Annotated in this window: 37 protein-coding genes, 47 pseudogenes and 3 riboswitches (2 of these 87 cut by a window edge); of the genes and pseudogenes, 22 read left to right on the top strand and 62 right to left on the bottom strand. The window is 73.8% G+C overall.

Annotation, left to right across the window (positions count from 1 at the left end; genetic code table 11):
- The 3 pseudogenes from FF86_RS43935 to FF86_RS62065 form a co-directional block, all read right to left on the bottom strand.
- A pseudogene (locus FF86_RS43935) lies at positions 1-49 on the bottom strand (pyridoxal-phosphate dependent enzyme) (its annotated part extends 347 nt beyond the left edge of the window); the annotation flags it as partial.
- 1 nt (position 50) lies between these two features.
- A pseudogene (thrC, locus tag FF86_RS43930) lies at positions 51-656 on the bottom strand (threonine synthase); the annotation flags it as partial.
- Position 657: 1 nt separating this feature from the next.
- Positions 658-931 (bottom strand): annotated as a pseudogene (locus tag FF86_RS62065) (threonine synthase); the annotation flags it as partial.
- A gap of 8 nt (positions 932-939) precedes the next feature.
- Positions 940-1,055: riboswitch (SAM riboswitch) on the bottom strand.
- Positions 1,056-1,308: 253 nt separating this feature from the next.
- On the opposite strand from FF86_RS62065, the pseudogene FF86_RS43925 reads away from it, so the two are divergent.
- The 5 genes and pseudogenes from FF86_RS43925 to FF86_RS43910 form a co-directional block, all read left to right on the top strand.
- Positions 1,309-1,582 (top strand): annotated as a pseudogene (locus FF86_RS43925) (HAD family hydrolase); the annotation flags it as partial.
- A 1-nt stretch (position 1,583) separates the two neighbouring features.
- A pseudogene (locus tag FF86_RS43920) lies at positions 1,584-1,747 on the top strand (HAD family phosphatase); the annotation flags it as partial.
- A gap of 1 nt (position 1,748) precedes the next feature.
- Positions 1,749-2,106 (top strand): HAD hydrolase family protein (locus FF86_RS43915; protein ID WP_242418411.1); only part of this gene is annotated, 358 nt, incomplete at its 5' end.
- Between the two features lie 365 nt (positions 2,107-2,471).
- Positions 2,472-3,519: pseudogene (locus FF86_RS08755) on the top strand (trehalose-6-phosphate synthase); the annotation flags it as partial.
- Position 3,520: 1 nt separating this feature from the next.
- The coding region (locus FF86_RS43910) for a trehalose-6-phosphate synthase (RefSeq protein WP_242418410.1) at positions 3,521-3,878 on the top strand (358 nt) is incomplete at its 5' end.
- On the opposite strand, the gene otsB is transcribed toward FF86_RS43910, so the two are convergent.
- From otsB to FF86_RS08740, 3 genes are all read right to left on the bottom strand, one after another.
- On the bottom strand, positions 3,856-4,704 hold the full coding sequence (otsB, locus tag FF86_RS08750; RefSeq protein ID WP_044883994.1) for a trehalose-phosphatase: 849 nt from the start codon (positions 4,702-4,704) through the stop codon (positions 3,856-3,858). The genes FF86_RS43910 and otsB overlap by 23 nt on opposite strands.
- Before the next feature lie 77 nt (positions 4,705-4,781).
- Positions 4,782-5,429: a LytR C-terminal domain-containing protein gene (locus tag FF86_RS08745; RefSeq protein WP_044883993.1), complete on the bottom strand. Its 648-nt coding sequence runs from the start codon at positions 5,427-5,429 to the stop codon at positions 4,782-4,784.
- Between the two features lie 8 nt (positions 5,430-5,437).
- Positions 5,438-5,746: a DUF3263 domain-containing protein gene (locus FF86_RS08740; protein ID WP_044883992.1), complete on the bottom strand. Its 309-nt coding sequence runs from the start codon at positions 5,744-5,746 to the stop codon at positions 5,438-5,440.
- A 205-nt stretch (positions 5,747-5,951) separates the two neighbouring features.
- Here FF86_RS08740 and FF86_RS08735 point away from each other — a divergent pair, with 205 nt between their 5' ends.
- Entirely contained in the window at positions 5,952-6,386 is a 435-nt protein-coding gene (locus tag FF86_RS08735) for an RNHCP domain-containing protein (protein ID WP_044883991.1), read from the top strand.
- 305 nt (positions 6,387-6,691) lie between these two features.
- Here FF86_RS08735 and FF86_RS62060 read toward each other — a convergent pair.
- The 3 genes and pseudogenes from FF86_RS62060 to FF86_RS43905 all read right to left on the bottom strand — a co-directional run.
- Positions 6,692-6,750 (bottom strand): annotated as a pseudogene (locus FF86_RS62060) (hypothetical protein); the annotation flags it as partial.
- Position 6,751: 1 nt separating this feature from the next.
- Positions 6,752-7,711, bottom strand: a pseudogene (locus FF86_RS08730) (Glu/Leu/Phe/Val dehydrogenase); the annotation flags it as partial.
- Between the two features lies 1 nt (position 7,712).
- Positions 7,713-7,935: Glu/Leu/Phe/Val dehydrogenase dimerization domain-containing protein (locus FF86_RS43905; RefSeq protein ID WP_304438110.1), on the bottom strand; the 223-nt coding region annotated here is incomplete at its 3' end.
- A gap of 103 nt (positions 7,936-8,038) precedes the next feature.
- Between FF86_RS43905 and FF86_RS31740 the strand changes: the two are divergent.
- Positions 8,039-9,377 (top strand): annotated as a pseudogene (locus FF86_RS31740) (glycosyltransferase 87 family protein); the annotation flags it as partial.
- Positions 9,378-9,428: 51 nt separating this feature from the next.
- Here the strand turns inward: FF86_RS31740 and mptB are convergent.
- Positions 9,429-11,027 carry a polyprenol phosphomannose-dependent alpha 1,6 mannosyltransferase MptB gene (mptB, locus tag FF86_RS08715; protein ID WP_313949803.1) on the bottom strand — a complete coding sequence of 533 codons (1,599 nt, stop codon included), beginning with the start codon at positions 11,025-11,027 and terminating at the stop codon, positions 9,429-9,431.
- 122 nt (positions 11,028-11,149) lie between these two features.
- On the opposite strand from mptB, the pseudogene FF86_RS43900 reads away from it, so the two are divergent.
- From FF86_RS43900 to FF86_RS43880, 5 pseudogenes are all read left to right on the top strand, one after another.
- Positions 11,150-11,631 (top strand): annotated as a pseudogene (locus tag FF86_RS43900) (hypothetical protein); the annotation flags it as partial.
- 1 nt (position 11,632) lies between these two features.
- Positions 11,633-11,813, top strand: a pseudogene (locus FF86_RS43895) (hypothetical protein); the annotation flags it as partial.
- Position 11,814: 1 nt separating this feature from the next.
- Positions 11,815-12,098: pseudogene (locus FF86_RS43890) on the top strand (hypothetical protein); the annotation flags it as partial.
- A gap of 1 nt (position 12,099) precedes the next feature.
- A pseudogene (locus FF86_RS43885) lies at positions 12,100-12,391 on the top strand (hypothetical protein); the annotation flags it as partial.
- A 35-nt stretch (positions 12,392-12,426) separates the two neighbouring features.
- Positions 12,427-12,934 (top strand): annotated as a pseudogene (locus tag FF86_RS43880) (hypothetical protein); the annotation flags it as partial.
- Positions 12,935-13,044: 110 nt separating this feature from the next.
- On the opposite strand, the gene FF86_RS43875 reads toward FF86_RS43880, so the two are convergent.
- From FF86_RS43875 to FF86_RS43865, 6 genes and pseudogenes are all read right to left on the bottom strand, one after another.
- Complete coding sequence (locus FF86_RS43875; protein ID WP_236705772.1) at positions 13,045-13,326, bottom strand: RyR domain-containing protein; 282 nt, start codon at positions 13,324-13,326, stop codon at positions 13,045-13,047.
- Between the two features lie 492 nt (positions 13,327-13,818).
- The coding region (locus FF86_RS43870) for an NAD-binding protein (protein WP_242418409.1) at positions 13,819-14,934 on the bottom strand (1,116 nt) is incomplete at its 3' end.
- Between the two features lie 81 nt (positions 14,935-15,015).
- The gene (locus FF86_RS08695) at positions 15,016-16,356 is read right to left on the bottom strand and encodes a PP2C family serine/threonine-protein phosphatase (protein ID WP_044883986.1); all 1,341 of its coding nucleotides are present in this window, start codon (positions 16,354-16,356) and stop codon (positions 15,016-15,018) included.
- Positions 16,357-16,599: 243 nt separating this feature from the next.
- A complete protein-coding gene (locus tag FF86_RS08690) occupies positions 16,600-20,646 on the bottom strand; it encodes a hypothetical protein (protein ID WP_044883985.1) in 4,047 nt (1,348 codons plus the stop codon).
- 2,011 nt (positions 20,647-22,657) lie between these two features.
- A pseudogene (locus FF86_RS08680) lies at positions 22,658-23,928 on the bottom strand (purple acid phosphatase family protein); the annotation flags it as partial.
- A 1-nt stretch (position 23,929) separates the two neighbouring features.
- Positions 23,930-24,076 (bottom strand): annotated as a pseudogene (locus tag FF86_RS43865) (fibronectin type III domain-containing protein); the annotation flags it as partial.
- A gap of 280 nt (positions 24,077-24,356) precedes the next feature.
- Between FF86_RS43865 and FF86_RS08675 the strand changes: the two are divergent.
- Positions 24,357-25,109, top strand: coding sequence for a sulfite exporter TauE/SafE family protein (locus FF86_RS08675; RefSeq protein ID WP_370657240.1), 753 nt, complete (start codon positions 24,357-24,359; stop codon positions 25,107-25,109).
- Positions 25,110-25,219: 110 nt separating this feature from the next.
- Here the strand turns inward: FF86_RS08675 and FF86_RS43860 are convergent.
- From FF86_RS43860 to FF86_RS43830, 8 genes and pseudogenes are all read right to left on the bottom strand, one after another.
- Positions 25,220-25,439 (bottom strand): annotated as a pseudogene (locus tag FF86_RS43860) (hypothetical protein); the annotation flags it as partial.
- A gap of 3 nt (positions 25,440-25,442) precedes the next feature.
- Positions 25,443-25,651: pseudogene (locus tag FF86_RS43855) on the bottom strand (hypothetical protein); the annotation flags it as partial.
- A gap of 1 nt (position 25,652) precedes the next feature.
- Positions 25,653-26,313 (bottom strand): annotated as a pseudogene (locus FF86_RS43850) (AAA family ATPase); the annotation flags it as partial.
- Between the two features lies 1 nt (position 26,314).
- Positions 26,315-26,727 (bottom strand): annotated as a pseudogene (locus FF86_RS43845) (UvrB/UvrC motif-containing protein); the annotation flags it as partial.
- 1 nt (position 26,728) lies between these two features.
- Positions 26,729-27,114: pseudogene (locus FF86_RS43840) on the bottom strand (AAA family ATPase); the annotation flags it as partial.
- Position 27,115: 1 nt separating this feature from the next.
- Positions 27,116-27,163 (bottom strand): annotated as a pseudogene (locus FF86_RS62055) (hypothetical protein); the annotation flags it as partial.
- A 1-nt stretch (position 27,164) separates the two neighbouring features.
- Positions 27,165-27,724: Clp protease N-terminal domain-containing protein (locus tag FF86_RS43835; RefSeq protein ID WP_304438109.1), on the bottom strand; the 560-nt coding region annotated here is incomplete at its 3' end.
- 501 nt (positions 27,725-28,225) lie between these two features.
- Positions 28,226-28,333 (bottom strand): annotated as a pseudogene (locus FF86_RS43830) (Fe-S oxidoreductase); the annotation flags it as partial.
- A gap of 1,455 nt (positions 28,334-29,788) precedes the next feature.
- Between FF86_RS43830 and FF86_RS65700 the strand changes: the two are divergent.
- Positions 29,789-29,869, top strand: a pseudogene (locus FF86_RS65700) (hypothetical protein); the annotation flags it as partial.
- A 1-nt stretch (position 29,870) separates the two neighbouring features.
- Positions 29,871-30,028 (top strand): type II toxin-antitoxin system HicA family toxin (locus FF86_RS65695; RefSeq protein ID WP_396229818.1); only part of this gene is annotated, 158 nt, incomplete at its 5' end.
- Positions 30,029-30,056: 28 nt separating this feature from the next.
- On the opposite strand, the gene FF86_RS08655 is transcribed toward FF86_RS65695, so the two are convergent.
- From FF86_RS08655 to FF86_RS43770, 18 genes and pseudogenes are all read right to left on the bottom strand, one after another.
- Complete coding sequence (locus FF86_RS08655) at positions 30,057-30,323, bottom strand: type II toxin-antitoxin system HicB family antitoxin (RefSeq protein WP_035923406.1); 267 nt, start codon at positions 30,321-30,323, stop codon at positions 30,057-30,059.
- Between the two features lie 158 nt (positions 30,324-30,481).
- A complete protein-coding gene (locus FF86_RS08650; RefSeq protein ID WP_082121707.1) occupies positions 30,482-31,288 on the bottom strand; it encodes an SGNH/GDSL hydrolase family protein in 807 nt (268 codons plus the stop codon).
- Between the two features lie 233 nt (positions 31,289-31,521).
- Positions 31,522-31,694: pseudogene (locus FF86_RS43825) on the bottom strand (pantothenate kinase); the annotation flags it as partial.
- A 1-nt stretch (position 31,695) separates the two neighbouring features.
- The coding region (locus FF86_RS08645) for a type III pantothenate kinase (protein WP_242418408.1) at positions 31,696-32,274 on the bottom strand (579 nt) is incomplete at its 3' end.
- Entirely contained in the window at positions 32,274-33,245 is a 972-nt protein-coding gene (gene nadC, locus FF86_RS08640; RefSeq protein WP_370657241.1) for a carboxylating nicotinate-nucleotide diphosphorylase, read from the bottom strand. The genes nadC and FF86_RS08645, both read right to left, overlap by 1 nt.
- A gap of 98 nt (positions 33,246-33,343) precedes the next feature.
- A complete protein-coding gene (locus tag FF86_RS08635; protein ID WP_044883978.1) occupies positions 33,344-35,044 on the bottom strand; it encodes an L-aspartate oxidase in 1,701 nt (566 codons plus the stop codon).
- A complete protein-coding gene (panD, locus tag FF86_RS08630; protein WP_044883977.1) occupies positions 35,041-35,553 on the bottom strand; it encodes an aspartate 1-decarboxylase in 513 nt (170 codons plus the stop codon). Before panD ends, FF86_RS08635 begins: the two co-directional genes overlap by 4 nt.
- Before the next feature lie 2 nt (positions 35,554-35,555).
- Positions 35,556-36,068, bottom strand: a pseudogene (locus FF86_RS43820) (pantoate--beta-alanine ligase); the annotation flags it as partial.
- 1 nt (position 36,069) lies between these two features.
- A pseudogene (locus FF86_RS43815) lies at positions 36,070-36,156 on the bottom strand (hypothetical protein); the annotation flags it as partial.
- 1 nt (position 36,157) lies between these two features.
- The coding region (locus FF86_RS43810; RefSeq protein ID WP_242418407.1) for a pantoate--beta-alanine ligase at positions 36,158-36,677 on the bottom strand (520 nt) is incomplete at its 3' end.
- Between the two features lie 172 nt (positions 36,678-36,849).
- A complete protein-coding gene (locus FF86_RS43805) occupies positions 36,850-37,239 on the bottom strand; it encodes an MMPL family transporter (protein ID WP_396229814.1) in 390 nt (129 codons plus the stop codon).
- A 37-nt stretch (positions 37,240-37,276) separates the two neighbouring features.
- Positions 37,277-37,506 (bottom strand): annotated as a pseudogene (locus FF86_RS43795) (MMPL family transporter); the annotation flags it as partial.
- A gap of 1 nt (position 37,507) precedes the next feature.
- Positions 37,508-38,445, bottom strand: a pseudogene (locus FF86_RS43790) (MMPL family transporter); the annotation flags it as partial.
- Between the two features lies 1 nt (position 38,446).
- A pseudogene (locus tag FF86_RS43785) lies at positions 38,447-38,795 on the bottom strand (MMPL family transporter); the annotation flags it as partial.
- Position 38,796: 1 nt separating this feature from the next.
- Positions 38,797-38,922, bottom strand: a 126-nt coding sequence (locus FF86_RS65690; protein WP_396229817.1) for a hypothetical protein, incomplete at its 3' end; no start/stop codon positions are given.
- A gap of 636 nt (positions 38,923-39,558) precedes the next feature.
- Positions 39,559-40,278 (bottom strand): annotated as a pseudogene (locus tag FF86_RS08615) (phosphoribosylaminoimidazolesuccinocarboxamide synthase); the annotation flags it as partial.
- Position 40,279: 1 nt separating this feature from the next.
- Positions 40,280-40,331 (bottom strand): annotated as a pseudogene (locus FF86_RS43775) (hypothetical protein); the annotation flags it as partial.
- Between the two features lies 1 nt (position 40,332).
- Positions 40,333-40,470 (bottom strand): phosphoribosylaminoimidazolesuccinocarboxamide synthase (locus FF86_RS43770; RefSeq protein ID WP_304438111.1); only part of this gene is annotated, 138 nt, incomplete at its 3' end.
- A 238-nt stretch (positions 40,471-40,708) separates the two neighbouring features.
- On the opposite strand from FF86_RS43770, the gene FF86_RS08610 reads away from it, so the two are divergent.
- Positions 40,709-41,314 carry a hypothetical protein gene (locus tag FF86_RS08610; protein ID WP_052680974.1) on the top strand — a complete coding sequence of 202 codons (606 nt, stop codon included), beginning with the start codon at positions 40,709-40,711 and terminating at the stop codon, positions 41,312-41,314.
- 300 nt (positions 41,315-41,614) lie between these two features.
- Positions 41,615-42,001 (top strand): hypothetical protein, encoded by a 387-nt coding sequence (locus FF86_RS08605; RefSeq protein WP_044883974.1) that lies wholly within the window; start codon positions 41,615-41,617, stop codon positions 41,999-42,001.
- A gap of 91 nt (positions 42,002-42,092) precedes the next feature.
- Here the strand turns inward: FF86_RS08605 and purB are convergent.
- The 20 genes and pseudogenes from purB to FF86_RS43695 form a co-directional block, all read right to left on the bottom strand.
- Positions 42,093-43,121: pseudogene (gene purB / locus FF86_RS08600) on the bottom strand (adenylosuccinate lyase); the annotation flags it as partial.
- Between the two features lies 1 nt (position 43,122).
- Positions 43,123-43,400, bottom strand: a pseudogene (locus FF86_RS43765) (adenylosuccinate lyase); the annotation flags it as partial.
- Positions 43,397-43,927, bottom strand: a complete 531-nt coding sequence (gene purE / locus FF86_RS08595; protein ID WP_044883972.1) for a 5-(carboxyamino)imidazole ribonucleotide mutase — start codon at positions 43,925-43,927, stop codon at positions 43,397-43,399. The pseudogene FF86_RS43765 and the gene purE, both read right to left, overlap by 4 nt.
- A gap of 3 nt (positions 43,928-43,930) precedes the next feature.
- Positions 43,931-44,655: pseudogene (locus tag FF86_RS43760) on the bottom strand (phosphoribosylamine--glycine ligase); the annotation flags it as partial.
- Position 44,656: 1 nt separating this feature from the next.
- Positions 44,657-44,761, bottom strand: a pseudogene (locus FF86_RS43755) (hypothetical protein); the annotation flags it as partial.
- 13 nt (positions 44,762-44,774) lie between these two features.
- A pseudogene (locus FF86_RS43750) lies at positions 44,775-45,241 on the bottom strand (phosphoribosylamine--glycine ligase); the annotation flags it as partial.
- Between the two features lie 532 nt (positions 45,242-45,773).
- Positions 45,774-46,667: a hypothetical protein gene (locus FF86_RS08585; protein ID WP_044884026.1), complete on the bottom strand. Its 894-nt coding sequence runs from the start codon at positions 46,665-46,667 to the stop codon at positions 45,774-45,776.
- 107 nt (positions 46,668-46,774) lie between these two features.
- Positions 46,775-46,881, bottom strand: a pseudogene (locus FF86_RS43745) (hypothetical protein); the annotation flags it as partial.
- 1 nt (position 46,882) lies between these two features.
- Positions 46,883-47,323, bottom strand: a pseudogene (locus FF86_RS43740) (adenylosuccinate synthetase); the annotation flags it as partial.
- Between the two features lies 1 nt (position 47,324).
- Positions 47,325-47,399: pseudogene (locus FF86_RS43735) on the bottom strand (adenylosuccinate synthetase); the annotation flags it as partial.
- A gap of 1 nt (position 47,400) precedes the next feature.
- Positions 47,401-47,681: pseudogene (locus FF86_RS43730) on the bottom strand (adenylosuccinate synthetase); the annotation flags it as partial.
- A gap of 1 nt (position 47,682) precedes the next feature.
- A pseudogene (locus FF86_RS43725) lies at positions 47,683-47,770 on the bottom strand (hypothetical protein); the annotation flags it as partial.
- A gap of 1 nt (position 47,771) precedes the next feature.
- On the bottom strand, positions 47,772-48,058 hold a 287-nt coding region (locus FF86_RS43720), incomplete at its 3' end, for an adenylosuccinate synthetase (RefSeq protein WP_242418405.1).
- A gap of 73 nt (positions 48,059-48,131) precedes the next feature.
- Positions 48,132-48,569, bottom strand: a complete 438-nt coding sequence (locus FF86_RS08575) for a DUF3151 domain-containing protein (protein ID WP_044884025.1) — start codon at positions 48,567-48,569, stop codon at positions 48,132-48,134.
- A gap of 64 nt (positions 48,570-48,633) precedes the next feature.
- Positions 48,634-48,902 (bottom strand): annotated as a pseudogene (locus FF86_RS43715) (transglycosylase); the annotation flags it as partial.
- A 1-nt stretch (position 48,903) separates the two neighbouring features.
- Positions 48,904-49,353, bottom strand: a 450-nt coding sequence (locus FF86_RS43710; protein ID WP_242418404.1) for a transglycosylase family protein, incomplete at its 3' end; no start/stop codon positions are given.
- Positions 49,354-49,355: 2 nt separating this feature from the next.
- Positions 49,356-49,558, bottom strand: a riboswitch (cyclic di-AMP (ydaO/yuaA leader).
- Between the two features lie 462 nt (positions 49,559-50,020).
- Positions 50,021-50,698: a transglycosylase family protein gene (locus FF86_RS08565; RefSeq protein ID WP_044883968.1), complete on the bottom strand. Its 678-nt coding sequence runs from the start codon at positions 50,696-50,698 to the stop codon at positions 50,021-50,023.
- A gap of 7 nt (positions 50,699-50,705) precedes the next feature.
- A riboswitch (cyclic di-AMP (ydaO/yuaA leader) is annotated at positions 50,706-50,939 on the bottom strand.
- A 973-nt stretch (positions 50,940-51,912) separates the two neighbouring features.
- Positions 51,913-52,208 (bottom strand): annotated as a pseudogene (locus FF86_RS43705) (class II fructose-bisphosphate aldolase); the annotation flags it as partial.
- A 1-nt stretch (position 52,209) separates the two neighbouring features.
- A pseudogene (locus FF86_RS43700) lies at positions 52,210-52,630 on the bottom strand (class II fructose-bisphosphate aldolase); the annotation flags it as partial.
- 1 nt (position 52,631) lies between these two features.
- Positions 52,632-52,950 (bottom strand): class II fructose-bisphosphate aldolase (locus FF86_RS43695; RefSeq protein ID WP_242418403.1); only part of this gene is annotated, 319 nt, incomplete at its 3' end.
- A gap of 349 nt (positions 52,951-53,299) precedes the next feature.
- Between FF86_RS43695 and FF86_RS08555 the strand changes: the two genes are divergently transcribed.
- The 5 genes and pseudogenes from FF86_RS08555 to FF86_RS43685 all read left to right on the top strand — a co-directional run.
- Complete coding sequence (locus FF86_RS08555; protein WP_044883966.1) at positions 53,300-54,037, top strand: DedA family protein; 738 nt, start codon at positions 53,300-53,302, stop codon at positions 54,035-54,037.
- A 264-nt stretch (positions 54,038-54,301) separates the two neighbouring features.
- Positions 54,302-55,096 carry a CAP domain-containing protein gene (locus FF86_RS08550; protein WP_044883965.1) on the top strand — a complete coding sequence of 265 codons (795 nt, stop codon included), beginning with the start codon at positions 54,302-54,304 and terminating at the stop codon, positions 55,094-55,096.
- Between the two features lie 262 nt (positions 55,097-55,358).
- A complete protein-coding gene (locus tag FF86_RS08545) occupies positions 55,359-56,648 on the top strand; it encodes an NAD(P)-dependent oxidoreductase (RefSeq protein ID WP_044883964.1) in 1,290 nt (429 codons plus the stop codon).
- Positions 56,641-57,073 (top strand): annotated as a pseudogene (locus FF86_RS43690) (GNAT family N-acetyltransferase); the annotation flags it as partial. The gene FF86_RS08545 and the pseudogene FF86_RS43690, both read left to right, overlap by 8 nt.
- Before the next feature lies 1 nt (position 57,074).
- Positions 57,075-57,131: pseudogene (locus tag FF86_RS43685) on the top strand (GNAT family N-acetyltransferase); its annotated part runs 79 nt beyond the window's last position; the annotation flags it as partial.

Below are 57,131 nucleotides of genomic sequence, written 5' to 3'. Positions count from 1 at the left end.
CGATCGTCGACGGTCGCACCGGGGCGACCGTGTCGACCCCGCGGGCGAANGCGGCGGCCACCGGGTTGCAGCCGGCTGCCTGCGCGCCGAAGACCCGGTACGGCGTCGGCTCCACCAGGCCCAGCTTGCCGAGCTCGCCGAAGGCCTTGTCGACCTTGGTCAGCAGCGAGCCGGACGCGATCGGCACGACGACCTGCTCGGGCAGCCGCCAGCCGAGCTGCTCGGCGACCTCGTAACCCAGCGTCTTGGAGCCCTCGGCGTAGAAGGGGCGGACGTTGACGTTGACGAACGCCCACTCGTACTCGCCGGCCAGCTCGCTGCACAGCCGGTTGACGTCGTCGTAGTTGCCCTGGATCGCGACGAGGGTCCCGCCGTACACGCCGGTGGAGACGGTCTTGCCGGCCTCCAGGTCGTGCGGCACCAGCACCACCGAGCGCAGGCCGGCCCCGGCGGCGTGCGCGGCCACGGACTGGGCGAGGTTGCCGGTCGAGGCGCAGGCCACCGTGGTGAATCCGAGCTCGCGGGCGGCGCTGAGGGCCACCGAGACGACGCGGTCCTTGAACGAATGCGTCGGGTTGGCGCTGTCGTCCTTGACGTAGAGCGTCTTCATCCCCAGCTCGGCGGCCAGGCGCGGGGCCGGGCGCAGCGGCGTCCAGNCGGCGCCGAGCGACACCCGGCGCGCCGGGTCATGCCCCGCGGGCAGCAGGCCGACGTAGCGCCACAGGTTGGCCGGCCCGCGCTCGATGGACTCCCGGGTGACCCGGCCGAGCAGGTCGGGGTCGTAGGAGATCTCCAGCGGGGCGAAGCACTCCACGCACACGTGGGTCGGGGAGAGCGGGTAGGTGGCGCCGCAGTGGCGACAGGACAGTCCGACCGCGGGGTTCGCGACGTCGAGGGCGGTGGTGTCGGCACGCTCGGGCGCGAGAGTCATGAAGAAGCTCCTCATCTTTCCCGGGGCAACCTGCCACGGGTCGGAATTAGCACCTGCCACGCATCGGATGCGGGTGGTTGCCGGGGCTTCACTGGGCCGTTCCCTCTGCCCCTCTGGATGAGCCAGATGAAGTTGTCTGTCCGTACTGTAGACCGTGTGCCGGAGATCGTGCACCAGTGTTTCGTGGTTCACGGCCATGAGATCGTGTTTCGCCGGGTGCAGCCCGCCCCGGCCCCCAGAATGTTCACCGGCGCCGGGCACGGTTCACCGGCGCCGGGCACGCCGGGCCCGCGTCCGGTGACCGCCGCTCGCGCCCGGTGCCTGGGCAGCCGGTGCCGGCGGGCCGACCCACCTCGCAGACCAGGGAGTCCGTGACAGTGAGTATTCGCGTCGTCTACACCGATCTCGACGGCACGATGGTCGGCCCGAAGGGCTGCTTCTTCCGCGCCGAGGGCGGGACGATCACCCTGGACCCGGCGCAGGCGCTCGCCGAGCTGCACTCGGCCGGCGTCGCGCTGGTGCTGGTCAGCGGCCGCACCCGGCCGCAGCTCGTCGAGGCGGCACAGATCTTCGGCGCGGACGGCTTCATCGGGGAGCTCGGCGCCATCGTCGGCTGGAACGACGGGCGGGACAGCGAGATCCTGCGCGGTGNCATGCCGCCGGACTTCGACCAGGTCCCCGAGTCGCTGCTCGACCGGCTGATCGAGCGCTACCCGGGCCGCCTGGAGCTGCACACCCCCTGGCACGCCGGCCGCGAGGTCGACGTGATGCTCCGCGGCCGCATCGACGTGCCCGAGGTCGACGGCTGGCTCGCCGNGACCGGTTTCGCCTGGCTGAGCATGCGTGACAACGGTCTGATCTCGCCGGCCCACATGCCTGGGCTGGGCGTGGCGCCGCACGTCTACCACCTCGTCCCCGACGGGGTGGGTAAGGGCGACGCGGTGGCCTACGACCTCAAGCGGCGCGGCGTGTCCCCGGCCGAGGCGATCGCGATCGGCGATTCCGCCAGCGACCTGGCGATGGCCCCGCATGTCGGGCGCATGCACCTGGTCGCCAACGCGCTGCGCCACCCCGACATCACCGCCCTGCTCGAGCGGTACGACAACGTCACCGTCGAGGCGGGCACGGTCGGCGCGGGATGGGCGAGCGCGGTGCGGACGGCCGTCGCCGTCTGACCTGCCCGCCGTCTGACTCGCCCGCCGTCTGACCCGCCCGCCGGCAGCCGGTTCGCGGCTGGTTCGCCTGGTGTTGGCGGACCGGACGGCGGCCGGACACCGGACGGACGATGTCCGGCCATATCCGGCGGAACCCGCGCCGGATGGCCGCGGTGTGGCCGGCGGTCGGGCCTGGACGACCGTCCGAATGGCCTACCCTCCGCAGTGTGCAGCGGATGCGGGAAGCCGAGCAGGGCACGTCGGGGGGTCCTTCGCCGCTGGGGACGGCCCGGGTGCTGGTCGCCTCCAACCGGGGGCCGGTGGCCTTCGTCACCGGTGACAGCGGGGAGCTGGTGCTGCGCCGGGGGGCGGGCGGGCTGGTCAGNGGTCTGGGCCAGGCGGCGGTCGACGCCCCGCCCGAGGCCCTGCCGATGGTCTGGGTGTGCGCCGCGCTCGGCGATGCCGACCGGCGCGCGGTCCGCGCCGCACCGGCCGGCCGGCTCGACCTCGCCGGCCACGACACCGGCGGTACGGCCGTGCGGATGCTCGACGTCGACCGGGTCGTGTTCGACCGGGCCTACAACGCGGTCGCGAACCGCATCCTGTGGTTCATCCAGCACCTGCTCTACGCCCCGGCCTCGCAGCCGGTGTTCGGCCCGTCGTTCCGCCGCGACTGGGCGGCCTACGAGGCGTACAACGCGATGTTCGCCGAGGCGCTGGCGCACGAGGCCGCCCCGGGCGCCTCGGTGCTCATCCAGGACTACCACCTGACCCTCGTCCCCGGGCAGCTCCGCCGGCTGCGCCCGGACCTGCGCATCGGTCACTTCAGCCACACCCCGTGGGCGCCGCCGGAGTACTTCCGGATGCTGCCCGATGACGTCGGCGAGCAGATCCTGCGCGGCATGCTCGGCGCCGACCGGCTGGGGTTTCTCACCGACGCGTGGGCCGACGCCTTCACCGAGTGCGTCCGCGGTCTGCCCGGCGTGCGGGTCGAGCGGCGCTCGATCACGGTGGCGCCGCCCGCCGGGGCGACGGAGGCCGGACACACAGTGCGCATCGGGGTACACCCGCTCGGCGTCGACGCCGACGAGCTGCGCGACCGGGCCGACGCGTCCGACGTCGCCGCCCGGGCGGCGGAGCTCGTCGAGCTGGCCGAGGGCCGGCGCCTGATCGTCCGGGTGGACCGCACCGAGCTGTCCAAGAACATCGTGCGCGGCCTCGCCGCCTACCGCGAGCTGCTGCGGACCCGCCCGGAGTGGCGCGGCAAGGTGATGCACCTCGTCTGCGCCTACCCCTCGCGGCACGACCTGCCGGAGTACCGCGAGTACACGGCCGCGGTGCAGCGGCTCGCCGCGGAGATCGAGGACGAGTTCGCCACGGACACCTGGCTGCCGCTGCGGTTGGAGATCACCGACGACTATCCGCGGTCGATCGNCGCGCTCTCGCTCGCCGAGGTGCTCGTCGTCAACCCGATCCGGGACGGGATGAACCTCGTCGCGAAGGAGGGGCCGGTCGTGTCGCGGCGCGACGCCGTGCTGGTGTTGTCCCGGGAGGCGGGGGCCTGCGCGGAGATGGGGCGGGCGGCGCTGGTGATCAATCCGTTCGACATCCAGGCGACGGCGCAGGCCCTGCATGCGGCGCTGACGATGCCCGCGGCCGACCGCCGGCGCCGCGCCGGCGAGCTCGCCGCCGTGGCGGGCCGGCTGCCACCGCGGGTCTGGTTCACCGACCAGCTCGACGCCCTCGCCGCGGATCGCCCCGACGCGCCGGTCAGCCGCCGAGACGCTCGATGAGCACCTCCAGCAGCGCGACCATCCCGGCGGGACCGCCGACGACCAGGTCGGCGCGCTCCCGCAACACGGCGGGGACCTCGGGGCTGTCGCTGCAGACCGTGATGCCGGGCAGGCCGCCCGCCCGCATCTCGTCGACGGCGGAGAAGGCGGGCAGGTCGCCGTAGTCGTCCCCGGCGACGAGCACCGAGCGCGCCCCGCGGGCGGCGACGAGCTCGCGCAGCGCGCCCCCCTTGTCGTGACCGGGCGGGCGCAGCTCCAGCACCTTCTTGCCGGGGGCGGCCTCCAGCCCGTGCTCCTCGGCGAGGGTCGTCAGCGCCGGGGCGAGGGCGGCCAGCGCCGCGTCCGGGTCGGCGGTGCGGCGCACGTGCACGACGAGCGCCTGGTGCTTGTCCTCGACCACCGTGCCGGCGGGGGCGTCGCGCAGCAGCTCGGGCAGTGCGGCGCGGACGGCGCCCACGCCCGGCAGCGGCTCCGGGCTGGTGATCGCGCGCGACCGCGAGTCCCACCGCTGCAGTCCGTACTGGCCCAGGATGACCAGCTCGCCGAGGTCGGGGAGCTTCTCCACCCCGGTCAGCTCCAGCAGCGCGTCGACCGGCCGCCCGGTGATGATCGACAGCGTGCCCACCGCACGGGAGATCCGGCGCAGCGCCTCGATCGCCCCGGGGGCGGGGACGGCGTCGGCCGGGCGGGCGACGATCGGGGCGAGCGTGCCGTCGTAGTCGAGGGCGATCAGCGCGCGGTCGGGAGCGGTGAGCAGGGCGGCGAGCCCCGCACCCCCGGCGGGGGTGCGGGGCGCTGGCGCGCGGTGCTGGGCGGAATCGCTCACGGAGCCTTCCCGGGGTCGATGGTCGAGGACCGGCGGACATGCCCACCGGGGGATGTCCCAGACGGGACGATCACTGATCATTTTTCCGGGTCGGCGGGGAAGTCGCGAGTGATGACGAGGATCAGGGTGTTGGTGGAGACGATCCTCGTCTGCGAGCGGGGGACGATCTTCTCGATGCCCGGAACGGCGTCCTTGAGCGCCTGGGCGGCCGCGGCGTCGTCGTCGTCATAGAACACCGTCGAGACCGGCACGTTGTAGACCGACTGGAAGTTACCGGTCCGCTCGACGGGGAACCCGGCGGCCTCGACCCGCCCGGCCGCGACCTCCGCCAGGCCGGAGATCCGGGAGTTGTTCAGCACGACCACCGGCGCCGTCACGGTGGGCCGCTGGCTGTGCGGTGCCGGCGGCGGCGCGGGTGTCGAGGATGGTGGCCGCTCGGCGGGCGGCGTCGTCGCGGCCGGGCTCGGGCGACGGGTCGGCGAGGCCGCGGGCGTCGTGCGGTGCACCGCGGGCGACGGGCTCGGGCTGCCGCCGTCCGGGGTGTGGATGGGCGCCGCGACCGGCTTCGGCCGCTCGGGGTCGGACGTGCCGTTGAACAGGTTGACCAGCAGGATGCCCGCGAGCACGGCGAGGACAGCGACGGCCCCCGCCGCCACGGCGTGCAGCCGGTCCGCGCGCCGGCCCGGGGGGCGGCGTCGCGGCGGCGCGCTCGTGCCATGCGTCATGAGCGGCTTTACTCCTCGCTCCGGTCCCGGCGGCCGGACCTGGCGGCCCGGCGCTGCTCGCGCAGCCGGCGTAGCCGCCGGACGAGCATCGGATCGGTGATCAGTGCCGCGTCCGAGTCGATCAGTCGATTGAGGATCTGGTAGTAGCGCGTCGAGGACAGGCCGAACTCGGCACGGATCGCCTCCTCCTTTGCCCCCGGATGACGCCACCAGCCCTGCTCGAAGCGAAGGATGCGCCGGTCACGGTCGGACAGCTCCGCGGCCGGTGTGCTCGCCCGCCCGGGTTCCTCGGGCGGCAGGGGTTGAGCTGCCTGCACAGCGGGACCTCCTCGGGACGCAGCCGGGACGACGAGCGCGGTCGGACGCGGCCACGCCACGCNCGGTATGGTTCGCCCACTATTTCATCCTGTGGGTCCGACATCTCCGGTCGTCTCCGGGAACACACATGCCGGGCAGCCGTCGCGACGGCGGGCCACGGCACAACAAAGCCTGCGTCGGTGCGGCGGGCTCTACGCTGGACCGGTGAGCCGGCGATTCACCCGCACCACGGAGGACTTCGACTGCCTCGTCTGCGGGACCGCCGTGCGCGGCGACGGGTACACCAACCACTGCCCGGCCTGCCTGTGCTCGCGCCACGTCGACGTGCATCCCGGCGACCGTGCGGCCGCCTGCGGTGGGGTGATGCGCCCGGTGGCCGTCGAGGCCCGGACGCACGACGTGATCCTCACCCACGCCTGCGAGCGCTGCGGTCACCGCCGCCGCAACCGCACCGCGCCGGCCGACGACCGCGACGCCCTGCTCGCCGTCGCCGCCGCGGCGGCGACGGCGGCGGTGTTCCCCGCCGAAGGGGCCTTCCCGGCGGCGGGCCCTCCGGCGGGGGGGTCCCCGATCGGACCGGGCTCGGCCGGTCCCCGGCCCCGGCCCCGGCGTCGCGCCCGAGCCGGGCGGGGCCGCTGAGCGCCGGCGGCCAGGTTCGACGCGGCCAGGTTCGACGCGGCCAGGTCGGGCAGCCGCACGAGTTGCCGAGAGCTCGCACGATCGGTGGCCTTGACCGTGGTCACCCCCGGCAACTCGGCGACCGGNACCGGCCGGTGGCAGTCCCAGGCATCCCGGGATGCCGCCCGGCGCGGCCCGTTCCGGGGCCGGCGCGTCACCTCGCGCCGGCGGATGTCCCGTCGGTCGGGACTGCGTCCCCGTGGGGGAGAGGACGGCTGGTCCAGGCGGGAACCGCGGATCGGCCGCGGGTCGCTCAGGGGTAGAGNCCGCGCGTCTGGTGGGCCTCGGCGACCCGGCTCACCCCGATGATGTGCGCCGCCTGGCGNATGCTGACGCCCTGCGTGGTGGCGAGCATCGCCACCTCGCTGTAGGCCCGCTCCATCAGCGTCCGCAGCCGGTCGTTGACCTCGTCCTCGGACCAGAAGTAGGCCTGCATGTCCTGCACCCACTCGAAGTACGAGACCGCGACGCCGCCGCCGTTGGCGAGGATGTCCGGCACGACCATCACGCCCCGGTCCTCCAGGATCCGGTCGGCGTCCGCCGTCACCGGGCCGTTGGCCCCCTCGACGATGATCCTCGCCTTGATCCGGTCGGCGTTCTCGATGGTGATGACGCCTTCGAGGGCCGCGGGGACCAGTACGTCCACGTCGAGTTCGAGCAGGTCGTCGTTGGTGAGCGTGTCCGTGCCGGGGAAACCGACGACGGTCTCCGCCCCCTCGGCGAGGTGGCGGATCAGCGCCGTCGGGTTGAGGCCCTGCGGGTTGTACACGCCGCCCTTGACGTCCGAGACGGCGACGACCTTGCAGCCGGCGTCGTGCAGGTACTGGGCGGCGAGCGCCCCGACCTTGCCGAAGCCCTGGATGGCGACGGTCGTGGAGTGCGGGTCCCGCCCGGTCTGGCGCAGCGCGGCGAACAGCGCGAGCTGGACGCCGCGGCTGGTCGCCCCGGCCCGTCCGGCGGAGCCGCCGATCGACAGCGGCTTGCCGGTCACGACGCCGGTCGCGGTGTGGCCGGTGTGGGCGGAGTAGGTGTCCATGATCCAGGCCATGGTCTGCTCGTCGGTGCCGACGTCGGGGGCCGGAATGTCCTTCTCCGGCCCGATCAGGGGGACGAGTTCGGCGGCGTAGCGCCGGGTCATGCGCTCGCGCTCCTGGCGCGACAGCAGCCCCGGCTCCACGGCGATGCCGCCCTTCGCCCCGCCGTAGGGGATCCCCATCAGCGCGCACTTCCAGGTCATCCACATCGCCAGCGCCTTGACCTCGTCGAGGTCGCAGCTGGGGTGGAAGNGGATGCCGCCCTTGCCGGGGCCGCGGGCGAGGTTGTGCTGGACGCGGTAGCCGGTCAGCACCATCAGCGATCCGTCGTCACGCAGCAGTGGCACGCTGACGGTGATCGCCCGGCGGGGCGTGCGGAGCAGTTCGTGCAGTCCGTCGTCGAGGCCCAGATGACGGGCCGCGTTCCCCAGTTGAACGCAGGCCGTGTCCCATGCTGAGCCGGATCCGAGGATCACAGGCACCTCCGCGGCGCGTTTCGAGCCACCCTCCGCCGCCGAACGCGCCGCCGGGTTCGTCGGCCACGGCGCGCTCCGTTGCGCACCGTGGCAGTGACTCGATATGGCGCAAACAATAGGTGACAGCAGAGCCCTCCCGCCCGGCGCATCGAGGGCGCGCCTCGGGCCGCCCGAACGGGCGGGTACGGTCGCGGACGTGCGCGCGGATCAGTCGGCCCTGTCCGGCGGGCCGGCCGGCCTGCCGGCCCCGGAGCCGACCGCCGCCGCCGGTGCGGCGGCCACATCCCGGACCGGTCCGGGTGCCCCCCTACCGGCCGCTCGCCGGTTGTGGGGTGGCTGGCTGCTCACTCGCGCGCTGCTCGTCGCCGGCGTCCTGACCGGCCAGACGTTCGGTGCTCAGCAGACCGTCCTCGGTGATCTTCGGATCTACGCCGGCTGGGCGCACGATCTCGGCCACGGCGGCGGGCTGCCCGTCGGCGATGACCGCTGGCAGTACCCGCCGGGGGCGGCGGTCGCGCTGGTCCTACCGGAGCTCGCTCACACCCTTTCGGCGGTGCCCTATCGGGTGGCGTTCGTCGTGCTGACGCTCCTCGCCGACCTCGCCGTGACCGTCGCGCTGGCGCGGCGCGACCGTGGCGCGGCGCTGTTCTGGGTGGTCGGGATCACCGCGCTCGGCCCCGTGGCGCTGGCCCGGTTCGACCTGCTGCCGGCCGCGGCGGCCCTCGCCGCGGTGCTCGCCGTGTCGCGGGCCCGGTTCGGCCGCGCCGGCTTCCACCTCGGCGTGGGGACGCTGCTCAAGGTGTGGCCGCTGCTGCTGCTGGTCGCGATGCCGGCGCCGGCAGGCTCCCCCGGCCGGTGGCCGGCCTGGCTGCGGGCGGGGGCGGCTCGCCTGGTCGGCGGGGTGGCGGGCGCGGTGGGGCTGCTGGCCGTCGTCGCAGCGCTGACCGGCTGGTGGCGCGACGTCCTCGGCTTCCTCGGCGCGCAGCAGGCCCGCGGGCTGCAGGTCGAGGCGGTGGCCGCGACGCCGTTCGTCGTCGCCCACATGCTCGGCGGCCCGGCGCCCGAATACTCCTACGGCTCCCTGCAGTTCGACGGTCCGGTGGCACGCGCCGTCGCCACCGCGTGCAGCCTGGTCGAGGCCGTCGCCATCATCGCGGCGGCGGTGTGGTGGTGGACGCGGGGTCGGTCGCCGGCGGAGACCGGGACCGCCCGGACGGTGGCCGCGACGCTCGCCGGGCGGGCCCTCGCGCTCGTCGTCGTGGTCGTCGTGACCGCCCGGGTGCTCAGCCCGCAGTACCTCGTGTGGATCCTCGCGCTGGTTGCCGCGGGACTCGCCGTCGGCTCCCCGGCGGTGAGCGTCCGTGGGCGACTGCCGGTGGCGCTGCTGGCCTGCGTCGCGTTGACCCAGCTCATCTACCCGTGGCGGTACAACGACGTCATCCNGGGCCGGATCGTGCTGAGCCTGCTGCTGGTCGGGCGCAACCTCGGTCTGCTCATGGTGTGCTGGTGGGCGGTGCGGGCCGCCGCCGGGCCGCCACCAGTGCGGCTGCGGCCACGACGGCGAGCGCGGCGACCGTGACCAGGGCGGCGACCCCGGCGGGACCGAGTAGCCGCCAGGTGGCCGCGAGCGGCGAGAGGGTCGCGAGGCACAGCCAGGTGGAGGTCACGACCAGCGCGGCGACCGTGCGTCCCGCGGCCGTGCCCGGCACCCGCCCCGCCCGTCGCCCGCCCGGGGCGCCGCCGGCCGCCAGGATGGCCAGCGGCGTCAGGCACAGCGCCAGGTACCAGGGGTAGACCACCGGATTGCCGAGCGCCACGGCCAGGCCGCCGAAGCCGACGACGACCAGGTCCGGCCGGCTGCCGGCGAACGCCCGGAACGCCCGGTCGCCGCCCGCCGGCGGTGCCTCGGGGGAGCGGCGCCAGGCGCGCAGGGCGAGTGCGAGGACGACGCCCGCCGCGGCCGCCAGGCACAGCGCCCGGGTCACCCGCTGCGTCGCGCCGTCCGCGGTATGCACGCCGACCAGCGCGAGCGCACCGTCCGCCGCCGCCGCGAGGACCGCGGCGGGAGCGATTCCGGTGGTCAGGGTGCCCGAGGTCGACAGCGCGTGGATCCAGGTCGGGCCGAAGCCGGCGGCGGCGATGCTCAGGCCCGAGGCGACGGCGACGGCGACGGCGTCGGCGGCGAGACGCATGGCCCCCGCCCGCACCGGTCGCGGCGCCCGCCGCGCGGCCAGCAGGTGGGCCAGCACCAGCCAGCCGACGCAGAGCAGGGCGGTCGCCTTGACATTGCCCGCGAGGCACGCCAGTCCCGTCGCGGCGGCGCCCGGCAGGATCCCGCGCACCGCCTGGCGGGGGGCGCGGTCCAGCACGAGGGCGGCGACGACGAGCGCGGCGGCGATCGCGTCGAGGTGCGCGCCGCCCACGAGGTGGATGACGACCACGGGATTCGCCGCGACCAGGACCGCGACCGCGCGGCGCCGGGACGGCTCTGACCCGGCGAGGCGCAGCGACAGGCCGATCAGGGCGATCGTGGCGAGCACGGCGATCACCCGGAGGACCGCGATGGTCCCCGCCGGGCCGCCGCCGATCGCCGCCGCGGCCTTCTCGACCGCGACCGCGGCACCGCCGTAGGGGGAGTGGGTGTGCCACCACCGTGGGTCGACGGCCTGGACGAACGCCCGGCCCGAACCGTCCGGCGCGCCGGACGTCAGCAGGGTGGCCACCCCGTGGGTCGCCGGGTCCAGGCCGAGCCTGGCCAGCTCGCCCTGGGCGGCATAGGCGTACACGTCCCGACTGAACAGCGGCGGCCCGACGGCGAACGGCAGGCTCCAGGCGGCGGCCGCCGCGAGCCCGGCGCGGGTGGACACCCGCCCGGCGGCCATCGCGCATACCAGGAGGACCCAGCACAGGCATAGCGTGATGACGCTGAGCGCGGACAGTCCGGCCAGAACGCCCCTTGCCGTCTCCGTCGGCGGGGTCGATGGGAGAATTCCCCACCAGGATGAGGGGTCGGCGACGTTCGGATCGCGTGGGCCGAGCCGCCCCTCGGCCAGCATGGCCACGACTGCGGCGCCGGCTCCGCCGAGGATCAACCAGATGACGCTGGTCGGGCGCCTGACGGCGGATGGTCCGCGGCCGCCGCGCGCCGCCGCGGCGGTGGTAGCCGCGGCCGGCCGTTCGCCGACCGGCGGGCCGTCGGGAGATGATCGGTGGGATGCGGCGGACGGACCGTCGTCGGTGCCTTGGGAGGTCGCGGGTGACAGCGCTCGCGGCGCCCGGTTCCCCGATCGACGCCACGCGCGGTAGCCGGCCGACGACCGTGGCCGTGGCGGTGCCGGCGGGCGAGACCGAGTCTCGCGTGGCTCCACTGCCCCAGACCCCCTTCATCGCCCTCGAGCCGCCGCGGCACCACGGGCCGGTCGTGCGGGGCCTGCTCGTCCTCGTCGCGGCCGTGCGCCGGTGGCCCTGGACGCTGACCGCGGCCCTGTGCCTGCTGTGCGTCGGGCTCGGCGTGACCGGCCCCGACACCCCCGCCCAGGAATACCGGGTGTGGCTGTTCCGCCACGGCGGGGCGGTCCTCTGGGACGATCAATGGTACGGCGGCCACACCATACCCGGGTACAGTGTGCTGTTCCCGCCGCTGGGGGCGTTGCTCGGGGTGCAGCTCCTGGGCGCGATCTCCTGCGTCGCCTCCACNGTGATCGTGACCCGGCTGCTGCGTGGGCCGGGCCGGCGGTCGGGGCAGGACCTCGTCCTCGTGTGGTTCGCCGTGGCGACGGTGTCGAACCTTGTCGTCGGGCGGATGCCGTTCGCCCTCGGCATGGCGTTCGGCGCGCTGGCGCTGCTCGGGGCCCGCGAGCGCCGGACGAAGCTGACCTNGGCCGGCGCCGTGCTGTCGTCGCTGGCCTCGCCCCTGGCTGCCGGGTTCGTGCTGCTCGTCGGCGCCGCGTTGCTGCTGACCATCGGCTGGCGGCGCGTGCTGCCGTTCGCCGGCGCCGGGGCCGGCATCGTCGTCGCGCTCGCCTTCCCCGAGGACGGCTACCAACCGTTCCCGGCGCTGACCTTCCTGTCGCTGCTGGCGCTCATCGCGGTGGGACTGCTGGTAGTCCCGAAGGGTGCCCGGGCAATCCGCCACGGCCTGCTGCTGTGGGCGGCCGCGGCGGNGGTGTTCTTCTTCATCCCGTCCCAGGTCGGGGGGAACATCACCCGGCCGGCGACGCTGCTGGCCGGCCCCGCGGCGGCGCTGCTGCTCGCCGACCGCCGCCGGGTGCTCGCGATCGTGGCGATCCCCCTGATCGGCTGGCAGATCGGTCCGATCCACGGCGCGCTGCTCACCCAGGGCGATCCGTCCTCGTCCGCCGGGTACTACACCGAGCTGCTCGACTACCTCGACCGCGGCGCGCCGGTGCCGGCCGGCCGGGTCGAGGTTCCCTTCACCCGGGCCCACTGGGAGGCGNGTTTCGTGGCGCCCAGCGTGCCGATGGCCCGGGNCTGGCTGCGCCAGCTCGACAGCAAGTACAACGCGTTGTTCTACGACGGCAGCCTCAACGCCGAGACCTACCACGAGTGGCTGATCGCCCGGGGCATCCGCTACGTCGCCCTGCCCGACGTGGAGCTCGACCCGTCCGCCGTTGCGGAGGCGAAACTGCTGCGGGCGGGCCTGCCCTACCTCGAGCTCGCCTGGCACAACCCACACTGGAAGGTCTGGCTCGTCACCGACTCCGCCGGACTGGTGCAGGGGCCGGCGAGCCTCACCGAGCTCGGGGTGAGCTCGGTGGGGGTGGACTTCCGCACGCCCGGGGTCGCTACCGTGCTCGTCCACTACACGCCCTACTGGCGGCTGTCGGAGGGCCGGGCGTGCGTGTTCCGCGCCGCCGGCGGCTGGACGGGCATCCTCACCGAGGCGTCCGGGCCGGTGCGCCTGTCCGCCCGGCTCTCGGTCGACGGCCTGACCCGGGCCAGCGCCCTGGACTGCCCGGTGGATCAGCGCATCTCCTGACGACGGACCCGCCTGGGGCAGCCCGGAACATCCCGGGGCAGCCTTGGACCAGCCTCGGGATCAGTCGAGATCAGTCGAGATCAGTCGAGATCAGCCGGGATCAGTCGAGATCAGTCGGGATCGTCGAGGCGGACGATGCGCAGCCCCACATGGGCGAGGATCGCTGGCAGGCTGCGGATGACTTCGCGGTCGCGTTCCCGGTCGGTGTCGGACAACGCCAACCAGTCGACCAACGCGGGGTGGCGGCGGTCGGGACCGTCCTGTTGGGTCGGTCCCAGGGTGTAGCCCTTGGCCTCCCGCTCCCGGCGCCACCGTTCGTGTTCCTGCTGGGCGAACTCCTCGATCTCGTCCGGAGTGAACGCGAAGTCGGTGTCGGCCACCCCGGCCGGCATCAGCATCAGCGTCTGCGCCGACTGCAGGATCTCTCCGAACTGGGCGGCCTGCGCCCGGTTGGAGTCCTGCAGGTTGGCCGGGAGCTCCTCCCACGTCACCATCGCCGGCCTGGATCTCATCGGGGTGCCCCGGTGGCGTTCCGACGCCAGGTAGCGCTCGTGGCTCGCCCGAGCGAAGCGCTCGATCAGGTCGGTGTCGCCGAGGTCGAGCGGGAGCGCCTCGTCGTTGACGGCGAAGAAGCGCACCCGGCCGAGCAGGTCCTCCAGCAACGGGCCCGGCCGCGGCGTCGACGGGCGAGGGTACTGCGGTCGGCCGAAGACGTCCTGCAGGCTGCGCTGCCGGCCGGTGCACACGATGACCGTGGTCCGCGCGAACCCGAACCGGCCGTTGAGCACCTGCGCCGTGTCCAGTCCGTACAGCAGCGCCCGTTCCTCGTCGCTCTGACAGACGTAGACGAACTCGGGAGGAGGCGCGTCCGTCACGGCCGGCGNCAGCTCGCCGTGCGGGGTGTCGTGACCGGTGAGCTCGACCTGGGCGAGCGCGGGTTCCCGGATGCGTAACGCGGCGAGTATCTCATCAGCCGCCGGATCGGCCACGGCGATGGGCAGCAGTGGACCGGCCGCCCCGACCAGGGCCGACCAGCGGCGGGCCAGCTCCAGCACCAGGGCGCGGCCGAGGCCGGAAAGCCCGAGAACGACCAGGGGCGCCGGTTCGACGGGCGGTTCCTCAGCGTGATCCGGGGCGGCCCAGCTCGGCGGGTAGCGGTTGAGCAGGGCGCGCGCGCCGAGCACCTCGACGGCGAAGAAGTCCAGCCGGAAGCCGCTGTGGTCGTTGAACCCGATCCGGCGGGCCCGTAGGTGCGGGATGAGGGAGAGGTCGCCCACCTGGGCCACGCAGCGCAGCGGCTGGTCCGCCCGGTCGGCGGCCAGCAGCCGGGTGGCCAGGGCAATGGCCAGGTTCGACGAGGTGTCCGGCAGGCAGCCGTAGACCACGTCCGCGCGGGCGACTCCGGCCTTCGCCAGCACCAGCGGCTCCATCGGGTCGCCGACGACCCGCAGCAGGCCGGGCGGGAGTTCGGCGTCCGGATACTCCCGCTCCGCGTCCTCGGCGACCAGCACCACCCGTTTGGACCGGGAGAGCTTGTCGACGAGCGCCGACGCCGTGGGGCCGGTGCCGCACACGATGACGTGGTGGCGGGCATGGCGGGCCCGGAACCGTTCGAAGCGTTGGGCGAAGATCGTGCTCACCCCGTCGGCGACTCCGACGGCCGTGGCCAGCGGGGCGAGGAACCGCGCGATCTCCAGCGCCACCGGGTACCGCCCGCCGTCCTGGAAGACCGTCCCGTCGGCCAGGAAGAGCGTCGCGGTGAAGAACACGATGTTGGGCCAGTTGAACATCGCCGGCTCGTGGCGGAACTGCCGGTACATCCCGAGCAGACCGAGGCTGAAGGCGATCACCCCGAGGACGGCGAACGTCCCCAGCAGATGGCGGCGCAACCAGCGGGCCAACCGCCCGGCGACGAGCAGCGGCCGGTTCGCCCAGCGTTCCAGCCGATGGCCGGGGCCGGGGCGCCCGCCCCGGCCGCCGGGTGTGCCGCGACTGATCACCGGGGCCGTCTCGGTCGGATTGCCGAGGGCGGGTTCGGGATCGTCGGCGCCGGGTGCGCCGTGCCGGACGCCCGATCAGTCTCACCGCGAGGAGGGCTCGGATACCAGGTCGGCGACGACGATGGTGGTGTCATCGCGGGCGCCGGCCAGCAGGGCCGCCTCGACGAGGGCGTCCGCGGCCCGTTCGGGCGGCTCAGAGCCCAGCTCGCCGAGCAGCCCGTCGAGCTGCTCGGGCGTCATCACCTTGGTGATGCCGTCGCTGGCGAGGACGACCCGGTCGCCGGCCCGGACCGGCTCGCTGAAGATGTCGGCCTCGATCTCGTCGGCGAGGCCGACGGCGTTCAGCAAGGGGCCGTTGCGGATCGCGTGCGGGGTGGTCAGCGCCCGCGGACGTCCCCGGCCCGGCTGCAGCCACACCGAGCTGTCGCCGACGTGGGCGACGGTGAGGTACTCGCCGGTGTTGTGCTGCCGGCCGAGGATGACGACGTCCAGCGTGCAGGCCATGCCCAGCCAGGTCGGTTCCTCCCGGGCCCGGGTGCGGACCACCCGGTTCGCCCGCTCCACGGCCCTGCGCAGGCCCTCCAGCGGATCCTCCGCGTACTGCGGCCGGAAGCCGGCCACGGTGGTGACGGTCAGCGTGGAGGCGATCTGGCCGGCGGCCTCCCCGCCGACGCCGTCCGAGACCGCCAGCAGGCCGTCCACGACGACGAAGGCGTCTTCGTTGGGACCGCCGCGCTTGCCCCGGCGGGTCCGGCCGGCGGCGGCCAGCCGCAGCGGGGCGGCCGTGGTCTGCTCGGGCTCGGTCGCCATCAGGTCGGCAGCCTGCTCCCGCGGCGCGGCGGCGGCGTTGGGATAGGTGGTCGCGGTCGGTGTGCTCTCCCACCGCGGGTCGCCCGCGGTGGCCCGCCCCCCGGCCGGCTCCGCTCCCACCGCGGCCGACTGCGCGGCGAAGGTCGTCGTGGGCGGCGCGATCGGGTAGTCGCCGGTCTGCGGGTCGTAGTAGCGGGTGGCGTCCTCCCGCTCGTCCTCGAAGGACTCGGCCTGGTGCGGCGGGGCAGCGGGCGGAGGAGTCCAACCGGTCGCGTCGGGATCGCGACTGTTCTCTTCTCCGACTGGAACCTGCGTGGTCACATCCCCTCCCCACGACGCGCCCGCCTCCGGGCCGTCGCTCGCGTCGTCGGCCGTCTGTTCGGCGGGGGGGCTCGGCGCCGGCTCGGTGAAGCCCGGCACGATCCCGTCCGGCGCGGCGGCGTCGGAGCCGTCTCGCAGCGGCACCGTACCGGATCGATGCCGTTGATGGTCCAAGCCGCGGCTGCGGCGCTGGCTTCCCTGCCGAACCGGCCGGTTGTTCAGGGCGAAGTAGATCACCAGGGCTACCAGCAGCACCACGATGAGCATGATCGGCACCAGCGAGCTACCCATGGCCTCCGTCCTCGCCGAACCATTCACGATCACGCTGTCGGGACGTGTCGCCAGCCGTCTTCCTTCTTACCCAAGGGCACCGACGCACCGCGAACCCCGGGTGTGTCGCGACACCGACACAAGTGCTGGTCATTGTTCCAGACTCCACCGACCCCGAGTAGGGCGAACGGGACAGCCGCGGTGATCGTCCTCCCGGCCGGGTGGCCTCGCGGTCGTCGCCCGGCGGCCCGGCGACCGGTGCTGTCACCGGACGACGACGAGCAGGGCGAGCACGGCGGCGGCCAAGGTGAGAGCGAACACGGGGAGCCCGAAGGAGCGCCGCCGACGCCGGGCCGCGCCGCCTGCGGCGATCTCGGCGATGACCCGGGACTCGACGAAGCCGGGTAGTTCGTGGGCGGCCCGCAGGCGTGGATCGTCCGGAAGGTAGAGCGCCACCAGCCGGCGTACGACGCGTTCCAGGTCGGCGGCATGCGGCCCGCCGCCGGCCTCTCCGCTGTAGGCCGCTGCTCCGCTGTAGGCCGCTGCGCCGTAGTCGTCGGCGGCGTAGTCGTCGGCGCTGCCGGGGCCGAAGTCATAGTCGCCGTCGTAGTCGTAGTCGCCGTCGTAGTCGTCGCCGGCGTGCAGGGCGTGGCGGAAGTACCGCTCCGCCGCCACGCCCAGCTCCGCTTCCGAGGGTGGCTCGGGCGACGCCCTGCTGCCGTGCTGGGGCGTGCCCCGGTTCCAGATCGCCTCGTAGAGGTCCCAGGCATCGTCCCAGCTCGGCACGTACCGGACGAGCAGGCCGAAGATCCGGGCCGCGTCGGGCCGGCCCGACGCGCACGCGTCGAGGAACGCGACCGCCGGATCCCGCGGGGCCGCCGCGGTCGGCGGGATGCGCGCGGTGAGCTCGGCACCCAGGGCGTGCACCTCCGCTGCGGACGAGGCAGGCCGCCGCGACCGTTGCACCGCGCTCGCCGCCCGGTCCGCGCCGGCCTCGCGCCGGGCCTCGCCGCCTCCGCCGGGTGTCTCGCCGTCCTCGCCGGGTGTCTCGCCGGCCCCGCCGCGGGCGTACAGCTCCAGAAGGCGAGCAACGGTGTCGATCACCTGGCCCCCGCCCGGCCGGGCCGTCGCCAGCCGCTCGAAGAAGGGGCGGGCGCCGGCGGCGAGGAGCCCGGATCCGTCGTCGTCGGCTCCTGGCAGCCCGAACCCGCCCGGCCCGGCCGTTACGGCGGCGGCGATGGCATACCGGATGTCCTCGGCTCCGTACCAGCCCGGGGCGTACAGGACGAGTAGCCGGAAGGCGTCGGCTCCCCACGCTCGGGTCTCCCGCAGCAGCCGCACCACCGCCGCAGCCGACGATTCGGCCGCCGCGGCCGACGACTCGGCCGTCGCAGGGAACGCCGTCGCAGGAAGGGCAGCCGCGGGGAGTGCCGCGCCGGCGGTCAGCCAGGCCAGCTCGTCGGCCAGAGCGTCGGCGAACGCGAACCCCTCCGGAAGCCCGAACCGGTCGAACACGGTCCGCAGGGCGGAGGTGAGCAGGTCCCGGACGCGCGCGGCGCGGTGGCCCTCGTCCGGCCGATCCGGGCCGGCCTCGGTTGCGACCGGCAGGGCGGCCAGATCCGCGACCAGCCCGGCCAGTAGCTGCACGATCTGCCGATGCATCTCCGCGACGGCGGTGTGGATCGCCGTGACGTAGGCCGCCCGGTCCACCTCGGTCAGGTGGGCGTCCGGTGCCAGCCGGGTGATTGCCTGGGTGACGTCGCTGGCGGCGCGGGCCAGGACGTCGGCGGGCCGACCAGGCGGGCGGTCAGGTTGCGGCCGGGACCGGGAGCCCGGCGGGCACAGCGGGCCGAACAGGTCGCGCAGCGCGGCGAGTTCACGCAGCTCGGTGGGCGATTCCAGCGGATCGGCCAGCGGATCGGGACCCGCCTGCGCCAGCGAGACCCCCAGCGGGACGCCGAGCGCGGCCAGCAGCCGGTCGACGGGGTGCAGCCGGCCGTCCCAGTACGACCACTCCGTCCGGTAGGCGGCCGCGACGTGCCGGGTGACCGCGACCCGGGCGGCCCGCTCCAGCTCCTGCCGGGGCGCGGTGGCGGCAGCCGCGGGGGAGGCAGCCGCCGGCGGCAGGACCGTCACCGTCACCTCGAAGTCGGTCTCCGCTCCGACCGGGCGGTCGGCTCCGGCGCCGCCGCCCTCCCGGCTCGTGACGGAGACGTCGGGTCGCCCGCTGGGGTCGGGCCGGTCGGCGAGGCTGGGCTGGGCGGTGGGGTCGGGCTGGGCGGCGGTGGGCGGGGGGGCTGCCGGGCGGACGGCGCGCAGTGCGTCGAGGGTCTCGGTGGCGAGCCGCAGCGCGCTGCCGCTGGCCGTCGCGAGGCGGTAGGACGAGAAGACCGATTCCAGGCCGGCCGTGAGGGGCGGGATCGCCCGGCGCATCGACTGTTCGGCGCCGCGGGTGGGCGACGGACCGCGCAGCGCGGCGAGATCGTCGGCCAGCGCGGTCAGTGCCCCCTCGACCTGCCGTTGCTCCTCGACGACCGCGGCCTCGACGTCCACGGCGACCCGGGCACGATCGGCCGGATCCATCTCCCCCAGCCGGTCGAGGACGCCAGCCACGATCATGGCGCGGCCCTGCTCACGTGATGCCGGCCCGGTGCGTGCCTCCTGCCCCGTCGGCGATCTCGGCGGCCGGCCGGAGGCACCCGGAACGGTCAGCCGACCCGCGACGCGGTGTAGCTGCCCGCGCAGCCGTTCGGCGCTTGGCAGGTCGGCGGGCAGGCCGACCGGGTGGGCCAGGATCGCGATCAGGCGACCTGCCGGGTCGGCGTCGTCCCCGCCGGCGCCTCCCGGCGCCAGCAACAGCTCGTAGGCGTCGTGCAGGTGCTCGGCGACCGCGCGCGCCTGCCCGGCGGCCCCTCGCCCCGCGAACGCCGCCGCGGGTGATCGCGCATCCGCCGGTGGGGGTGCGGGCTGCCCCGGGGACGGCCGAGCCGGTGAGGCCTCCCAGCTCGAGGACGGTTCGCCAATCGAGCGGGGACTGATCGGGTGGGGGTCGATCGGGCGGGGACTGATCGGGTGGGGGTCGATCGGGTGGCAGTCGGCCGCGAGGGAGCCGGTCGGGTCGGGGCCCGGCCGCACACCTGACCCGGCCACCGCCGCGTCCCGCCCGCTGGTTGCCACCAGCCGGCGGCACCAGCGCTCGGGATCGTGCGGCCGGAACGCCTCGTCGCCGACCTGGGCGAGCAGGTCGGCGACGCCGCGGATCCCGCTCCGCCCGTAGACGCCGACGAGCAGGTGGGCCGCGTCGGCGACGGCCGGGGGGACCGGCGGCGTCACGCGGGGATCCACGTAGATCGCCGCCGGGTCGGTGCCGGGCCCGAGCTCTGGCGGGATCGGGACGAATCGGAACCGCGGATCGGATCGGCCCTGGCCGACGGCCGTCCCGGCCGACGCCGCCGGTCCGTGGTCCGCGGCCGACGTCGAGCCGCTCGACGCCCACGCCGGCTCATCCGCCGGCTCATGCCTCGCATCGGCGGCGCGGGCGGTGGGCGACGTGGGACGGGGCGCGGGCGGGGCGGCGTGGATGGAGAAGGTGAGCCGGTAGGGGAGCACCCCTTCGAGCATCTCGACGAGTGCCCACATCAGCGTGACGGCCTCGTCCGAGCCGGTGTGCGACACCACGACCGGTCGGTCCGTCCACGACCAGGTGAGGGCCGCCGAGACCAGGACGGTCAGCCGGTTACGCCGGGCGGCGGCTCGGGCGGCCTGGCGCAGCGTCCGCTCGCCGACCCGTCGCTGCGCGGTGAGATCATCGAGGTGCAGGGGGTTCAGCCGCGGTGTGGTCCGGGCGCCACCGGCCGTGGCCCCACCGGCCGTGGCCCCGCCGGCCGCGTACAGCGCCAGCGCGACCCGTTCGGTCAGGTAGTCGGCCCGGCCGATCAGGACGTGCGCCCGTAGCCGGCCGCTACCGGCGCCGCTTCGGCCGGCGACGTGGACGTGGTGGACGAGCGCGGCGTCCGGCACGTCGTCCGGATCGTCCCGGATGGGCCGGTCGGGTGCGCCGACGACGTAGGCGAGCGCGGGCGGCGGCTGGTCGACGGGGCTGTCGCCCGCCTCGACCTGGGCGGCGAGCAGGCCGTTCCACGAACGGGTCACCGCGGAGCTCAGCGAGCTCGCGATGGGAAAGTAGCCCTCGGCGCCGGCCCGCGTCCGCCTGGACCAGGCGTAGACGATCTGGTCCAGACGGGTCACCGCGGAGGTGGCGTCCCGCGCCGCGGGGGCGTGGTCCGAGGCCGCGGGGGCGGCGCGATTCACGGTCGCAGCCCCGGGAACAGGACCCCCAGCACGTCGGCGTCCCGCGCGGGGGTCAGCCGCAGCACGCCGGCGAGCATCGTCGCCGCGGTCCAGACGATCTCGATGGTCGGCCCGACCGGGTCCGCCGGGCCGGCGCCGTCCGTCTCCGGCGGTGGCGGTGGCGGCTCCGGGCGGGCAACCCGTGGCGCGAAGGCGATGATCGTCGCAGCGTCGGAGCTGGGATCCAACAGCGCCAACCGCCCCTCGCCGGCAAGCTCGGGGACCACCGCCGCATCGGTGGGGGCATCCGACCAGGATGTGGCCCCGATCTGCAACCCGCGCAGCAACTCGCCGGGGAGCCGGCCGACGACGGCGCGGATGCCGGGGAAGGCGAGGCAGNCGGGCATGGCGGACACCGCGCGGGTGACCTCGTCGAACACCTCGGGGCTGCGCAGCGCGTCGAGCAGCACCCGTAGCGCCGGCCCGGCCGAGTCCACCGCGGCGGCCGACGGTCTGCCCTCGACCGCCCCGACCCAGAGGATCGCCGGGATGGTGGGCGCACTGCCGGGCGCCGCAGACGCGGCCGCCGCGGTCGGCCGCGCGGATCCCTCGGGTGCGTCGTCGCCGAGGGATCCGTCGTCGACGAAGGCGGTGTCGTCGACGAAGGCATAGAAGGCCGGGTTGTAGGGGGCGTCGAGGTCGGGGAGCGTCTCGTCACCCGGCACGGCGCCGAACAATTCGTCCTGGGCACCTTCGTCCTGGGCACCGGTGCCGCGCCACGGGTCGGCGCCGGTGTCCGCCGGCGCCGGCGCTCCGTGTGTCCCGGGCGCGGTGATCTCGCCCGGCACCGGCCCCACCAGGACGAGCAGCACCGACTCGGCGGGGCGCCCGGTGGTCAGCGCAGCCAGTCCGGCCTGGTGAGCCGCTGCCGTGCGGGCCTCGTCGACGATCAGCAGACGCTCCGCAGCGCCCACGTCGAACCGCGGGCGTCGGGTGAGCAGGGTCCGCAGGGTGCCGGGGGCCCAGGGGCGTCGCGCCACCCGCCGCCGGCAGCCCGAGCGCAGGTCCAGGGTGGCAACCGGGCCGGTCGCGGTGCTCACCGAAGGCTCCGGGTGAAGGCCGTCCCGCGCAGCATCGAAGCATTCCACCGGCCCCGCGGACGTTCATTCCTCCGCGTCGGGTATGCCGGTGCGAGGCCGACCTTCGACGGGTATCGGGACTGCCGTTGATTTGCTGGCAGGCAATGCTCCCGCACAATGGAGGCCCGGGTTTCGGCGCATGGACGGGACGAGCTGCCCCCACTCGGCGTCCGCTGCTTCCCTGACAATGGACGTCCTCCCGGTTCGCCGTAGTCGACAATGATCGTGTAGTCGGTCGATTACCGCCTACTCGCGAAAGTTATTCCTTGGACCCCCGGTCGGTCCAGCGAAAGTCCGAAAAAATCATCCAGGCCCGAGTGGCTGGATCTCCGGACGCCGCCGCCGGGAGCGACCGTGCCGGCGGCGGGAATTACCTTCGGCTCCGCCGCGTGACGGAGCCGAAGGCAGGTGCCCCGTGCAGCGGCATGTGCAGCACGTTGTTCCCGTTTGCGGTGCGCCAAGGGTCGGTGGTCGATGATCGGCCCGGCTGTCGTTACGTACGTCTGCTCCGAACGCCGCGCCGGGGTTTCCGGCAAAGATGGGCGGACGTTGCAGTGCTGATGTCGGTTCGATGTTCCGCGGGATGTCCGGCGGTCACCGCCGGGGTGGCCGGACTGTCCGGTGAAAGGAGCTCGGGACCGCGCGCGATCATCTCGTCGCGCCGGGGGCNGGGGCGGCCTTCTTCACCGGGCGTAACGTTAATTCGGCTCGGCGGCGCGACCGGAACATATTTCGTCACCGAAGGCGAGCGGTGAACGATCGGAAGATCGCCGATCGAGGCGCACCCCGGTGACTTCCGCATTCTCTCCTCGGGGCGTCTTCGGACCTCGCGGCGGACGTCAACTGTCGGCGGACGTCAACTGTCGGCGGAGGTCCAGGGCCTGCTCCCGGCGTCAGCCGGTCGGCGCCGCGTCGGTTCTGGGCCGGACCAGAGTCACCCGGTCGAACGGCACCGGGTCGGGGGAACCCGAGTCGTACGCGGTGATCCGGATGCTGGTCAGCCCGCCGGGCTCGCCGGGATCCACCTCGAACCCGGCGAAGGCGTAGGGATGATCGGGGGCTCGGAAAGCCAACCAGGCCGCGTCCTCGAGCTCGCGGACGGCGGTCCGGTGCCGGCGCCCCGGTTCGGGGTCACGGACGCCGACCACGATCCGTCCGGCCGGCGGATCGAGCAGCGTGTCCGTGGACGGCGACGACGAGCCTCCGGTGCCCGCCATCAGGTGGACCGTGCCCGCCGACGTGTCCACGACGGCGCCGCCGGACCCGACCGCCCCCACCACCGGTCGGGGGGCGAGGGTCCGGCTGCCCGGGACGGTGCCCCGCACCGGGTGGCTGCGTTCGTAGTGGTGCTCGTGCCCGTAGAGCACGAGGTCCACTCCGTGCCGGTCGAACAGCGGCAGCCAGGCCTCCCGGATGCCCAGATCGGCGCCGTTGTGATCGGCCGACGTGGACAGGGCCGCATGGTGCATGACGACCACGATCCAGTCGATGTCCGGGTCGGCCCGGGCCTGCTCCAGCGTCCGAGCGAGCCAGGCGGTCTGCCGGCCGGCGCTGAACCCGCGCAGGTAGATCGGGCCACTGTTCTGGTAGCAGACGTCGTCGGCGCTGACCACCACGAAACGGACCGCCCCGACCGTGAAGGCGTACCAGAGGCCCGCGAGGTAGCCCTCGCCCCCGTTCGGCGGCAGTTCGAAGTAGGTCTGGTAGGCCGCGAGCCCCAGCGCCCCGTTCCCCCGCTCGATCTCGTGGTTGCCGACGCAGGGCATCCACGGCCGTGACCCCGCGGACGGGCTGATCATCGTGAACCAGTCGGACCAGGTGCGTACCGGGTCCTCACGCTGGTTGGCGTAGGACAGATCCCCGCCGGTGAGCGCGAACAGCGGTGCGCACCGCTCGACGCCGGCCACGGCGTACCCGGAGGCGGGCGAGCCGAACGGGTCGTACGGGCGGTCGGTGCCCTGATCGCCGAAGAAGGTGAAGCCGAAGGCGGCCCGCGAGCCCGGAGCCGTGCGGAACGAGCCGTCCGCAGCCTGCGGGCGGCCGTCGTGCTCGAGGGTGAACGCGTAGTCCGTGGCGGGTTCGAGCCCGGTCAGGGTCGCGTGATGGACGAAGACCTGCTCGCTGGTGCGGGCGTCCCGGTAGGAGCGGGTGGTCGCCGGGACCGNCTCGCCGACGGTGCCGGGTTGGGACCCGCAGCGCACCGCGGGCCGGGTTACGGGGCCGCGGGTCAGCCAGGAGACGACCATGACCGTCGCCGGCTCGGCGCCGAAGGTGAGATGGACGCCGTGGGCGTCGTCGGCACCGCCCGTCACTCCACCCGATCCCGCCTGCTGTCCGACCTGGTCCCGTCTGACCTGGTCCCGTCTGATCCGGTCCCGTCCGATCTGGTCCCGCCTGAGCTGGTCTCACCTGAGCTGGTCTCGTTGCCGACCAACGAGCATGGTGCCATGGCCCGCGGCCGCCCATCGACCGAACGTCGTGTGGGGTAGCCGACGTTGCGCCGCCACCGGGGCCGAACCCGTGATCCCCTACTGTCCGGGTGACGCCGCAGGCGCCCGCCGTCCCAGGGACGGGTGACACCGGGGGGTGACCCTGACCGCCGCCGACATCGCCCTGCTGGTGGGCGCCGGCGTGCTGGCCGGCATCACCAGCACCGTCGCGGGGCTGGCGTCGCTCGTCTCCTACCCCGCGCTGCTCGCGACCGGGCTGCCGCCGCTGGCGGCGAACGTCACCAACACGACGGCGCTGCTGTTCGTCGCGGTCGGCGCGGCCGCCGGGTCGCGACCCGAGCTCGCGGGTCAGACCGACCGGGTCGCCCGGTTCGCGGCGATGGCCCTCGCCGGCGGGGCGGTGGGCGCCGTCCTGCTTCTCACGCTGCCGGAGCGGACGTTCGAACGAGCGGTGCCGGTGCTGATCGCCGGGGCGGCCGTGCTGCTGTGGGCGCAGCCCCGGATCCTCGCCCGACGGGCCGAAGCGCCGGCCGAGGGCGGCCCGGCGGTGCTCGCCGCGGTCTTCGGAACCGGGATCTACCTGGGCTATTTCGGCGCCGGTGGCGGAGTGGCGCTGCTCGCCGTGCTCGCGGTGGCGATCCCCGAGCCGCTCGCCCGGGTCAATGCGATCAAGAACGTGTCGTCGGGCTTCGCGAATCTGGTCGCGGCGGCGGGGTTCGCCGTCTTCGGCCCGGTGCGCTGGGCCGCGGTGGCGCCCCTGGCCGTCGGTCTGCTGATCGGCGGCGCGGTCGGGCCGCTGATCGTGCGCCGGCTGCCGGGCGACATCCTGCGGGTGCTCATCGGGCTGGCCGCGCTCGGCCTCGCCGCGAGCCTCGCCTGGGATGCCTACACCTGAGCCTGCGCCGGAGCCGATTGCGCGGGCCGCGGAAACGACTGAGCCCCGGAACCTGGTGGGGTACCGGGGCTCAGCCGCAGTCCGGCGGCGCTGGTGACGCGCCGCTGGCGCTACTCGCTGGACTTGGCGAGGTCGATCGGCGGCGCGTCCGGCACCTGGTTCGGCTTGGTCTCGCCGCGGAAGACGAACTTCGCGTCCTCGTCCTCGCCCTCGACGTCACCGACGACGATCTCGCCCGGCTTGAGCGTGCCGTACAGGATCTTCTCGGACAGGACGTCCTCGATCTCCCGCTGGATCGTCCGGCGCAGCGGCCTGGCGCCGAGCACGGGGNCNTAGCCCTTCTTCGCCAGCAGCGCCTTGGCAGCCGACGTCAGCTCGAGGGCCATGTCCTTGTTCTTGAGCTGGATGTCCACCCGGGCCAGCATGAGATCGACGATCTGGATGATCTCGTTCTCGGAGAGCTGGTGGAAGACGATGATGTCGTCGATCCGGTTGAGGAACTCCGGCCGGAAGTGCTGCTTGAGCTCGTCCTGGACCTTCGCNTTCATCCGCTCGTAGTCAACGGCGCCCTGACCGGTGGCGAAGCCGATGCCGGGGCCCTTGGAGATGTCCCGGGTGCCCAGGTTCGACGTCATGATCAGGACGGTGTTCTTGAAGTCGACCAGTCGGCCCTGGGAGTCGGTCAGGCGACCGTCCTCCAGGATCTGCAGGAGCGTGTTGAAGACGTCGGGGTGCGCCTTCTCGACCTCGTCGAACAGGACGACCGAGAACGGCTTGCGCCGCACCCGCTCGGTGAGCTGGCCGCCCTCCTCGTAGCCGACGTAGCCGGGCGGGGAGCCCACCAGCCGCGAGACGGTGTGCTTCTCCATGTACTCGGACATGTCGAGCTGGATGAGCGCGTCCTCGTCACCGAAGAGGAACTCGGCGAGCGTCTTGGACAGCTCGGTCTTACCGACACCGGACGGGCCGGCGAAGATGAACGACCCGCCGGGACGCTTGGGGTCCTTCAGCCCGGCACGAGTGCGCCGGATCGCCTGCGAGACGGCCTTGATGGCCTGCTGCTGGCCGATGACCCGCTTGTGCAGCTCGTCCTCCATGCGGAGCAGACGGGCCGTCTCCTCCTCGGTGAGCTTGAAGACCGGGATGCCCGTCCAGATGGCGAGCACCTCGGCGATCTCCTCGTCGCCCACCTCGGCGACGACGTNCATGTCGCCGGCCTTCCACTCCTTCTCCCGCTTCGCCTTCTCGGACAGGAGGGTCTTCTCCTTGTCCCGCAGCGAGGCGGCCTTCTCGAAGTCCTGCGCGTCGATCGCGGACTCCTTGTCCCGGCGGACACCCGCGATGCGCTCGTCGAACTCGCGCAGGTCCGGCGGCGCGGTCATCCGGCGGATGCGCATCCGCGAGCCGGCCTCGTCGATCAGGTCGATCGCCTTGTCCGGCAGGAAGCGGTCCGAGATGTACCGGTCGGCCAGGGAGGCGGCGGCGACCAGGGCGGCGTCGGTGATCGAGACGCGGTGGTGCGCCTCGTACCGGTCGCGCAGGCCCTTGAGGATCTCGATGGTGTGCGCCACCGACGGCTCCGCGACCTGGATCGGCTGGAAGCGGCGCTCGAGCGCGGNGTCCTTCTCCAGGTGCTTGCGGTACTCGTCGAGGGTGGTGGCACCGATGGTCTGCAGCTCACCGCGGGCGAGCATCGGCTTGAGGATCGACGCGGCGTCGATCGCGCCCTCCGCGGCGCCCGCGCCGACCAGCGTGTGCAGCTCGTCGATGAACAGGATGATGTCGCCGCGGGTGCGGATCTCCTTGAGGACCTTCTTCAGCCGCTCCTCGAAGTCACCGCGGTAGCGGGAACCGGCGACCAGGGCGCCGAGGTCGAGGGTGTAGAGCTGCTTGTCCTTCAGGGTCTCGGGCACCTCGCCCTTGACGATCGCCTGCGCCAGGCCCTCGACGACGGCGGTCTTGCCGACTCCGGGCTCGCCGATCAGGACCGGGTTGTTCTTGGTCCNGCGCGACAGCACCTGCATGACGCGCTCGATCTCCTTCTCGCGCCCGATNACCGGGTCGAGCTTGGACTCGCGCGCCGCCGCGGTGAGGTTGCGGCCGAACTGGTCGAGCACCAGCGAGGTGGACGGGGTGCCCTCGGCCGGAGCGCCGGAGGTGGCCGTCTCGCCCTTGCCCTGGTAGCCGGACAGGAGCTGGATGACCTGCTGGCGCACGCGGTTGAGGTCCGCGCCCAGCTTGACGAGCACCTGGGCGGCGACGCCCTCGCCCTCGCGGATCAGGCCGAGCAGGATGTGTTCGGTCCCGATGTAGTTGTGGCCGAGCTGGAGGGCCTCCCGAAGCGACAGCTCCAGGACCTTCTTCGCACGCGGGGTGAACGGAATGTGCCCGCTCGGTGCCTGCTGGCCCTGGCCGATGATCTCCTCGACCTGAGACCGCACACCCTCAAGGGAGATGCCGAGGGACTCGAGGGCCTTGGCGGCGACGCCCTCGCCCTCGTGGATCAGGCCGAGCAGGATGTGCTCGGTCCCGATGTAGTTGTGGTTGAGCATCCTGGCCTCTTCTTGGGCCAGGACGACGACCCGACGTGCCCGGTCGGTGAATCTCTCGAACATGTGCGCTCCTTCGAGCTGCGACCGACCACACGACAGCCGGTATCCGCATGCTAGCTCCGCCGAGGCATGTCCTCACGCATCGAACAGAAACCTACCCGCNGGCTCCGTCCACTTCGTCGGGGACGGAGGACCAGCTCAACTGCCGGTCCGACCAGCNGAGACGCCTAGGGCAACCGTGGCCGACCAGCCATGATTCCGTCACGTCGTTCCGCCAAGAGCAGAACGACTCGAGCCGCGCGGCACCATCGCCGCCCGCCCGCTCGGGGCGGTGGGATCCGCCCGCCAGGCGGTCTCCCGCCCGAGCCGACTCTCCCTCGTCGCTACCGACGGTAGTCGATGGTGGGGTGCCTTCTGTTGTGATTGGCGCCACATGCACATCGCTTTGNCATTTTGATGTTACTGTTCGGCGTCAAGACTTTAAAGATCTTGCAATTGTCGGACTCAACGCCTTCCTATAGCTACTTTACGTGCGCCAACCGCGGACCGCGTGCCGAACGCAGGTCAGACCGCAAGACCTCCATTACCCTGCGTATCTATCCAGGCACGCATGCGCCGCTCCCGTTCGGTGTCGTCGGTGAAGGGGCAGGTCGTGCAGTACTCGTCCCCGAGNCGGTGCGCGAGGCAGCACGATCCACAGCGCATCCCGGTGTAGGGCCGGCCGCGATGGACGAATTCGTGCCAACGCGGGCGGGCACGCATCGTCGGGGCCNCCCGTTCGAAGAAGGCGTCCGCCTCCTGCCGTCCCGCATCGGGGTCCCCGGTGGCCCGCTCGGTCAGCAGGAAGGCCCGGGCGCACTGAGCGGCCACGGCGCCCCAGAGGGCCGGGTAGCCGAGTCGGACCCGCGCCCGCAGCTCGCGGACGAACGGACTCAGATGGGTGAGCACCTCGTCCACGAGGACCTCCCGCAGCGCGGCGAGATCGCCGACCACCCGGTCCGACCCGACGTGGGGCCGCGTCGCCCGGTCGACGGGGCCCTCGGCTGGCGCGGAGTCGGCCAGCGCCGTCCCGACGGGCAGGTGCAGCGCCGTCCGGTCGAACCAGCCGCTGTCGAGCTCCCGCAGCGACATTCCCGCCGGTCCCAGGTCCGGGACTCGCCGCAGCAGCACGTAGGAGGCGATGGCGGGCGCGACGACGGCGGCGGAGTACCAGTTGGCCAGGTAGCTCGCGGCGACCTCGGGGCTGGCGCCGGGATGGGACCGGGCGATCCGGGCCAGCGACCGCGTCACTCCCGCCGGGCCGGAGAGGAAGGCGCAGTCCGCCCAGCCGGGGCCGGTCGGCACGCCGTGACACAGGCTGCGAGGTTCCAGCGCGCTGGCGAGGCTAGGCGGGACCATTCCCTGGGCGGCGGTCGCGCTCGACTCCCGTGGGGATCGGGGAGGCGAGGATCCGCCTTCGGCGGCCGGCTCCCGCGGCGTTGCGGGAGCCGGCAGTGGCACGAGCATTTACTTAGGTAAGGCTAACTTCAGGCTTGCTGTCAAATGCGTGTGGCCCCACCGGCATGCATGCCGGGCATGAGGTGTTCCGCGGCCCCTATCCGTTGTGGGCTCTGCGGCACCTCACCGCCACCCTGCGTGCAAGTGGTAGAACCGACATCCGCCGTCCTCCGGCGCTCGCGCCGGAGTTGGCCGCGAGCTCGCACCCGACTGCATAACGTGGCCGATTGTCCTCGGGTCGTCGGCGTCGCGCATCCGCAGGTCACCTTGGAGTGCCGCACCGCAGGTGGCGGGGTGCGAGCCGTTGGCGCGAACGGGTGGGCGAGATCGGTCGGCGGCGCGGCGGCGTGGTCGGCCCGGCGGCGCGGCACGACTGGGGCGCTGTGATCTGCCGTGGCCACCCATACCGGAAAGTCGCCGATCACCTACCGCGACAGTGTCAGCTTGACACGTTGTGTCCGTTATGGAACGTTTTGTAGCTCTCGGCGATCCGTGTGCGTACCTGGGCGGGGATCGTNCATCCCTTGCCGGTACGGTGCGTGTGCACGGGTCGGAGATCTTCTGTTCACGGCCCGGCTGTTACGGCGCTACGCAAGTCTGTTCCATTCGACGACGAATAGGCCAGGGTTGATGGGGCTGAAAGATCTTCCCGTCGCGGTCGGAGACCGGCATGTGGCCGCGTTCCAACGGGCGGGTTGGGAGGTGGCTCGCNGCAGCGGTAGCCACGTCGTGCTCCGCCGGGCCGGGGTGCAGGCGAATCTCTCGGTGCCCTGCAATGGACAGGAGGTCAAGCGGCCGCTGCTGGCCAAGCTCATCGAACGAGCCGGACTCACCCCGGAGGAGTACTGCGACTACTTCCGGCGGCGCTGACGATCCGCTGTCGTAGGGGCCGCGGAGCTCAGGCCGCCACCCGGACCGGGACGGACAGCTCCGTCGGTAGTCTGTCGGCGTCGGGCTGCTCGTGCCGGCCCACGCTGAGGTGCTGGCCGCTCTGGACCTCCAGGACGAGGATCATCGCGTCGAGGATGTTGTCCACCGTCTCGTCGAGACTGTCGCCCTGGGACACGCACCCTGGGAGCTCGAGGACCTCCGCGATGTAGCCGCCGTCGATTTCCGCCGGTTCGATACGTATCGTATAGACCTGGTCTGCACTACGTATCGTCATGATTGTCTGCTTCCAAGCCGCCGACATCTGCGTTAGGTGAGAGCCTAGCGTTCAGGGGAGCCAGCCGCCTCGGGTACCGGCTGAAGACCACCCCTCCTTCAGGACCTGATCGTGCCATCGCCGGCCGCGATCGCCCCCGGGCACCGCCGGACGGAGGGTCAGCGGCGGTCATCGGCGAGGTAGCGGTCGACCGCCGTGGCGATGGCCTGCTGGCCGCGGGCCGTCGGGTGCGCGCTGAGGTCGCGGGCCGGCGGCAGCAGGCCGATCGGGGCCACCCAGGAGTCCTTGGTACAGATCTCGTGGCCGCGCAGCGCCCGGTCGGTCGCGACGTACTCCACGTCCGCGTCGGCCGCCGCCCGTCGGATCACCCGGTTCAACTGGCTGTTCAGGTTGGTGAGCTGGCGCCGTTCGGTGTTGCTCAGCCATTTACAGGTGTTCTTGCGCTGGCTGCTCGGGAAGATGTCGGGATATCCGACGACGAGGATCCTGGAGTGTGGCGCCGCCGCCTTCACCGCAGCATAGTTCGCGCTCAGGACGTCCGGGAGTTCCTTGGTGATGAGATTTCGCTCGCGCTTGTCCTCGCCATCCCAGAAACATTTCCAGGCGAAGCAGCTCAGGATTACGTTGCTGAAACCGGCGTCGTTGCCGCCGATGGTGATGGTGACGACATCCGGGGCGGTGCGCAGCCGCCGCAACTGGGTGAGCTGTGGCACTTCGCCCTTGAACGATTCGTTGAGGGCGTCCGTGGTCGCCCCGGCGCACGCGGCGAACAGCGCGACGGTGGCCGGCGGCTCCATGGTGGCGAGTTTTCGCGGCCACGCCTGGTTGCTACGCCGACAGCGGGGCGTGAGCACGTCGAAGGGCGGACTGCCCTCGCCGGAGGAGTAGGAGTCGCCCAGCACCGCCAGGGTGCGGGGGCGCGCCGCCGCGAACGCCGGTGCATTCCATCCGGACGACGCCGTCACGGCGGTATACAGAAATACCGTCGACAGCGCGAGAAGGAAGGGCCGGACGAGACGCCCGGCCCGGCCGGGCCCGTCACCCGTCCAAGCCTCCGAGGATCGGTCCCGCATAGCTTGGAATCGTAACCGGTGGAACCGGTCGCGCACCCCGGATCCGGCGGGCTGTCGGTTGTCCGACCACCATCCGGGGGAGAATTCGTCCGCCGCTCGCCGGACGAATCACGCCGGGGCCGGAATCAGATGTTCTTCTCGAAGACCAGGCGGAGACCGATGAGTGTGAGATGCGGCTCGTGCCGGTCGAGCGTTTCGCTCTCCTTGACGACGAGCGAGGCGAGCCCGCCGGTGGCGATCGCGGTCGCGTGCGCGCCGAGTTCGGCGCGGATCCGTCGGACCAGCCCGTCCACCTGCCNGGCGACCCCGTAGATCATCCCGGACTGCAGCGCCTCGACGGTGCTCTTGCCGATCACCGACCGCGGCGGGGTGAGCTCGACCTTGCGCAACTGCGCCGCCCGGGACGCCAGCGCGTCCAGCGCGATCTCGATGCCGGGCGCGAGCACCCCGCCGATGAACTCGCCCCGCGCCGAGACCACGTCCAGGTTCGTCGAGGTCCCGAAGTCGACGACGATCGCCGGCCCGCCGTACAGGTGATGCGCGGCGAGCGTGTTCATGATGCGGTCCGCCCCGGCCTCCTTGGGGTTGTCGATCAGGATCGGCACCCCCGTCCGGGTACCCGGTTCGACGATGACGACCGGAATGTCGCGGAAGGCGCGGACCACCATCCGGCGCAGCTCCCGCAGCGCCGCGGGGACCGTCGAGCAGATCGACACGCCCGTGATCCGATGCTCGCCGAGCAGCCCGCGGTAGAGCAGCACGAGCTCGTCGGCGGTGGCGTGCGGATCGGTGCGGACCCGCCAGGAGTCGGCGAGGTCGTCGCCGTCGAAGACGCCGACGACGGTGTTGGTGTTGCCGACGTCGATGGCGAGCAGCATCAGGACTCCTCCACGGTCGGGCCCGCCGGGCTCGGGCCCGCGCAGTCCGGTCCCGACTGCCGGCCGGGATCGAGATCGAGGCCGAGATCGAGAGCGGGCGCCGAGTGGGTCAGGGCGCCGACCGCAAGATAGTCCACCCCGGTGGCCGCGATGTCCGCGGCCACCCGCAGGCTCAGCCCGCCGCTGGCCTCCAGGCGTACCCCCGCGGGCCTCGCGACGGCCACCGAGGCCCGCAGGTCCCGCGGGGTCATGTTGTCGCAGAGGATGAGGTCCGCCCCCGCGGCGACCGCCTCGGCGACCTGGTCGACGGTGTCGCACTCGACCTCGACGGGCAGCCCCGGGAACCGGGCCCGCACCGCGGCGAAGGCCGCCGCCACCCCGCCGGCGGCGACCACGTGGTTGTCCTTGATCAGGGCGGCGTCGGTCAGCGACATCCGGTGATTGCTGCCCCCGCCGCAGCGCACGGCGTACTTCTCCAGGGCGCGCAGGCCGGGCAGTGTCTTGCGGGTGTCGCGGATCGCCGCGCCCGTCCCGGCGACGGCGTCGACCCAGGCCCGGGTCAGCGTGGCGATCCCGGACAGGTGGCACAGCAGGTTCAGCGCGGTGCGCTCGGCGGTGAGCAGGCCCCGGACCGGGCCGTTGACCCGGGCCACCGTCGTGCCGGGGGAGACGGCGTCGCCGTCGCGGGCGGTCAGGGTGACGGTCACGGACCGGCCGAGCAGGCTCTCGAACACGGCCGCGGCCACCGGCAGCCCGGCGACCGTCCCCGCCGCGCGGCTGACCAGGGCGCCGTGCCCGACCAGGGCAGCGTCGACGGTCGCCTCGGAGGTGGCGTCGACCGCGCCGGCGCCGCCCGGGCCGTCCGGCTCGCAGCTCGGCAGGTCCTCGGCGACGGCCCGGCCGATCACCGCGACGACGCCTTCGGGGTCAAGGCCGGCCGCGGCCAGCGCGCTGCGGGTGGCGGGGGACAGCCGACCGCTGTGCACCTCGGTCCAGCCGTGCACCTCGGTCCAGCCGTGCACCTCGGTCTGGCCGTGCCCGTCGGTCTGGCCGTGCACGTCGGTCCCGCTCACGGCGCCGGCCGCATGGGTTCGACGTTGATGATCAGTTCCCCCTCCGGGTCGAGCCGGGTCAGGATCCGGCCGAGCCAGTGCGCGTCGTCGCGGTCACCGAAGTCCTCCCGCCAGTGCGAGCCCCGCGTCTCCGTGCGGGTCGCGGCGGCGGCGACCAGCGCGGTTGCGACGGTACGCAGATTGGTCATCTCCCAGGCCGGCGGGCCGGCGGTCACGGTTGCGCCGCTGACCCGAAGGTCCCCGAGGCCGGCGAGGACCTTCGCCGTCGCCCGCAGGCTGTCGGCGCTGCGCAGCACCCCGGCGCCGTCGGTCATCGCCCGGGTCAGCTCGGCGCGTTCGGCCGGATCGGTCAGTCCGCTGCCCCGGCCGACGACCGGGGCGGCCGGCACCGCGTCCCGGCACCGGCCCGCGTGCTCGGCGCCCGCGATGTCCTGGGCGATGCGGGCGGCGAAGACCAGGCCCTCCAGCAGGCTGTTCGACGCCAGCCGGTTGGCGCCGTGCACCCCGGTGCAGGCCACCTCCCCGCAGGCGTACAGGCCGGGGACGGTGGTGCGGCCCCACAGGTCGGTGCGCACCCCGCCGGAGGCGTAGTGGGCGGCCGGCGCGACCGGGATCGGCATGGTCACCGGGTCGACGCCGACGGAGCGGCAGCGAGCGGTGATCGAGGGGAAGCGTCGCTCGATCGTCTGCGCCCCGAGCCCCCGGGCGTCGAGGTAGAGGTGCTCGACCCCCTGCGCGGCCATCACCCGCGACATCTGCTTGGCGACGACGTCGCGGGGGGCGAGGTCGGCGAGCGGGTGGGCACCGGCCATCACCCGCGCTCCGGCGGCGTCGACGAGGACGGCGCCCTCGCCGCGCATCGCCTCGCTGACCAGCGGCTGCTGGCCGCCGGGTTGGGCGCCCACCTGGGCCGATTCCGCCGGCGGCAGCCACAGCGCGGTCGGGTGGAACTGGACGAACTCCAGGTCGGCGACGACGGCGCCGGCCCGCAGCGCCAGTGCCACGCCATCGCCGGTGGAGACGCCCGGATTGGTGGTCGAGGCGAAGATCTGCCCCATCCCGCCGGTCGCGAGCACGACCGCGGGCGCGGTGACCGCCCCGACGCCGTCCTGACTGCCCTCGCCGAGCACGTGCAGGGTCGCGCCGGCCGCCCGGCCGTCGGCATCCCGCAGCAGGTCCAGGACGAGCGCGTTCTCGATCACTTCGACCGCCGGATCGGCCCGCACCGCGGCGATCAGGGCCCGCTCGACCTCCAGCCCGGTGGCGTCGCCGCCGGCGTGGACGATCCGGTTGCGCAGGTGTCCGCCCTCGCGGGTGAGGGCGAACGAGCCGTCGTCGGCCCGGTCGAAGCGCGCGCCGAGCTCGGCGAGTTCCCGCACCCGGGCCGGTCCCTCGTCGACCAGCACCCGCGCGGCGTCCGGGTCGCACAGGCCGACGCCGGCGACGAGGGTGTCGGCGAGATGGTCGGCGGGGGAGTCCTCGGCGGCGAGCGCCGCGGCGATCCCGCCCTGCGCCCAGCGGGTGGAGCCGGCGTCGAGATGCGCCTTCGTGACCAGCAGGACCCGGGCCGCGGGCAGCTCCCGGCGCAGGTGCAGGACCGCGGTGAGGCCGGCGATCCCCGATCCGATGACGACGATGTCCGCGGCGCGGCTCCATCCTGGACGCGGCGCGCCGAGCCGGCACGGTAGCACGATCACCGGGGCGCCACGACCGTCCGGCTCGCCGCGACCGCGACGGGGGCCTGGTGGACCGGGGTGCCCCGGCGGGCGGCGGCCGTCACCGGGTTGGCCGGCACGGCGACGTCGCCGCGCAGGCTCGAGGGATCGTCGGGAAGCGCCTCGGCCGGGTCGTGCCCACGGCCGATGATCCGGTTCTCGGCGTCGACGAACAGCACCCTCGGGACGTGCCGGCGCGCCTCGGCGTCATCCATCATCCCGTAGGCGATGATGATGACGAGGTCCCCGGGCTGGACCAGCCGGGCCGCCGCGCCGTTGATGCCGATCACGCCGCTGCCGGCCGGGCCCGCGATCGCGTACGTCTCCAGGCGGGCCCCGTTGTTGATGTCGACGATCGTCACCTGCTCGCCGGGGAGCAGGTCGGCGGCCTCGAGCAGGTCGGCGTCGATCGTCACCGAGCCTACGTAGTGCAGGTCGGCCTGGGTGACCGTGGCCCGGTGGATCTTGGCGGTGAGCATGGTGCGCAGCACGGTCAGGCTCCCTGGGTGTCGGTGGGGAGGATGAGCGAGATGTTGTCGATGAGGCGGGTCGTGCCCACGCGGGCGGCGACGAGCAGCAGCGCGGGGCCGCCGCGCACCGGCCCCAGGTCCTCGGGGCTGGCCAGTTCGAGGTAGTCGACGTCCACGCCGTCCGCCGCGTCGAGCACGGCGCGCGCGGCCGCGAGCACCGCCGGCGCCCCGTCGCCGGCGGCCGCCGCGCCGGCGGCGAGCGCCCGGGACAGCGCGAGCGCGTCGGTCCGCTGCTCGGCGGTGAGGTAGACGTTGCGGCTCGACCTCGCCAGGCCGTCGGGCTCGCGGGCCGTCTCCACCCCGATCACGGTCACGTCGAAGGCGAGGTCGGCGACCATCCGCCGGATGCAGACGAGCTGCTGGGCGTCCTTGCGCCCGAAGAACGCCAGGTCGGGCTGGACCAGGTGCAGCATGGTCCCGACGAGGGTGAGCATCCCGTCGAAGTGGCCGGGGCGGGACGCCCCCTCCAGCACCGCNCCGAGCGGGCCGGCGCTGAACCGGACCAGCGGCGGCGGATCGTGGATCACCGCGGGGGCGAACACCACGTCGACTCCCTCCCGGGCGNACACCGCGAGGTCCGCGGCGAGCGTGCGCGGATAGCGGTCGAGGTCCTCGCCCGCGCCGAACTGCAGCGGGTTGACGAAGATCGTGGCCACCACCTGGTCCGCCCGGGCGCGGGCCGCGCGCAGCAGGCTGGCGTGCCCCTCGTGCAGCGCCCCCATGGTCATGACGACGGCGCGGACCGGCCGGTCGTGCCGCGAGGCCGCGCGGGCGGGCCCCGCCTCGCCCGCGGCGGCGGCTCGCGGGTGCGCGCCGGCCGCCCGGTCCAGTGCGACGAGGGCGGCCCGTAGCTCGGCCCGGTCGCGAGCCAGCACGGGCCGACCGGGTCCGCCCGGCGCTGGCGCCGGGCTGGGGATGGCGGTGGGCCGCGCCGCCGTTGCGGGAAGCTCGGCGGCCGCCGCCGTGGGCCGGGCCGCCGCCGCGGGATCGGCGGTCGCTGCAGGCTCGGCGGCGACGGACTCGGAACCGGTGGGCCGGCCGGGGCGCGGGGCGCGGTCGGGCGCGGTGGAGGAGACGATGCTCATGGTTTCCGTTCCAGTCCTCGGGTGGGGTACCGGACGTCGAGCGCCACTGTAACTCGCCCGCAATGCTCGCCGCGACTCCCTGTGATCCGGGCATCGTCCCGATGATCCACGTGCCGTTTCCCCAGCCCCGCGCCCGTGCCCCGCGCCCCTGCGAGGGGTCGACAGCGGAGCGTCACCCCGGGGGCATCGCCCGGCGGTCCGAACGGGCAGGTACCCGGGTGCCGACCGCGCCGGCCGCGCCGACCGTGGCGGCGGTGCCGGCCGTGGCGGCGGTGCCGATCGGCTGGGTGGGCAGGTCGGGCCGGCGCGGGCCGTCGGACCCGGGCTGGCCGCCGCGCCACACGCGCTCCCCGAGCAGGGTGAGCACGGCCGGCATGAGGATCACCCGGATCAGGGTGGCGTCGATGAGGATCGCCGCGCCCAGGCCCACCCCGAGCTGCTTCATGCTGACCTGGGACAGCGTCGCGAAGATCGAGAACACCGCGACCATGATGACCGCCGCGCTGGTCACCACCCCCGCGCTGCGCCGCACCCCCACCGTCACCGCGTCGCGCATGGACAGNCCGGCCTCCCGGGCCTCCCGCACCCGGCTGAGCACNAAGACCTGGTAGTCCATCGACAGCCCGAACAGCACCACGAACAGCATCAGCGGCAGCCAGTTGGTGACGGCCCCGGTGGAGGTGTAGCCGAGCAGCCCGTCTGCCCAGTGGTGCTGGAAGACGGCGACGAGCAGGCCGTACGCGGCCCCCACCGACAGCAGGTTCAGCCCGACGGCCACGGCCGCGACCAGGGTGCTGCGGAACGCGGCCAGCAGCAGCCCGAAGGCGAGNACCATGACGAAGCCGATGACCAGCGGGATCCGACTGTTGAGGCGGGCGTTGAAGTCCGCGGAGCCGGCGGTGGTGCCGGTGACGTCGGCGTGCAGGCCCGGCGTGGCGCCGATGGTCGCCGGGATCACCACGGACCGCAGCGTGTGCAGCGCCTTGACCGACTCCCTGTCCGTACCGCTGCCCGCGATCGGGATCTTCACCCGGGCGACCCGATGGTCGGCGGTGATCGTGACGACCACCGGCTCGAACATCCGGCCGCTGGCGAGCGCCCGGGTGCGCAGCGCGTCGATGGCGGCCCGCGCCTGCGGGGTGGTGACGTCGTTGCCGTCGGCGCCGGAGACGACCACCGCCGCGGCCACCTCGCCGCCGGGGAACGCCGCGGAGAGCCGCTCGTAGGTCTTCATGATCGGCAGGTTCTTCGGGATGTCATCGATGCCGGGTTCGGCGGTGTGCATCCCGAGTGCCGGCAGGGCCAGCAGCACCAGCAGTCCGCCGGCCACCGCGGCGACCATCCCGGGCCGGCGCAGCAGTCGGCCCATGATCCCCGGCCTGGCGAGCTGTTCCTGGTAGGCGCGCCGCCGCGCGAGCAGCTCCTCCCGATGGTCGCCCGACCGGTGCCCGTCGTGCCTGGGGTCGTCGTTCCTGGGGTCGTGGGCGGCGGGGTCCAACGGCTCGACCGGCTCGGTGCCGGCCCGATCACGCCGCCTCACGAGGCGGCCGCGCCGGGCGGGCCGTCCCGCGCGGCGGTGCCACGGCAGGCGCAGCAGCTCCACCCGGTCGCCGAGCAGCGACAGCAGCGCGGGCAGCACGGTCAGCGAGCCGAGCACGGCCACCAGGACGACGATGATCGTGCCGACGGCGACCCCGGTGAACACCGACAGGCCGGTGATGAACAGGCCCGCCATGGACGCCGCGACGGTGAGGCCCGAGACGAGAACNGCGTGCCCGGAGGTCTCGGCGGCGATCTCCAGAGCGCGCTCGGGCCCGTGGCCGGCGGCCCGCTCCTCGCGTTCCCGGCGGATGTAGAACAGCGCGTAGTCGACGCCGACCGCAAGCCCGATGAGCAGCATGACCGAGGTCGCCGTGTCGTCGGTCGGGAACAGCCGGCTGGCGAAGGCGACCAGGCCCAGCGCCCCGACGAAGGCGGTCAGCGCCAGCGCCATCGGGATCACCGCGGCGACCACCGCGCCGAACACGGCCAGCAGGATGCCGAGAGTCAGCGGGATGGCGAGCAGCTCGGCGCGGTGGAAGTCCTTGCCGACGGTGGCATTGAGGGCCTTGTCGGCGCNGGCGTCCCCGAACTGTTCGATCGACAGGCCGGGATGCGCCGCCCGGACGGCGGCGACGGCGTTCAGCGTCGGCTCGACCGGCGCCGGATCGTCGTCGGTGCCCTTCAGATTGAAGGCCAGCAGCACCGAGCGCAGATCGTGGGAGACCAGGCCGGGGTCGGCGCTCACGCCGGGCAGGGGCAGCGGGCCGCGCACCGCCGTCGCCACCCCGCTCGCCCGGACCCGGGCGGCGGCGTCGGTCAGCGCCGACCGGATCTGCGGGTCGGCCAGCAGCGCCTGCGGGTTCGCCGCGGGGGTGGCGCGCTGGATCAGGACGTTCTCGTCGGCCGGGTTGACGTAGCCGTGCTCGTCGAGAATGTGCTGGGCCCGGGCATCCTCCCCGGTTCCGTAATCGGCGTCGGCCAGGGTGTGGGTGCCGATCGTGCTGCCGAGGACGATCGCCAGGGCGACGCCGAGCAGCCAGCCGCCGACGGCCAGCCACCGGTGCCGGACGCTCCACCGCGCCGCCCGGGCGGCGAGATGCGTCGGCCGGTCGGNCTGCTCCGGCCGCCGGACGTGCCGGCCGGATGCGGGCGCGACGGCTGTCTGACCTGGGGGACTGGCTGGCGAAGGAGGTGGCGTGCGCATGGAACGACGATCTCGTTCCCGGCGTTCATGGTCACTGCGGTGAGCTACCGGGTTCTCGCTGTGGCCACCCGCCGTTGCGGGGTGGGGCTGCCCCCACCCCGGCCTCCCCGGCCTGCCGCCCGCGGTGCGGCGGGCTCAGGAGGTGGAGAGGTAGTCCTTGAACGAGATGCCGGTCAGCCGCTCGTACGCCTCGACGTAGCGGGCCCGCGTCGCCTCGACGACGTCGTCCGGCAGCTCCGGTCCCGGCTCGGTCTTGTCCCAGCCGGTGCTCGTCAGGTAGTCCCGGATGTACTGCTTGTCGAACGACGGCTGGGAGACGCCCGGCGACCAGGTATCCTCCGGCCAGAACCGGGACGAGTCGGGGGTGAGCACCTCGTCGGCGAGCCGCAGCGTGCCCTCGGCGTCGTGGCCGAACTCGAACTTCGTGTCCGCGAGCAGGATGCCCCGCTCGGCCGCGAGGTCGCTGGCCCGCCCGAAGATCTGCAGGGTGAGCCGCTCCAGCTCGGCGGCGAGCTCGTCACCGACCCGCCCGGCCGCGTCCGCGCGGCTGATGTTCTCGTCGTGCTGGCCGATCGGCGCCTTCGTCGACGGGGTGTAGATCGTCGTCGGCAGCTTGCTGCCGTCGACCAGCCCGGCCGGCAGCGGGTGCCCGCTGACCGCGCCGGTGCGCTGGTAGTCCTTCAGCCCGCTGCCGGTCAGGTAGCCGCGGGCCACGCACTCGATGAGCACCATGTCCAGCCGGCGGCACAGCATCGACCGGCCGCGCAACTGCTCGGTGTACGGCGCGAGCTCGGCCGGGTACTCGTCCACGTTCGAGCTGATGACGTGCGACGGGACGAGGTCGGAGAGCTGGTCNAACCACCACAGCGACAGCCCGGTCAGCACGGCGCCCTTGTCGGGAATCTCGGNCGGCAGGACCACGTCGAACGCCGAGATGCGGTCGCTGGCGACCAGGAGCACGGCGTCGTCCCCGACCGCGAACAGCTCCCGAACCTTGCCCGAACCCAGGTGGGTGAGTCCGGCGAACTCCTCATGTGTCAGCGGCATGCCCCGACCGTACCGACCCCGGACACCACCCGTGGCCTGGTGCGTCCCGCGCCATGCCCGCGCAGCGATTTGTCTGTTGGCGGCGTACCGCGCAGGTCGGACGCCGCCGTCACCGACCTGCGGTGCCGGCGGCGAGCGCCGAGCATGGACGGAGCCGACCGGTTCCGCNTGCAGGCGAGGGGGCGGCGGGCGACGCGAGGGCGGCGAGCGACGGGGCGGCGGGCGAGGCGGAGGGCGGATGGCGAGGGGAGCGGGCGGGGGGCGTCCGGAGAGCGGGATCTACGGCACGGTGCTCACCGCGGGCCTGCTTGCCGCCCAGGACCCGCGGCACGACCCGATGGCCGGCATCGTGCTCGACGTCCTGGTCACCGTGACCGTGTTCTGGCTGGCCCACGGCTACGCCCATGCCGTCGGCCACCCGCTGGCCCGGGGCGAGCCGAGCGGGGCCCTTGATCGCCCCGGCGACGCGGACCCCGGCCCCGACCCGCCCGGGTCGGCCGCCGGTGTGAGCCGCCGTCCCGCCCCGGACCGCGCTCCGGCCGATCCATCCTCAGGCCCCCGGGTCCGTGGCCCGCGGCTGGCGTGGACGGCGCTGGTGGCGAACTGGCCGCTGGCACGGGCCTCGATCCTCCCGCTGGGCGTGCTGGTGCTGGCGCGGCTCGCCGGCGCCTCCGTCGACGACGCGCAGGAGGCGGCGCTGTGGACGTGCGTCGCCCTGCTGGCCCTCTGGGGGCTGCGTGCCGGGCGGGCCGCGGGCCTCGGCGGCTGGCGGCTGGTTCGCTACGCGACCGGCAGCTCCCTGCTCGGCCTGGTCCTCGTCGCCCTGGAAGTCCTCATCCACTGAGGCGGTCGTCCTGGCCGGCGACGCGGCTGATCGTTCGGTCGGTCACTGTGCGAACCGGAGCAGTGGGCCGCCGGGCCCGCCGCCGTGCACTTCTCGCGCGCACTGCCTCGGCACTGAAACTAGGACTCCTAGCTGCAGCGATGTCGTGATCATGTCATTGCGGTGACTTTTGCTCCTCGTCTGTCGAGCTCCCGGATGTTTCGATGCGCGGGTCCGGCGCNGTCCCTCTTCCGCTCCACCCGGCGACCAGCGCCACCTGGCGTCGGCGCAGTCGATTCCTCCCTGACCCGAGGAGCCACCTTGAAGATCCTTACCGCGACGGCGACCGCCCAGGGCCGCCGACACAACGACTTCAACTACTGCATCGAGGGGGAGCTCGTGTGGATCGGGCTCGTCTGCGCGACCGATCGCCGGAATCCCGACGGCGGATGTGGCTGTGGGCGCGCGTTCGCAGGGATGTCCTCCCACCGGGCGACGACGACCGCGATGATTCGTGACGTCGCAACGGACCGCCGCCGGTACGTCAGTGCGCTGCGCGCGAGTCTCGAGGCGCAGCGATGGCCTGCCGCCGGCGCCGACGACCTGGCCGACGGTTTGATGCAGCTCGTCGGTGACTGGCCGGTGGGTACCGTCGTCGAACGCCGGCTTGACGAGGTACGTGTCCGTGACTGGCCGCGGCATGCCTGATCGGTGGATTGGCGTGATCATGCGACGACGGAAGGCGAAGGTATCCGGGGCCGGCCGGCTGGTGGCGCCAGCCGGCCCCGGCAGCCGCGGGTCAGGTGAGGGCGGCGAGGGCGGCGAAGACGGGGCCGAGGCGCTCGGTGTAGCGCTCGGGGCGGCTGACCTCGTCGAGGCGGGCCTCGTCGAGGGGCAGGCCGCGGTCGCCAGCGTGCTTGCGCAGGGTCTCGCGGAACGGCACGCCGGTCTGCCAGGTCTCCATCGCCGCCGCCTGGGTGACGGCGTAGGCGTCCTCGCGGGACAGGCCCGTCTCGACCAGTTCCAGCAGCACCGCCGAGGTGTAGACCAGCCCGCCGGTGGCGTCGAGGTTCGCCCGCATCCGCGCGGTGTCGACGACCAGGCCGGTGACCAGCCGCGTCGTCAGGTGCAGCAGGTAGTCGACGCCGGCCGCGGCGTCCGGCAGGGCGATCCGCTCGGTCGACGAGTGCGAGATGTCGCGCTCGTGCCAGAGCGGCACCCCCTCCAGGACGGGGACGTACTGGGCGCGCACGATCCGGGCGAGGCCGGCGATCCGCTCCGACATGATCGGGTTCTTCTTGTGCGGCATCGCCGAGGAGCCCTTCTGCCCGGAGCCGAACGGCTCGGACAGCTCGCGGACCTCCGTGCGCTGGCCGTGGCGCACCTCCAGCGCCACCGCCTCGCACAGCGTCGCGAGCCCGGCGAGCGCCGCCACCCAGTTCGCGACGCCGTCACGCAGCACGACCTGGGTGGCCACCGGCGTCGGGCGCAGGCCGAGCTTCTCGGCGACGTACGCCTCGACGTCGGGGGTGATGTTCGAGTACGTCCCGACCGCCCCGGAGATCTTCGCGACGGCCACGTCGGCGCGGGCCGCCCGCAGCCGGTCGCGGCAGCGGGCGAGACCGAAGGCGAGGTCGGCGACCCGGTGGCCGAACACGGTCGGCTCGCCGTGGATGCCGTGGGTGCGCCCGACCCGCAGGGTGTCCCGGTGGGCCAGGCCCAGGTCGCGCAGCGCCGCGACGAGGGTGTCCGCGCGGGCCAGCAGCAGGTCGGTCGACTCGACGAGTTGCAGGGCCAGCGCCGTGTCCAGCAGGTCGGACGACGTCATNCCGAAGTGGACGTAGGCGGCGGCCGAGCGCGGCTCGGTGCGGTCCGCCCAGGCCGACAGGAAGGCGATCACGTCGTGCTGGGTGACGGCCTCGATCTCCGCGACCGCCTCGGGCGTGGGGGCGGGGGCCGCCCGGACCGGTGCGACGGAGTCGGCGGGGATCCGGCCGGCGGCGGCGTGCGCCTCCATGACCAGCACCTCGACCTGGCACCACAGCTCGTACTTGTGCGCCTCGGACCACACCCGGCCCATGTCGGGCAGGGTGTACCGGCCGATCACGGCCGGGCGCCGGCGCCGGCGTCGGCTGCCGCGCTCAGGGCGTCCGCCGCGGCCTGCTCGAAGTCGTCCTTGAACGCGGCGAGCTTGAGGCTCAGATCCGGGTCGGACAGCGCCAGGATCTGGATGGCGAGGATCGCCGCGTTCGTCGAGTTGTTCAGCCCGACGGTGGCGACCGGCACACCGGGGGGCATCTGGGCGATGGCGAGCATCGAGTCCATCCCGTCGAGCGCCCCGCCGGAGATCGGCACCCCGATCACCGGCAGCGTCGTCAGCGCGGCGACGGCGCCGGGCAGCGCCGCAGCCAGGCCCGCCCCGGCGATGACCACCGAGATGTCCCGGGCGCGCAACTGGCCGACGTACTCGGCGAGGGTGCGCGGGGCCCGGTGCGCCGACAGCGACACCTGCTCGTACGGCACGCCGAAGCGTTCCAGGGTGGCGCCGGCCTTGCTCATCGTCTGGGTGTCCGACGGCGACCCGAAGACGACGGCCACCCGGGGACGGTCCGGCCCGGTGCTGCTCTGCGACACGGTCTACTCCTTCTTCTTCGGCCGCGTCGGGTCCTCGCCCGGCGCGGTGTCCGCGCGGTGTACGTCAGCCGCATGACGCATCCGGGACGGGTCCCCGATATCGGTGCGGTAGTGGGCGCCGGCCAGCGAGATCCGGCTGACGGCCTCGTAGGCAGATCCTCGCGCGGACTCCAGGTTGGAGCCGATCGCCGTGACGGACAGCACGCGCCCGCCGGACGAGACGACCTGCCCGTCGGCGTCCCGGCGGGTCCCGGCGTGCAGGACGTCGACCCCCGTCAGCGCCCCGGCGGCGGCGAGCCCCCGGATCGGATCACCCAGGCGCGGCGCCGCCGGGTAGCCGGGCGCGGCCACGACGACGCTGATGGCGGCGCCGGAGCGCCACACCGGCGCGCGGCGTCCGGACAGCACGTCGGTCAGCGGCGTGGTGAGCAGGGCGAGGATGGCCTGGACCTCGGGATCGCCGAAGCGGACGTTGAACTCCACCACCCGGGGGCCGCGGGTGGTCAGCGCGAGCCCCGCGTAGAGCAGGCCGGTGAACGGGGTGCCGCGCCGCGCCATCTCGTCCACGGTCGGGCGGATCACCGTCGCGACGATCTCCGCGCTCAGCCCGTGCGATGCCCAGGGCAGCGGGGTGTACGCGCCCATTCCGCCGGTGTTCGGCCCGGTGTCGCCGTCGCCGACCCGTTTGTGATCCTGGGCGGGCAACAGCGGCAGGACCGCGCCGGACTNGGTCACGATCGCGAAGAGCGACACCTCCGGCCCGTCGAGGTACTCCTCCAGGACGACCCGGTCATCCGGGCCGCGCAGGCTCGCGCGCACGGCGGCGACGGCGGCNTCGCGGTCCTCNGTCACGGTGACGCCCTTGCCGGCGGCCAGCCCGTCGTACTTCACCACGTACGGCGGGCCGAACTCGTCGAGGTCGGCGAGGGCCGGCTCGACCTCGGTGTGGTCGCGGGCGGCGGCCGTGGGCACGCCGGCGGCGCGCATGACCCCCTTGGCGAAGGCCTTGCTGCCCTCCAGCCGGGCGGCGGCGGCGCTCGGGCCGAACACCGGCAGGCCGCGGGCGCGCACCTCGTCGGCGGCCCCGGCGACCAGCGGCACCTCGGGGCCGATCACGGTGAGATCCGCGCCGACCTTGTCGGCGAGGTCGGCGACCGCGTCCGGGTCGGCGACGTCGAGCGGGCGGGGCTCGGCGAGTTCGGCCGTGCCGGCGTTGCCTGGCGCACACACCAGCGCGTCGACCCGCGGGTCGCGAGCGAGCGCCCGGCACAGCGCGTGCTCGCGCCCGCCGGAGCCGACGACCAGGACCTTCATCTGTTCACCTCGGGGCGGGGACGGCGGCCGGCCGCGCGTCGGCGGGCACCGGGGGCCTGGCGGACGGCCGGGGCGGGGACGGTGCGGTCGGACGGCACGGTGCGATCGGATGGCGCGGTGCGGCCACAGCCGGCGGGGCCGCAGCCGCGCCGCAGCGGAACGCAGCGCAGACGGCGGCCGGGGGCGGCCGTCAAAGCTGGTCCCCGACGCGCGGCGCCGGGGAGAGGAGCCGGCGCGGTTGCACCAGGTGGCGCGGAACCCCCGCGACCGCCGGAACGGGCCGGGGGCCGTGGCGGTCGGATCGGGTCACTGCCCCAGCCTAGCGTGCAACTGATCATCAGGCGTTCCGCGCCCACCCGTCGACGGTCGCCTATCAGGACAAACCGGGCGCGCGACGCTCGGTCGTGTCGTGGCCTGATCGCGGATTCCGGGCCCTCGGCCGGCGGCGGCCGGGGCCGCACGGCGGTGCGATCGGCACGTTTCCAGGGCTCAGACCGTGCAGAACGCACCGCAACCGGCTCCGCCCGGGCGGTTAGAGGCCGACGCCCGCGCGCCAGAGCAGGTGGGCCATCCCGTGCACCAGATGCAGGGCGCAGCGGCGGGCGTCCACCTCGGCCATGCCGGCGACGATGACGGCCGCGTCGACCGGCCAGACCCGGACCTCTCGGCCGAGCACGGTCAGCGGCGACGGATCGTCGCGTCCCTCGAAGGCACGCCCGCCTGGCTCGACGAACAGGTGCAGCGACCGCCCGGCCGCCGGGAAGGACTCGCACCGCCAGTACAGCAGCGGCCAGGCCTTCAGCCGCTCACGGCGGTGCACCCGGTGTGCCGGCTGCCCGCCGGCGGCCGGATCGTCGCCGGCATCCGGCGCGACCCGCGCTGGGATGCTCCCCTGCGGGTCGACGACCGCGCGCGGCCGGGACCCGTGCCGGCCCGCGGACCGGCGCGCCACGGTGCCGCGGGCCCGCACGGTGACCGGCGGCACCAGGTTCTCCGCGGCGCAGAAGTCCAGGAAGTCGCGGATCTGGGCGTCGACGTGGTTCGCGACCGCGGCGGCGCGTTCGAGCCGCTGGGCCTCGGCCCGCTTCGAGCTGCGGATGGCGTGGCTGCCCCGAAGCAGCACGTCGGTGAGCGTCTCCGGCAGCGCCTCGCCGGTGGGGGAGAACCCGACCGGCCAGGCGTCGGAGTCGGTCGGGCGCAGGTACCGGTGCCGTGCCGCCGGCGCCCACAGCGCCGGCCGGGTGTCGGGGACCGGCCGGGCGTCGGCGGCGAAGGGCTCCGTGATCGGCCGGGCGTCGGCGGCGCGGGCGTCGGCGGCGTGGGCCTCCGTGGCGCGGGCGTCGGCCGGGACGGGGGTGGGCGGCGCCGGCATCTGGCCGGGCACGGAGTGATCGTCACTGGACGGGCGGGCCCCTGCACCGGACACCGTCCTCACCCCCACCCGCCATCGCTTACTGTGACCGTCCAAGCCTCGACGGTAACTCTGCGTTGTGCAAGTGGGGGGACGGCCGTCCGGGGCCGCGCCGGGCGCGGTCAGACCAGGTCGTTGATCACCAGGGTCTGGTCCCGGCCCGGGCCGACGCCGATCGCGGAGACGGGAGCACCGGAGAGCTCCTCCAGCGTCCGGATGTAGTCCTTCGNGGCCGCGGGCAGGTCGGCGTACTTCCGCACCTCGGAGAGGTCCTCATGCCAGCCCGGCAGCTCGGTGTAGATGGGACGGGCGTGGTGGAACTCGGTCTGCGTCATCGGCATCTCGTCGACCCGCTCGCCACCGATGTCGTAACCCACGCAGATCGGCACGCGGTCGAAGCCGGACAGCACGTCCAGCTTGGTGAGGAACAGGTCGGTCAGGCCGTTGACCCGCACCGCGTAGCGAGCGATCACCGCGTCGAACCAGCCGGTGCGCCGCGCGCGGCCGGTCGTCACACCGAACTCGCCGCCGATGCGCCGTAGCTCCTCGCCGACCTTGTCGTCCAGCTCGGTGGGGAAGGGGCCGGCGCCGACCCGGGTGGTGTACGCCTTGATGATCCCGACGACCCGATTGATGCGGGTCGGCCCGATGCCGGCGCCGGTCGCCGCGTANCCGGCGGTCGGGTTCGACGAGGTCACGAACGGATAGGTGCCGTGGTCGACGTCGAGCAGCGTGCCCTGGGAGCCCNCCAGCAGCACGACCTTGCCCTCGCGCAGCGCACGGTCCAGCACGAGGCTGGTGTCGGCGATGTGCGGGCCGAGGCGTTCGGCGTAGCCGGCGTACTCCTCGACGACCTCGTCCACTTCGATCCGGCGCCGGTTGTAGACCTTCGCCAGGACCTGGTTCTTCTCGCGCAGCGCGAGTTCGAGCTTCTTGCGGAAGATGCCCGGGTCGAGCAGGTCCTGGACCCGGATGCCGGTGCGGGCGACCTTGTCGCCGTAGGTCGGGCCGATGCCGCGGCCGGTGGTGNCGATCCGCGCCTTGCCCAGGTAGCGCTCGGTCACCCGATCCAGGGCCCGGTGATGAGGCATGATCAGATGAGCGTTCGCGCTGATCAGNAGGCGCGAGACGTCGATGCCCCGGGCGGCGAGCCCGTCCATCTCGGTGAGCAGGACGCCAGGGTCGATCACAACCCCGTTGCCGATCACCGGCACGCAGTCGGCCCGCAGGATGCCACTGGGGATCAGGTGGAGGGCGTAGTGCTCCTCCCCGATGACCACCGTGTGGCCGGCGTTGTTGCCGCCCTGATAACGGACGACGTAGTCGACGGCGCCGCCCAGAAGGTCGGTCGCCTTTCCTTTTCCCTCGTCGCCCCATTGGGCGCCGATGAGGACGAGAGCGGGCACCGGGCGAGGTTACTAGGGATGGCACTCGCGCGTGGCCGGTCGGGCGATGCATCTACCGTCCGGCTTCGGCATCTCACGGTCCGTCGAAGCCGAGTTCGCGGGCGGCGACGGGATCGCTGTCGGCGAGGAAGGTCTGGCAGCGGGTGGCCTCCTCGGCCTCCCCGATGGCCGCCGCGGCCCGCCCGAGCGCGGCCAGGGACCGCAGGAAGCCGCGGTTCGGCTCGTGCGACCAGGGAATCGGCCCGTTGCCCCGCCAGCCGGCGCGGCGCAGCGCGTCGAGTCCGCGGTGGTATCCGGTGCGGGCGTAGGCGTACGCCTCGACGGGCCGGTCGCCGGCCAGCGCGAGCTCGGCGAGGGCGGCCCACGGGGCGCTCAGCGCGGGCGAGGCGGCGGCCACGGCCGTCGGCGCCTCCCCCGCGGCCAGCGCGTCGGTGGCGATGGCGTCGGAGGGCAGCAGCGTCGGCGGCGGGCCTGAGAGCAGGTTGCGGCCCGGGTCGGACGGCGTCGTCATGGCTGCATCCTGCCGCACGGGCGTGGCGACCTGCCGCACGGGTGTGGTGGGCGGTCGCGGCGGGTCACGATCGGACGGTGACGTTCCACAGGTTCTGGCCGACGGCGCCGGGCTGGCCGTCGCTGACCCGGGTCAGGTAGCCATAGAGGGCGGCGATGCCCTGCGACTGCGGACCGAACTTTCCGTCGACGGTGAGCAGGAAGCTCTTGTTGCGCATCGCGGCCTGCCAGACGAACGCGTCCGGCCGGACGTCGTCGCCGTAACCGGCGTTGAGGACGGTGCCCTTGTAGGCGTTGTCGCCCATCTCCTGGCGGGCGCGGTCGAGCGTCATCGNCGGCTCGGCGGGGGTGAGGGCCTGCTCGATGACGTCGCTGGAGCCGGAGCCGACCGAGGCCGGGCCGTTGTTCGTCAGGCCCATCTTGCGCGAGCAGGACGGCCACGGCTGCCAGCCCCGCGAGTTGTAGAGCTTGGCCGCGGCCTCGTCCTGGGTGGCGGGGGAGGCCTGGTAGGGCCGGCCGGAGTAACCGAGGCTGTGCCAGGTCTGGTCGTCGAACTGGTACCCGCCGGAGAAGCCGTTGCCGGTGTTGATGGAGTAGTTCCCGCCGGACTCGCACTGCCGGAGCTTGGCGAAGTCGTCGGCGGTGGCGGCGCCGGCGGGGGCCGCGGTGACCGCGAGCCCGCTGCCGACGATGGCCGTCACCGCGCCGGTGGTGCGAAGGATGCGACCCGCGGTCGAGTGGGTCTGCGGGGCCCGATGTTTACCACCACGCCGTCCTGACGGCATGTCAGTCCAATCCCGATCGCCTGCGGGGTGAGCTGTCGGGTGCGGGCTGGGATGGCCCGGCCGGTCCGCCCCGGGCCGTCGGTGGTGCGTGGGAATCGTTCTCCCCACACCGGATGGCTGGGACGAGCCTGCTTAACCCCAAGGGCGTCCAGAACGCCCGAATTGGTGGGTCCCCCACTCCTGCCCGTTGCGGTGCGTACTAGTTCCAGCCGCTCGCACGTCGGGCAGGACTCGGCGTCCGTCCGAGCGACCTCGCCGGGTGGCGAGTGATCGGCACTCTAGCGATAACGGTCCAGGGGGCGCAAACCGGGGTGGTTCGCAGTAACCAGGTTGGGACGCGCGAACGGCGGAGCCCGACGGTGCCGCCCGATCGGGTGGCGGGGTGTGCCGCCGGCACCGCGGGGTATCACCACGGCGGCGTCGGCATCCGGTGCGGAGTGGGTGGCCGACCGGCCCGTTTCGGAACGCGCACGGAGATCGTCCGGGCGTCCGGGCGGGCCGGTCGGGGCGAGTTGGTGAGCTCCCCTGGCCGGTGTCACCGGGGTGGGAAGGTCGTCCGAGAGCCGTGACGCGCGTCCCCGCGTCCCGGGTCGGATGGACTACATGCGCATGGTGCCGTTTGGCGGCGCGGCGATCGGCCGGATGGCTACCGCGCGTGATGTGGCGCTCAGCCGAAGGTGGCGTGCCAGGTCGCCGGGCCGACGATGCCGTCGACGGCCAGACCGTGGGAGCCCTGGAAGGAGCGGGCGGCGGCGGCCGAGCGCGGCCCGAAGTGTCCGTCCACCGCGATCGGGTAACCGAGCTGGCTCATCCGGGTCTGCCAGGCGCGCACGTCGGCCCGGTCCTGCCCGACCAGCGCGGCCGTGAGGTTGCGGGTGAAGTTCGGGGTGGTGGAGGCCGCGGGGCTGACGGTCAGCGGGGCCCGCGCCGCTGAGCGCGACGCCTGCGCCGCGCCGCTGGCCGACGAGCCGCCCGCGAGCTGGTCGGCGCCCATGCCGCGACCGCAGACCGGCCACTGGCCGAAGCCGGAGCGCTGGGCGAGCCGGAGGGCGGCCTCGTCCTGGACCGCCGGGGGCGCCTGATGTGGCAGCCCGCTGTAGCCGAGGCTGTGCCAGGTGCTGGCCGAGAACTGATAGCTGCCGAAGTAGCCGTTGCCGGTGTTCGTCGTGTAGTCACCGCCGGACTCGCACTGCCGCAGACCCGCCCAGGTTTGCGCCTCGGCCGGCTGGCTGACCGCAAGGGTACCCCCGACCGCCGCCGCGAGAACCGGAGCAACCATGAGGGCCCGCGCCCGGATACGGGTGCCGGCGCTCCATTGTCGGCCACTGGTACGTGCGTCGGACATATGTTTGTGGTCCTTCCCCACGCCTGCGAGGTGAGCTGTCGGATTCGGGCTGGGAACTGCCCGGCCATGCCAGGGATTCCTGGGGACGTGTGCTCGCACCGAAAGACCCTGGTGCGTCCGTCACTCACGGCTTCACCCCGAGAGCATCGAATCCCTTCGACGCTCGGAGATGGTTCCCCCGTTCCTGCCGTCTGGTCTGGAGAAATCGTCGACCGGGGGCAGGATTCGGCGTGCCGCCCGACGAATGCCAGACGTTGTCGTCGGCACGGCGAAGACCATAACCACGCCGGCCGGCGAGTCGCCAAGCATTGAATAGGGCACGTGAAAAAGAGCACAGTCGGCGCGCCTGCTTGAGTGCCCGCTGGGTGACTGGTATCGCGCGTGCGCGCCCGCTCATCAACCTGGCGTTATCGCGGACGGGGGTATTTGTGGCCGGCTGATCACCCTGTTTGCCGATGGGTTATGGCGAGCAGAGCGTGGTGAATCACGCCGAATGGGTGACCTGCGGAGAAGCAATATCGACTGTGCCGCGGCGCGCTGGATGGGCGCAATGGTNCGCTTACCCCGGTTCGTCCTGGGCAGCCTACCTGTGTGAGAAAAACTACGGAAACCTGGTGGTGACTTACGACCTTGTCATTCGGGTGCCCGCCGCGCCCGGTCAGGCACGCAGCGGCGTAGCGACGCTCGGAGGCCCAGGTCTCGGGGGAGGATGTCCTGGTGGGGCACTCGGGGCGTCCGATGCGGCCGCACGTCCGCCTCGTGTGGGTCGATCTGGCCGAAACCTGCTGCTGATAAGCGTGGCCGGGCAACGGACCCGAGGGGGACCACTCGACGAAAGACAGTGGTCCCCCAGTCGCGTGACGCAACTGGGGGACCGTGGGTGCCCGCATGATACGGGACATCATCGAGACGATCGATGGGGTGGATCTGCCGGATGTCCGTTCTGTGCCGGTCGCTCCGTCCCNACCGTCGGGGGCCGGTGGGGATCCGCGCGGCCGCCGGAATGGTTGCCGCTGCGCGCCGGGGCCGGGCCGAGCGGTCCGCCGGCCAAGCCGGCAGAGTCGAGAAAAGCCACCCGAATGGCCGGCCCGGCCCCAGGTGTGCCCGGGTCGGTCCGGGCGGTGCCCGGTGGCACACCCGGCGCGACGATCGCCGGGTGTGATCCTCCGGGCCGGGAGGGTTGCGGTCGGGCCGGGCTCGGGAGCGGGTGGTGGCTAGGCCCTGCTGAGGGACCGACCGGCCGAGCGGAGATCCTCGCACGCCTGGGCCACCCGGGCCGCCATGCCGCTTTCGGCGAGCTTTCCGTAGGTGCGCGGGTCGTAGGCCTTCTTCGCCCCGACCTCGCCGTCCACCTTGAGTACCCCGTCATAGTTCTTGAAGACGTGGTCCACGATGGGACGGGTGAATGAGTACTGGGTGTCGGTGTCCACATTCATCTTCACGACCCCGTAGTCCAGGGTCTCCCGGATCTCGCTGAGGTCCGAGCCGCTGCCGCCGTGGAAGACGAGATNGAACGGCTTCGATCCGGCTGGCAGACCCAGCTTCTGGGCGACGTGATCCTGGCCCTCGCGAAGAATCGTCGGACGAAGCTTGACGTTTCCCGGCTTGTACACCCCGTGCACGTTGCCGAAGGTCGCGGCCAGCAGGTAACGGCCCTTCTCGCCCGAACCGAGGACTTCGGCGGTCCGCCACATGTCGCCCGGCGTGGTGTAGAGCTTCTCGTCGATCGCGCCGACGACGCCGTCCTCCTCGCCGCCGACGACGCCGATCTCGACCTCAAGAACGATCTTCGCGGCGGTGGCGTCGGCGAGCAGTTCCTCGGCGATCTTGAGGTTCTCCTCGAGCTCGACGGCCGAGCCGTCCCACATGTGGGACTGGAACAGCGGCTCGCGGCCGGCGGCGACCCGCTCCTTCGAGATCGCGATGAGCGGCNGGATGTAGGTGTCGAGCTTGTCCGCCGGGCAGTGGTCGGTGTGCAACGCGATGGTGACCGGGTAGGCCTTCGCGACGTGGTGGGCATACTCGGCCAGGGCCTCCGCGCCCAGGACCATGTTCTTCACCGTCGAACCGGACAGGTACTCCGCCCCGCCGGTGGAGACCTGCACGATTCCGTCGCTGCCCGCCTCGGCGAATCCCCGCAGGGCGGCGTTGAGGGTCTGCGACGAGGTGACGTTGATCGCGGGGTAGGCGAAGGCCTCGGACTTCGCCCGGTCGAGCATCTGGGCGTAGGCCTCTGGGGTGGCGATGGGCATCGGTGGGGCTCCTTGTCGAACCTGTCGGGGCGCCGATCAGCCATGGACGGCGGCGCTGAGCAGCCCGACAGGGCCGGCAGACCGCCGTTGGACTGTTGGTGGGCGAAGGGTATGACGGCTCGCCCCGTCGGGGTGGTCGGATGCGGCCGACGTCGCCGGGACAAAGTCGGTCACCGACGCGGCGCCGGTGCGCATTGCCTGTTCGGCGGGACGCCGAGGCTCGCCGGGCGTCGCGACCAGGGGCAGGGGAGGGGATGGCCCGGACGGGTGTGGTCCGTCGGCAGGCCCGGGACGCCGACCGCGGCGACGCGCCCGCCACCCGGCCGGGCCCGCCCGGCACACTGGTCACGTGGACGTCGGCAGCCTGTCCGGGACGACGCTGTACATCGTCCTGTTCGCGATGATTTTCACCGAGAGCGGGATCCTGATCGGGTTCTGGCTTCCCGGGGACACGATCCTGTTCGCGGCCGGCCTGGTCGCCGCGGACGCCGGCGCGGACGTCTCCATCTATGTCCTGTGCGTGGGAGTCGCCCTCGCGGCCAGCGCCGGCGCCGCCGCGGGCTACTACACCGGGCACCGGCTGGGCCGGCCCTTCCTGGAGCGCCGCTACGCCCCGGCCCTGGCCCGGACGGAGGAGTTCTACCGGCGGTTCGGGGCAGTCACCCTCGTGGCCGCCCGGTTCGTCCCGTGGGCGCGGACGTTCGCCCCGGTCCTGGCCGGGGCCGTGGCCATGCCGTGGCACCGGTTCCTCGTCGCCGTGGTGTCCGGCGCGGTGGTGTGGGGGACCGGGCTGATCCTGCTGGGCTACGCGGCTTCCGCCATTCCTGGCCTGCGCGACGCCACGGGCTGGCTCGCGCTGGTGGTGGTGGTCGCCTCCGTCCTGGCGGGGGTCGGGGGCGAGTTGCTGCGCCGCCGCACCGCCCGGGGCCGGACCACCCACGGGCAGTCGGTCCCCGAGGCCACCGCCGACCGGGGGCCGGTGCGTGACGACCCCCACCCGGATGACGGTTCGGTACCGGCACCGGCACCGGTGCCGACGGCGGAACCGGATCCCTCGGCCGCCTCGGCGACCGATCGGGACCGGTGACCGGCGGGTCTCCGCCACAGGTCTTCGCCACAGGTCTTCGACCGTTCGCCGCGATTCGCCGCCGGAGGACGTCGGCGTTGTCCCTTCGTGCCCCCGGTGGCCGGGCCGCTGCCCTGATCGATCCGGCGGGTAATCTCCACCACATCGCTACCAGATCACATCGGGTAGGCAATGGGCGTTGATGATGGTAGTTCCTGACTACGCCTAGCTAGCCTTGATCGATCCAGGCACGAGGTCGGGGGGGCCGACCGAGCGAAGGGTCCGATGCAGCGCACGCGTAATCGCCACCGGGCGCCCCGGCGCCCGGTGCTGCCCGCGTACGGCGCGGCGGCGGGCGTTCTCCTGGCCACGCTCGCGCTCGCGCTGTGGGTCACCGGCCGTGCCGGCGCGGCTACCGGGGGACTCGCCCTCCGTGTGGCCGGCGCGACGTCGGCGGCCGAGCGGTCGTCCACGGGGAACCCCGCTGGCGCGGCCGCGGGCGCAGCCACAGGCCAGGCCGGGCCGGGCACCGTCACCGCGGCGCGCACGCCGGCCCGAGCGCTGGCGGCGCCCATCGGTGGCGCCGCGGGGTCGCCGTCGGCGCAGCGGCCCGGCCCGGGTGCGTCGGGACCGGCCGCCGCAGGCGCCGCCGGTCTGGCCGCGCCCGGCCAGCCGCCCGCCCGGGCCCGCCTGATCGCCGACGTGATCGCGGCCACGAACCGGGCACGGCGGGCGGCGGGCTGCGCGGACTTGGTGGCCGATCCGGTGCTGACGGCGGCGGCCCGGGCGCACAGCGTCGACATGGCAGTGTCCGGCTACTTTCGCCACGACAGCCCCGACGGCCGCAGCCCCTTCGACCGGATGGCGGCGGCTGGCTTCGACTACTCCGTCGCCGCGGAGAACATCGCCGCCGGACAGCGCAGCGCCGCCGAGGTCGTCCGGGACTGGATGGACAGCCCCGAGCACCGGTCGAACATCCTCACCTGCTCGCTGACGCGGATCGGCGTCGGCCTCGCGACGGGCGGGACCTACGGCTACTACTGGACGCAGGACTTCGCGACCCCCGAAACGGGCCCCTGACGCGATCGGCCGGTCCGGCCCGAGAGGTGGCGCCCGCCCCCGGCACCGGCGGATTCCGGTTTCGGGCGTGGAGGGGGCCGGCCGGCCGGGTCGACTCGCGCCGATGGTCCGCCGCTGCGGGCCGATCGATCCCGTAGGGTCGGGACGTCGTCGCCGACGGCAGCGAGGGCGGCACGGCCGGCGGAGCGGACCGCGGCGATCGCGACAGGACCGTCGACGCGGGTGACCCGGGCGTGGGTGACCCGGGTAGGAGGAGTGGGCCGTGGTTCGGGCGGTGGTCACCGGCGCGGCCGGGTTTCTGGGCGGAGCGCTTGCGCATGCCCTGCGCGGGCAGGGCGCCGACGTCGTCGCGCTGGATGTCCGGCGCGCGCCCGGCGTGGTGCAGGCCGACATCAGCCGGCCGGGTGAGTGGGAGCGGGCGCTCGACGGCGCCGACCTGGTCATCCACGCCGCCGCAGTGGGGACCGGCGGCGTCGCGGAGCTCACCCCGGTGCGCCCGGGGCGCGCCGGGGCACCGCTGCGGGTTCCCGGCGCCGAGGTCCGGCGGGTGACGCTCGGCGGTACCGCCGCCCTGCTCGACGCGGCCGGGCGCGCCGGGGTCGCGCGTTTCCTGCACCTGTCCTGCGTGGACGTGTTGTCGCGGGTGGCGCCGCGCGACGGCGAACGGGCCGAGGCCGGCCTGGTGGGCGGGCCGCTGGTGGACGAGACCGCCCCGGTCGGCCTCACCGGCGACGTGCGGGCCGACGCGCTCGCCGCCGCCGAGCAGGCAGTGGGTTCGGCCGCGGCGCACGGGCTCGGTGCCACCGTGGTGCGCATCGGCGACGCCTACGGTCCCCGCGCGGGGCGCTGGACGCTGTGGCCGGTGCTGCTCATGCGGGCCGGCCGGTTCGTGCTGGTGGACGGCGGCCGCGGGGTCCTCAGCCCGGTCCACGTCGACGACGTGGTCGCGGCGGTGATGGCGGTCGCCGCCGCGGACCGCGCCGCGGTCGCCGGCGAGGTGCTGCACGTCACCGGGGGCGAGCAGGTCAGCGCCGCCGAGTTCTTCGGGTACTACAGCCGGATGCTGGACCTGCCCTCGCCGCGGTCCGTGCCGGGCCGGCTGCTCGGGGCCGTGGACGCGTGGGACCGGGTGCGGGCACTCGGCGCGGGGCTGGCGGCCCCGAGGTCGCCGGCGTCGGCGGGCGGTGTGCCAGCCAGCGGTGTGCCAGCCGGCGGTGTGCCGGCCGCGGCGGAGTCGGCGCCCGCCAGGACCGCGACGCCGGACCCGCCCGGCGTCGCCACCCCGCCGCCCGTGTCGGGCCGCCCCGCCGGAGCCCTGGTCCGCGGCCTCGGCGCGCGGCTCGTGGCCGGCGTCGACCCGCGCGCCCGGGTGGACCTCGGCGCGCTCGGCGTGCGCGAACTGACCCGGGACGCCGGCTTCTCCATTACCCGGATCGGCAGCCTGGCCGGCTGGTCGCCCGCCGTGCCACTCGCCGACGGCATGGGCCGCACCGAGTCGTGGCTGCGGGAACGGGGCCTGCTCGGCGTTCGGGAACCGTCCCGCCGTGGGTGAAGGCCCCACCCTCACCACCCCCCGGCTGCTCGCCCTGCCGCTGACGGTCTGGAACGCCGGCTACGTCGCCGAGGAGCTCGCGCCGGCGTTGGCGTTCACGGCGGTGGTCGCCCGGTCCGGCGGGCGCGGCGGGGACGGGGTCGGCCCCTACGGCGGGATCGTCGGCACGGATCCGCACGCCGCCGCCCCGGATCCCCTCGACCCGGCCGGGTCGCTGCGCCGCGAGCTGCGCCGCCGGGCCGGCGCCGGGCGGTCGGTGCTGACCTGGGTGCTGCGGCGAAGGTCGGGGCCGGCGGCCGTCGGCCTGGTCGCCGCGGACACCCACGGCCGGCGCGCCGTGGTCGGGGTGTCGATAGTGCTCGGCTGCCGGCGCGAGGGCTATGCGACCGAGGCCGTCCGCGCGGTCGCCGGCTGGTTCGAGTACCNCGGCGCCCTGGTGGAGACGAGGATCCGCCGCGGTGACGGGATCGGAAAGCGCCTGGG

Origin of the sequence: Frankia sp. CpI1-P, assembly GCF_001421075.1 — a bacterium.
GTDB classification, from domain to species: Bacteria; Actinomycetota; Actinomycetes; order Frankiales; family Frankiaceae; genus Frankia; species Frankia torreyi.
The sequence above is the reverse complement of the archived record's forward strand: the minus strand, read 5'-3'. Positions and strand labels throughout refer to the sequence as shown.

What these genes read in the sequence shown, in the direction of transcription:
- FF86_RS08745 (WP_044883993.1), bottom strand. Translation starts at nt 5,429, where the DNA reads ATGACGCATGGCACGAGCGCGCCGCCGCGACGCCGCCCCCCGGGCCGG.
- FF86_RS43875 (WP_236705772.1), bottom strand. Translation starts at nt 13,326, where the DNA reads ATGCCGGCCGGGGTGGCCGACACCGACTTCGCGTTCACTCCGGACGAG.
- FF86_RS08695 (WP_044883986.1), bottom strand. Translation starts at nt 16,356, where the DNA reads ATGGGTAGCTCGCTGGTGCCGATCATGCTCATCGTGGTGCTGCTGGTA.
- FF86_RS08655 (WP_035923406.1), bottom strand. Translation starts at nt 30,323, where the DNA reads ATGACGATACGTAGTGCAGACCAGGTCTATACGATACGTATCGAACCG.
- FF86_RS08610 (WP_052680974.1), top strand. Translation starts at nt 40,709, where the DNA reads ATGGCGAGGGGAGCGGGCGGGGGGCGTCCGGAGAGCGGGATCTACGGC.
- FF86_RS08575 (WP_044884025.1), bottom strand. Translation starts at nt 48,569, where the DNA reads ATGACGACGCCGTCCGACCCGGGCCGCAACCTGCTCTCAGGCCCGCCG.
- FF86_RS08565 (WP_044883968.1), bottom strand. Translation starts at nt 50,698, where the DNA reads ATGTCCGACGCACGTACCAGTGGCCGACAATGGAGCGCCGGCACCCGT.
- FF86_RS08550 (WP_044883965.1), top strand. Translation starts at nt 54,302, where the DNA reads ATGCAGCGCACGCGTAATCGCCACCGGGCGCCCCGGCGCCCGGTGCTG.